This window comes from Agrobacterium sp. LAD9 (assembly GCF_003031125.1).
GTDB classification, from domain to species: Bacteria; Pseudomonadota; Alphaproteobacteria; order Rhizobiales; family Rhizobiaceae; genus Agrobacterium; species Agrobacterium radiobacter.
The window spans coordinates 399,070-454,750 of record NZ_PHGS01000007.1 but is presented as its reverse complement, the minus strand read 5'-3'; the positions used below and the strand labels follow the sequence as shown (position 1 = coordinate 454,750).

At 59.8% G+C, this 55,681-nt stretch carries 53 protein-coding genes and 1 tRNA gene; 35 read left to right on the top strand and 19 right to left on the bottom strand.

The window, feature by feature from the left end; genetic code table 11:
- Positions 1-83: 83 nt before the first annotated feature.
- Positions 84-626, bottom strand: coding sequence for a PAS domain-containing protein (locus tag DA915_RS08900; protein WP_192886449.1), 543 nt, complete (start codon positions 624-626; stop codon positions 84-86).
- A 354-nt stretch (positions 627-980) separates the two neighbouring features.
- Here DA915_RS08900 and DA915_RS08895 point away from each other — a divergent pair, with 354 nt between their 5' ends.
- Both DA915_RS08895 and DA915_RS08890 read left to right on the top strand, forming a co-directional pair.
- Positions 981-1,718 (top strand): rhomboid family intramembrane serine protease, encoded by a 738-nt coding sequence (locus tag DA915_RS08895; protein ID WP_020811297.1) that lies wholly within the window; start codon positions 981-983, stop codon positions 1,716-1,718.
- 154 nt (positions 1,719-1,872) lie between these two features.
- Complete coding sequence (locus tag DA915_RS08890) at positions 1,873-2,307, top strand: CBS domain-containing protein (RefSeq protein WP_003508059.1); 435 nt, start codon at positions 1,873-1,875, stop codon at positions 2,305-2,307.
- A 52-nt stretch (positions 2,308-2,359) separates the two neighbouring features.
- Here DA915_RS08890 and DA915_RS08885 read toward each other — a convergent pair whose 3' ends face one another.
- The 4 genes from DA915_RS08885 to folE form a co-directional block, all read right to left on the bottom strand.
- Entirely contained in the window at positions 2,360-2,689 is a 330-nt protein-coding gene (locus DA915_RS08885) for a hypothetical protein (protein WP_107675631.1), read from the bottom strand.
- Positions 2,690-2,757: 68 nt separating this feature from the next.
- On the bottom strand, positions 2,758-3,696 hold the full coding sequence (locus tag DA915_RS08880; protein WP_003508061.1) for a patatin-like phospholipase family protein: 939 nt from the start codon (positions 3,694-3,696) through the stop codon (positions 2,758-2,760).
- Between the two features lie 95 nt (positions 3,697-3,791).
- Entirely contained in the window at positions 3,792-4,244 is a 453-nt protein-coding gene (gene hisI / locus DA915_RS08875) for a phosphoribosyl-AMP cyclohydrolase (RefSeq protein WP_107675630.1), read from the bottom strand.
- A 124-nt stretch (positions 4,245-4,368) separates the two neighbouring features.
- Positions 4,369-4,995, bottom strand: coding sequence for a GTP cyclohydrolase I FolE (folE, locus tag DA915_RS08870; RefSeq protein WP_003495569.1), 627 nt, complete (start codon positions 4,993-4,995; stop codon positions 4,369-4,371).
- 283 nt (positions 4,996-5,278) lie between these two features.
- On the opposite strand from folE, the gene DA915_RS08865 reads away from it, so the two are divergent.
- The 4 genes from DA915_RS08865 (at position 5,279) to thrS (ending at position 8,739) form a co-directional block, all read left to right on the top strand.
- Positions 5,279-5,725, top strand: a complete 447-nt coding sequence (locus DA915_RS08865; protein ID WP_107675675.1) for an iron-sulfur cluster assembly scaffold protein — start codon at positions 5,279-5,281, stop codon at positions 5,723-5,725.
- Positions 5,726-5,728: 3 nt separating this feature from the next.
- On the top strand, positions 5,729-6,088 hold the full coding sequence (yidD, locus tag DA915_RS08860; protein ID WP_107675629.1) for a membrane protein insertion efficiency factor YidD: 360 nt from the start codon (positions 5,729-5,731) through the stop codon (positions 6,086-6,088).
- Positions 6,085-6,609 (top strand): DUF1697 domain-containing protein, encoded by a 525-nt coding sequence (locus DA915_RS08855; protein WP_060724314.1) that lies wholly within the window; start codon positions 6,085-6,087, stop codon positions 6,607-6,609. The genes yidD and DA915_RS08855 overlap by 4 nt, the downstream gene beginning before the upstream one ends.
- A gap of 126 nt (positions 6,610-6,735) precedes the next feature.
- Positions 6,736-8,739 (top strand): threonine--tRNA ligase, encoded by a 2,004-nt coding sequence (gene thrS / locus DA915_RS08850; protein WP_107675628.1) that lies wholly within the window; start codon positions 6,736-6,738, stop codon positions 8,737-8,739.
- Positions 8,740-8,897: 158 nt separating this feature from the next.
- On the opposite strand, the gene DA915_RS08845 is transcribed toward thrS, so the two are convergent.
- On the bottom strand, positions 8,898-9,878 hold the full coding sequence (locus DA915_RS08845) for a hypothetical protein (RefSeq protein ID WP_080864241.1): 981 nt from the start codon (positions 9,876-9,878) through the stop codon (positions 8,898-8,900).
- Positions 9,879-9,987: 109 nt separating this feature from the next.
- On the opposite strand from DA915_RS08845, the gene DA915_RS08840 reads away from it, so the two are divergent.
- The 3 genes from DA915_RS08840 (at position 9,988) to DA915_RS08830 (ending at position 12,446) form a co-directional block, all read left to right on the top strand.
- Entirely contained in the window at positions 9,988-10,569 is a 582-nt protein-coding gene (locus DA915_RS08840) for a nitroreductase (protein ID WP_060724317.1), read from the top strand.
- Positions 10,569-11,180, top strand: coding sequence for a flavin reductase family protein (locus DA915_RS08835; RefSeq protein ID WP_107675627.1), 612 nt, complete (start codon positions 10,569-10,571; stop codon positions 11,178-11,180). The genes DA915_RS08840 and DA915_RS08835 overlap by 1 nt, the downstream gene beginning before the upstream one ends.
- Positions 11,181-11,291: 111 nt before the next feature.
- Entirely contained in the window at positions 11,292-12,446 is a 1,155-nt protein-coding gene (locus DA915_RS08830) for a DUF2336 domain-containing protein (protein ID WP_107675626.1), read from the top strand.
- A 223-nt stretch (positions 12,447-12,669) separates the two neighbouring features.
- Here the strand turns inward: DA915_RS08830 and DA915_RS08825 are convergent, their stop codons facing one another.
- On the bottom strand, positions 12,670-13,104 hold the full coding sequence (locus DA915_RS08825; protein ID WP_107675625.1) for a hypothetical protein: 435 nt from the start codon (positions 13,102-13,104) through the stop codon (positions 12,670-12,672).
- Positions 13,105-13,210: 106 nt separating this feature from the next.
- Between DA915_RS08825 and DA915_RS08820 the strand changes: the two genes are divergently transcribed.
- Positions 13,211-13,666 (top strand): GNAT family N-acetyltransferase, encoded by a 456-nt coding sequence (locus DA915_RS08820; protein WP_003508080.1) that lies wholly within the window; start codon positions 13,211-13,213, stop codon positions 13,664-13,666.
- Positions 13,667-13,920: 254 nt separating this feature from the next.
- Here the strand turns inward: DA915_RS08820 and DA915_RS08810 are convergent, their stop codons facing one another.
- A complete protein-coding gene (locus DA915_RS08810; protein ID WP_065695079.1) occupies positions 13,921-15,159 on the bottom strand; it encodes an AI-2E family transporter in 1,239 nt (412 codons plus the stop codon).
- A gap of 231 nt (positions 15,160-15,390) precedes the next feature.
- Here DA915_RS08810 and DA915_RS08805 point away from each other — a divergent pair, with 231 nt between their 5' ends.
- A complete protein-coding gene (locus DA915_RS08805) occupies positions 15,391-17,124 on the top strand; it encodes an ABC transporter ATP-binding protein (RefSeq protein ID WP_060724321.1) in 1,734 nt (577 codons plus the stop codon).
- A gap of 23 nt (positions 17,125-17,147) precedes the next feature.
- On the opposite strand, the gene DA915_RS08800 is transcribed toward DA915_RS08805, so the two are convergent.
- A complete protein-coding gene (locus tag DA915_RS08800; RefSeq protein ID WP_107675623.1) occupies positions 17,148-17,375 on the bottom strand; it encodes a hypothetical protein in 228 nt (75 codons plus the stop codon).
- 464 nt (positions 17,376-17,839) lie between these two features.
- Here DA915_RS08800 and DA915_RS08795 point away from each other — a divergent pair, with 464 nt between their 5' ends.
- From DA915_RS08795 to arsK, 3 genes are all read left to right on the top strand, one after another.
- Positions 17,840-19,165: an Nramp family divalent metal transporter gene (locus DA915_RS08795; RefSeq protein WP_192886445.1), complete on the top strand. Its 1,326-nt coding sequence runs from the start codon at positions 17,840-17,842 to the stop codon at positions 19,163-19,165.
- Between the two features lie 128 nt (positions 19,166-19,293).
- Positions 19,294-19,662 (top strand): helix-turn-helix transcriptional regulator, encoded by a 369-nt coding sequence (locus DA915_RS08790; protein ID WP_020809330.1) that lies wholly within the window; start codon positions 19,294-19,296, stop codon positions 19,660-19,662.
- The gene (gene arsK / locus DA915_RS08785) at positions 19,628-20,863 is read left to right on the top strand and encodes an arsenite efflux MFS transporter ArsK (RefSeq protein WP_192886448.1); all 1,236 of its coding nucleotides are present in this window, start codon (positions 19,628-19,630) and stop codon (positions 20,861-20,863) included. Before DA915_RS08790 ends, arsK begins: the two co-directional genes overlap by 35 nt.
- Before the next feature lie 232 nt (positions 20,864-21,095).
- On the opposite strand, the gene DA915_RS08780 is transcribed toward arsK, so the two are convergent.
- The 5 genes from DA915_RS08780 to DA915_RS08765 all read right to left on the bottom strand — a co-directional run bounded on the left by DA915_RS08780 (position 21,096) and on the right by DA915_RS08765 (position 28,130).
- A complete protein-coding gene (locus tag DA915_RS08780) occupies positions 21,096-24,914 on the bottom strand; it encodes a vitamin B12-dependent ribonucleotide reductase (RefSeq protein WP_107675620.1) in 3,819 nt (1,272 codons plus the stop codon).
- A complete protein-coding gene (locus tag DA915_RS29395; protein ID WP_020812850.1) occupies positions 24,904-25,035 on the bottom strand; it encodes a hypothetical protein in 132 nt (43 codons plus the stop codon). Before DA915_RS29395 ends, DA915_RS08780 begins: the two co-directional genes overlap by 11 nt.
- A 559-nt stretch (positions 25,036-25,594) precedes the next feature.
- Positions 25,595-26,092: a xanthine phosphoribosyltransferase gene (gpt, locus tag DA915_RS08775; RefSeq protein ID WP_003508098.1), complete on the bottom strand. Its 498-nt coding sequence runs from the start codon at positions 26,090-26,092 to the stop codon at positions 25,595-25,597.
- A gap of 296 nt (positions 26,093-26,388) precedes the next feature.
- Complete coding sequence (locus tag DA915_RS08770) at positions 26,389-27,234, bottom strand: universal stress protein (RefSeq protein ID WP_003509757.1); 846 nt, start codon at positions 27,232-27,234, stop codon at positions 26,389-26,391.
- Positions 27,235-27,338: 104 nt separating this feature from the next.
- A complete protein-coding gene (locus DA915_RS08765; RefSeq protein WP_107675674.1) occupies positions 27,339-28,130 on the bottom strand; it encodes a competence/damage-inducible protein A in 792 nt (263 codons plus the stop codon).
- Between the two features lie 277 nt (positions 28,131-28,407).
- On the opposite strand from DA915_RS08765, the gene wrbA reads away from it, so the two are divergent.
- Positions 28,408-29,007: an NAD(P)H:quinone oxidoreductase type IV gene (gene wrbA, locus DA915_RS08760; protein ID WP_107675673.1), complete on the top strand. Its 600-nt coding sequence runs from the start codon at positions 28,408-28,410 to the stop codon at positions 29,005-29,007.
- A 319-nt stretch (positions 29,008-29,326) separates the two neighbouring features.
- Here wrbA and DA915_RS28855 read toward each other — a convergent pair whose 3' ends face one another.
- The 3 genes from DA915_RS28855 to DA915_RS08745 all read right to left on the bottom strand — a co-directional run bounded on the left by DA915_RS28855 (position 29,327) and on the right by DA915_RS08745 (position 30,162).
- The gene (locus tag DA915_RS28855; RefSeq protein WP_192886450.1) at positions 29,327-29,488 is read right to left on the bottom strand and encodes a hypothetical protein; all 162 of its coding nucleotides are present in this window, start codon (positions 29,486-29,488) and stop codon (positions 29,327-29,329) included.
- Positions 29,489-29,519: 31 nt separating this feature from the next.
- Positions 29,520-29,765 (bottom strand): DUF982 domain-containing protein, encoded by a 246-nt coding sequence (locus DA915_RS08750; protein WP_003509748.1) that lies wholly within the window; start codon positions 29,763-29,765, stop codon positions 29,520-29,522.
- A 94-nt stretch (positions 29,766-29,859) separates the two neighbouring features.
- Positions 29,860-30,162 carry a hypothetical protein gene (locus tag DA915_RS08745; protein WP_107675619.1) on the bottom strand — a complete coding sequence of 101 codons (303 nt, stop codon included), beginning with the start codon at positions 30,160-30,162 and terminating at the stop codon, positions 29,860-29,862.
- A 704-nt stretch (positions 30,163-30,866) separates the two neighbouring features.
- Here DA915_RS08745 and DA915_RS08735 point away from each other — a divergent pair.
- From DA915_RS08735 to exoR, 8 genes are all read left to right on the top strand, one after another.
- On the top strand, positions 30,867-31,019 hold the full coding sequence (locus DA915_RS08735) for a DUF3309 family protein (RefSeq protein WP_003495626.1): 153 nt from the start codon (positions 30,867-30,869) through the stop codon (positions 31,017-31,019).
- 240 nt (positions 31,020-31,259) lie between these two features.
- Positions 31,260-31,333 (top strand) — tRNA-Cys (locus tag DA915_RS08730).
- A 43-nt stretch (positions 31,334-31,376) separates the two neighbouring features.
- Positions 31,377-31,622, top strand: coding sequence for a hypothetical protein (locus DA915_RS08725; RefSeq protein ID WP_192886444.1), 246 nt, complete (start codon positions 31,377-31,379; stop codon positions 31,620-31,622).
- Between the two features lie 183 nt (positions 31,623-31,805).
- On the top strand, positions 31,806-32,477 hold the full coding sequence (locus DA915_RS08720) for a protein-L-isoaspartate O-methyltransferase (RefSeq protein ID WP_020810546.1): 672 nt from the start codon (positions 31,806-31,808) through the stop codon (positions 32,475-32,477).
- Between the two features lie 390 nt (positions 32,478-32,867).
- A complete protein-coding gene (popZ, locus tag DA915_RS08715; RefSeq protein ID WP_107675618.1) occupies positions 32,868-33,854 on the top strand; it encodes a cell division protein PopZ in 987 nt (328 codons plus the stop codon).
- A gap of 219 nt (positions 33,855-34,073) precedes the next feature.
- Positions 34,074-36,917 carry a valine--tRNA ligase gene (locus DA915_RS08710; protein WP_107675617.1) on the top strand — a complete coding sequence of 948 codons (2,844 nt, stop codon included), beginning with the start codon at positions 34,074-34,076 and terminating at the stop codon, positions 36,915-36,917.
- A 459-nt stretch (positions 36,918-37,376) separates the two neighbouring features.
- The gene (locus tag DA915_RS08705; RefSeq protein WP_060724330.1) at positions 37,377-38,660 is read left to right on the top strand and encodes an outer membrane protein transport protein; all 1,284 of its coding nucleotides are present in this window, start codon (positions 37,377-37,379) and stop codon (positions 38,658-38,660) included.
- 562 nt (positions 38,661-39,222) lie between these two features.
- Complete coding sequence (gene exoR, locus DA915_RS08695) at positions 39,223-40,017, top strand: exopolysaccharide production regulator ExoR (RefSeq protein WP_003509731.1); 795 nt, start codon at positions 39,223-39,225, stop codon at positions 40,015-40,017.
- A 45-nt stretch (positions 40,018-40,062) separates the two neighbouring features.
- Here exoR and xth read toward each other — a convergent pair whose 3' ends face one another.
- Both xth and erpA read right to left on the bottom strand, forming a co-directional pair.
- A complete protein-coding gene (gene xth / locus DA915_RS08690; protein WP_107675616.1) occupies positions 40,063-40,860 on the bottom strand; it encodes an exodeoxyribonuclease III in 798 nt (265 codons plus the stop codon).
- A gap of 310 nt (positions 40,861-41,170) precedes the next feature.
- Positions 41,171-41,503 carry an iron-sulfur cluster insertion protein ErpA gene (erpA, locus tag DA915_RS08685; protein ID WP_003509729.1) on the bottom strand — a complete coding sequence of 111 codons (333 nt, stop codon included), beginning with the start codon at positions 41,501-41,503 and terminating at the stop codon, positions 41,171-41,173.
- A 214-nt stretch (positions 41,504-41,717) separates the two neighbouring features.
- Here erpA and DA915_RS08680 point away from each other — a divergent pair, with 214 nt between their 5' ends.
- The 12 genes from DA915_RS08680 (at position 41,718) to DA915_RS08625 (ending at position 55,674) form a co-directional block, all read left to right on the top strand.
- Positions 41,718-42,935: a deoxyguanosinetriphosphate triphosphohydrolase gene (locus DA915_RS08680; protein WP_107675615.1), complete on the top strand. Its 1,218-nt coding sequence runs from the start codon at positions 41,718-41,720 to the stop codon at positions 42,933-42,935.
- Between the two features lie 76 nt (positions 42,936-43,011).
- The gene (gene argS, locus DA915_RS08675; RefSeq protein ID WP_080866592.1) at positions 43,012-44,769 is read left to right on the top strand and encodes an arginine--tRNA ligase; all 1,758 of its coding nucleotides are present in this window, start codon (positions 43,012-43,014) and stop codon (positions 44,767-44,769) included.
- 66 nt (positions 44,770-44,835) lie between these two features.
- A complete protein-coding gene (locus DA915_RS08670) occupies positions 44,836-47,850 on the top strand; it encodes an SPOR domain-containing protein (RefSeq protein ID WP_107675614.1) in 3,015 nt (1,004 codons plus the stop codon).
- Between the two features lie 239 nt (positions 47,851-48,089).
- Positions 48,090-49,106 carry a beta-N-acetylhexosaminidase gene (nagZ, locus tag DA915_RS08665; protein ID WP_003509725.1) on the top strand — a complete coding sequence of 339 codons (1,017 nt, stop codon included), beginning with the start codon at positions 48,090-48,092 and terminating at the stop codon, positions 49,104-49,106.
- A gap of 58 nt (positions 49,107-49,164) precedes the next feature.
- Positions 49,165-50,013, top strand: a complete 849-nt coding sequence (locus DA915_RS08660; RefSeq protein ID WP_031234222.1) for a ScpA family protein — start codon at positions 49,165-49,167, stop codon at positions 50,011-50,013.
- Positions 50,003-50,737 (top strand): SMC-Scp complex subunit ScpB, encoded by a 735-nt coding sequence (gene scpB / locus DA915_RS08655; RefSeq protein ID WP_107675613.1) that lies wholly within the window; start codon positions 50,003-50,005, stop codon positions 50,735-50,737. The genes DA915_RS08660 and scpB overlap by 11 nt, the downstream gene beginning before the upstream one ends.
- A gap of 128 nt (positions 50,738-50,865) precedes the next feature.
- Positions 50,866-51,072 (top strand): twin-arginine translocase TatA/TatE family subunit, encoded by a 207-nt coding sequence (locus tag DA915_RS08650; protein WP_003509722.1) that lies wholly within the window; start codon positions 50,866-50,868, stop codon positions 51,070-51,072.
- A 56-nt stretch (positions 51,073-51,128) separates the two neighbouring features.
- The gene (gene tatB, locus DA915_RS08645) at positions 51,129-51,866 is read left to right on the top strand and encodes a Sec-independent protein translocase protein TatB (protein ID WP_107675612.1); all 738 of its coding nucleotides are present in this window, start codon (positions 51,129-51,131) and stop codon (positions 51,864-51,866) included.
- The gene (gene tatC, locus DA915_RS08640) at positions 51,863-52,666 is read left to right on the top strand and encodes a twin-arginine translocase subunit TatC (RefSeq protein ID WP_003509720.1); all 804 of its coding nucleotides are present in this window, start codon (positions 51,863-51,865) and stop codon (positions 52,664-52,666) included. The genes tatB and tatC overlap by 4 nt, the downstream gene beginning before the upstream one ends.
- A 102-nt stretch (positions 52,667-52,768) precedes the next feature.
- Positions 52,769-54,052, top strand: coding sequence for a serine--tRNA ligase (gene serS, locus DA915_RS08635; RefSeq protein ID WP_080866185.1), 1,284 nt, complete (start codon positions 52,769-52,771; stop codon positions 54,050-54,052).
- 201 nt (positions 54,053-54,253) lie between these two features.
- On the top strand, positions 54,254-55,024 hold the full coding sequence (gene surE / locus DA915_RS08630) for a 5'/3'-nucleotidase SurE (protein WP_003509717.1): 771 nt from the start codon (positions 54,254-54,256) through the stop codon (positions 55,022-55,024).
- Entirely contained in the window at positions 55,021-55,674 is a 654-nt protein-coding gene (locus tag DA915_RS08625) for a protein-L-isoaspartate(D-aspartate) O-methyltransferase (protein ID WP_026364136.1), read from the top strand. The genes surE and DA915_RS08625 overlap by 4 nt, the downstream gene beginning before the upstream one ends.
- Positions 55,675-55,681: the final 7 nt, after the last annotated feature.

Here is a 55,681-nt window from a genome sequence, read left to right as displayed (position 1 = left end):
GTTACAGTTCTGACCTATTTTGTTGAGGTTTCGACGCCGTCGCACCTTTTCCAGACGGGTTTGGGAGCGGTGAAACAGGTCGGTCAGCAGCTTTCGGCGCGCAGCGTATCCATCGGATATTCTACGGGCGCGATGTCCAGGCGCAGCAGGCGGCTGCTTTTCATTGACAGATGCTGGATGGGCGCGGCGAATTCGTGTCGCGGCCGCTCCGCAAGCAAGGCCCCGAGCAACCTTGGAGCGGCGTCCGGATCCGTGCGCAGCGGCAGGAGCAACATTTCATATGCCAGCGGTGCGGCGCCATGGCTGTCTTCTGCCTCGAGATCGAAGACCACGGGCAACTGATGATGAAGGATGCCGCGGGCAACGCGGCAGGGGAAGGTGGCATTTGCAGGCTGCCACAGTTCCGAAAACGGGCGATCCCGCAACTCGCGGCCGAAGAGGTCGCAGAGACGTGTGCCGGCAAGGCGGAAGAACGGGGTGTTCTCTCCCTTGTCGGTGAGGATGAAAAGATCGCCCAGGTGATGCTTCAGCTTTGCGGGATCGATGTCCTCGCGTCGAGGGGCCGATCGCTTGCCGCGCAATTCATCCCAATAGGCATATATGTCCAGTCCGGCCATGCTCTTCATAGCATCTCTCCATGTTCGTTTTTGGGACATCATGTCCATCCGAACGTCTGTATTCTGAGGTGTAGCGATTTTCGTGCCAACTCGATTTGTTAAGGTTAACAAAGGGTTGATGTTGAATGGCGGCAATGGCCGTGGCATCGGTGCGGCCATGTCGGGGAAAGCTCCGTCAGCACAATTCGATGGCGCCGCCCGTTATTTTACGGCGGGCCCGCAAGCCGGACCGTCCCTGGCCCGGCGTCTTGACCGATTGCGGTTTGGGCGTCGCGCGCTTCAAAGGCGGGACGGCTTTTTTTTCGTTCGGGCTTCCTATATTGCTCGGGGAACGCAAAATTCGACCAAGACAGGGATGGGATCATGTCCTACGGGGACGGCGAACAGCCGCCGGTTTCGGAAACACCGGAGCCGAAAGACGATACGAGTAATCCCGTCTTCAACCTGCCATCGCTGCTGGTCGGCATACTGGCCGCGCTGATCATCGCTTATGTGGTTCCCGCCTATCTTCTGTCGGAGGAAGGCAATGGCTGGTTCATCTTCACCTTTGGCTTCATTCCGCTGCGTTATGCGGTGCCTTTTTCGCAGCAGGGGCTGGAATGGCTCTGGACGCCGGTGACCTATTCTTTCCTGCATGGCGGCATCGAGCACATTCTCTTTAATGGCTTGTGGCTGATGGCCTTCGGCGCGCCGGTTCTGCGCCGGATCGGAACAGTGCGCTTCGTGCTGTTATGGTGCATTTCCGCCGCTGTTTCGGCCTTTGGTCATGCCGCGTTGAACTGGGGTGATGTGACGGTACTGATCGGCGCATCCGGCGTCGTTTCGGCGCTGATGGGGGCGGCCTGCCGCTTCGCTTTCCCTGCGCGTGGCGGATATAGCGCCTCCTTCGGCCATCTGATGCCGCGGCAGAGCATTCTTGCGGCGCTTTCCAACCGCACGGTGCTGATCTTCACGCTGATGTGGCTGTTCGGCAATGTGCTGATTGCGGTGGGCGTGCCGCTGTTCGGCGATGTCGGCGGTGAAATTGCCTGGGACGCCCATGTTTTCGGTTTTCTGCTCGGCTTTCTGTTCTTCGGCCTTTTCGATCGTCCGTTACGCTAGGCCGATCACGCTCCTTGTCGGCCATGGCGCAAATTTGCTTTCGCACGTCCCATGCGGGATTGCATTCATGCGGGCCTCAGCGCACCATATCTCATGATTTGCAACCGCCGGGGGAGACTGCGGCACTGCGGATCGCTGAAAAGAGGAGGAAGGCATGCCAACATTCGTAAAGGATCTTCTCGACCGCAAGGGCCGGGACGTCGTGACTGTCGGTCCGGAGGTCAGCATCGGTGAAGCGGCGGCAACGCTCAATGCGCATAAGATCGGTTCCGTCGTCGTGACCGACGCCGATGGTGTCGTTCTCGGCATCTTCACGGAACGCGATCTGGTGAAGATCGTGGCGGGCCAGGGTGCCGCTTCCCTCCAGCAATCCGTTTCGGTGGCCATGACCAAGAATGTCATTCGCTGTCATCACAATTCCACCACCGATGAGCTGATGGAAATCATGACAGGCGGACGTTTCAGGCATGTTCCTGTTGAAGAGAACGGCCGCCTTGCCGGTATCATCTCCATCGGTGACGTGGTGAAGGCGCGGATCGGCGAGATCGAAGCAGAAGCGGAGCACATCAAGGCTTATATTGCCGGATGATTTTGCGTCCCGGCGTCAGATGGCTGGAAAAGGTTCAATCTCGGGCCGGGACTCACGCATCGCCCTTGGTAACAAGTCGCCATTGAAGAAAGTCGGCTATTTTCGCCGATATTTCCACGTAGAAGTTTTGCGTCTCATAATCAGAGCAGACAATTTCAACCCGATTGAACTGTGAAATGAATTTGCCGCGGCTGGACCAGTTGCCATCGGCCGCTTCTTTCACGATGACGATGTCGATCCAGGGCTGACCGTCCGCCGACGTAAAGGTGACGTCGTTTGTCCGTTTGAGCTCAGGCTGTCCCTCCAGAAACCCGATCAATCGATTCGTGTCGCACAATATGTTTTTGTCGGTCGGGGGCAGGACTGAGATATACCAATACATGGTCTCACAATCTCCGGGCGTTTCATCTATTCATTCTGGGCTTTGGAGACGTTTTTGAAAGTGGCGTATTAGCGCCGGAACGCCTGCTGCATGCGCTCAAGCTCCGGAATACGGGAGCGCGTCTCCTCATATCCACGATCGATAGCTTCGCTGGCGCGATGGAATTCCGAGAGGCCGATATGGTTGATGCGGGGATGAAGCATCAGATCGGGCGGGTCGCCCGCCAGACGCGAGCGGGAAATCCGGTCCTGAATGATGTTGAAGGCCTGCACCATGACACCCGGCAGGCCGGGACGCGGCGCCGTTTCCACCGGCGGTGTGCCACCGCCATGCGGTGAGGCTGCGTGCTTGACCACGGCGGAACGGCCGAAGAGATCGTAGTTGAGGTTGACGGCGACGACCAGCGCCTGCTCATAGGCGCGGCAGACGGAAACCGGCACGGGATTGACGAGCGCGCCGTCAATCAGCGTGCGGCCGTTGCATTGCACGGGTTCGAAAATGCCGGGCAGGGCATAGGATGAACGCAGCGCGGTAACGAGATCGCCCTGATGGATCCACACTTCGTGGCCGGTGCGCAGCTCCGTGGCGACGGCGATGAAGGGATGATCGAGGTTTTCAACGCGCAGGCCTTCGAGATGCTCCTGCATGCGCTTGGTCAGCCGCATGCCGCCAAAAAGGCCGCCGCCGCCGATCGTCAAATCGAGCAGGCCGGCAATGCGGCGCATCGTCAGCGAACGGGCGAATTCCTCCAGCTCATCGAGCTTGCCGGCGAGATAACAACCGCCCACCAGTGCGCCGATCGATGTGCCGGCGATCATGCCGATCTTCACGCCGGCCTCGTCCAGCGCCCGCAGGACGCCGATATGGGCCCAGCCGCGGGCCGCGCCGCCGCCAAGGGCGAGCGCTATGCGGTGTTTGTCGACGATCTGGGTGACGGGCGGCTCATTGCCGGTGGCTTCGGGATTTCCAGCCGCAAGATGATTGTGACGATTTCCCCATCCCAACATGACCGCACTCCCTGCCAATTCTGTGAAGCTCCGCCCTTATCCCCGGAGCCCGCTATATTGGTAGCAAATTGGTGCGGCCGATGGAAGGTGGCCGTTTATTTGTCCGAATAGGTGGTGGCCGGATCGAAATGGTGGGTGTCGTCGGTGATCTTCGTCACAGCATCGCCATTGGAGAGCTCGACGGTGCGATAAAAGCACGAGCGGCGACCGGTATGGCAGGTCGCATCATGGCCGGCGACGGAGACCTTCAGCCACACCGCGTCCTGATCGCAATCAGTGCGGAATTCCTTCACCGTCTGCAGGTTGCCCGATGTTTCGCCCTTCTTCCAGATCTTGTCGCGTGAACGGCTGTAATAGTGGGCGATACCGGTCTCGAGCGTCAGCGACAGGGCTTGCGCATTCATATGTGCGACCATCAGCAATTCGCCGTCGCGTGCATCGGTAACCACGGCGGTGACAAGGCCGTGGGCATCGAATTTCGGCGAAAAGAGACCTGCGTTTTCGAGCACTTCCTTGTCCGCAGGCGCGGACGGAAACGAAATGGACATGGCTACCCCGGGAGAAAAGCGGAAGGTTTCAGAGCGGCGGGGAAAATGAGATCACTCCGCCACTCCAAAATTTGTCTGAGCATCGGGTTTTCAAAAACCCGCGCTATACTTTTCGGTCCGATGCCTAGCGGTTGCGCACCATGGTCATGAAGCGCACCTGCTCGGCCGGATCGTTCTTGAACGTGCCGGTGAAGCTGGTGGTCAGCGTCGTGGACCCCTGCTTGTTCACGCCGCGCATGGACATGCACATATGTTCGGCGTCGATCATGACGGCCACGCCGCGCGGTTTCAGGGTTTCTTCGATCGATCTTGCGATCTGCGCTGTCATGTTTTCCTGCGTCTGCAAGCGGCGGCCGAAGATTTCAACGACGCGGGCGATCTTCGACAGGCCGAGCACGCGCCCGGCCGGAAGATAGGCGACATGCGCCTTGCCGACGATCGGCACCATGTGGTGCTCGCAATGGGAGAAGAAGGGAATGTCGCGCACCAGCACCACATCGTCATAACCGCCGACTTCCTCGAAGGTCGTGCCGAGCACGTCCTGAACGTTCAGCTCATAACCGGCAAAAAGCTCGCGATAGGCCTTGGCGACGCGCTTCGGCGTATCCAGAAGTCCTTCGCGGGCGGGATTTTCTCCTGCCCAGCGCAGAAGAACGCGCACTGCTTCTTCCGCTTCGGCCTGGCTTGGGCGAGCTTCTGCCACGTCGGGTTTTGCGCCAGCGCCGGGGAAATTCTTCACGATCGCATCCATTCCGTCTCTCCCGATGCGGGTAAAGGCCGCACCTGAATTCGTTTTTCATCGCGAACTCTTGTTCGCAGTTGCTGCTATCTGGTTGTTTTACAGCATTTTGGCAAGACCGATGCTGTTATTTCGGTATCGGAGCCGTTAATTTCATCACGGCTTGATGTCCAGAAAGCTCGTTAGCATATAATGAGAATGAAGGGCAGGAAAGCTTCACTGCGACAAACGCTGTGTTTGAAAAATTTGACCTGTCCTGTTTTTGGGCAATCTTGAGCGCGCCGGGCACCTGACGATGGACGACATCTACAATAATCGCATTCTGGACTTTGCCGGGAATATTCCGCTGACGGGTGTTCTTGAAGATGCCGACGCCAGCGCCGAAAAACACTCGCGCCTGTGCGGCTCTAAGCTCAAGGTTTATCTGAAGGTCGAAGGCGGCATCGTGACGGCGTTTTCCCACGAGGTGCGTGCCTGCGCGCTCGGCCAGGCCTCCGCCTCCATCATGGCGCATCACATCATCGGCGCTTCCAGCGGCGAAATCCGGCAGGCGCGGGATGACATGCTCGCCATGCTGAAACAGGGCGGCGAGGGGCCGACGGGCCGTTTCGAAGATATGCGGGTGCTTCAGCCCGTGCGTGATTTCAAGGCGCGCCATGCCTCCACCATGCTGACCTTTGAAGCGGTGGTCGATGCTCTCGACCAGATCGAAGGCCGGCCGGCTCTCAACGCGGCGGGTTAGGTGATGTGCGGCGAACCGGGCTGCCGGCATCAGCAGACGGCGGAAAAAGCGGGCCGATCCCGCAACTGGGTGGGCAGCTTTGCCAAAACGCCGGGGCGGTTGTTTGGTGTCGGCCTTATCCGGCTTTATCAATTGACGCTTTCCGGCTTCATCGGAAATTCCTGCCGTCACATCCCCACCTGTTCCGAATATGGCTATGAGGCCATCGCCCGCCACGGGCTGTGGGCGGGCGGATGGATGACCCTGTTTCGCGTTGCGCGCTGCGGCCCTGGCGGCACGAGCGGACTGGACCCGGTGCCGGAAGCGCTCGGCAGCACGAGGCGCTGGTGGGCGCCGTGGCGTTACTGGAGCCTGCATCGATGAAGGATCATGTGGCGCTGCTGCACAGCATCGTCCTTGGCGCGGGCAAGCGGCTCATCATGGCCGATCTGCGCGCAATGGCTGAAGAACTGGGATTTGCCGAGTGCCGGACGCTTGTAGCCACCGGAAACCTGGTCTTTCGTGCGGAGGATGCTCCCGTTCGCGAGATCGAGGACAGGCTTGAACGCGCCTTCGAAAAGCGTTTCGACAAACATGTCGATATCATGGTTCGCCCGGCTCGCGACTGGCTGAAACTGGCGGCTGAGAATCCGTTTCCGGATGGCAATCCATCCGATGTCTGCGTTCGGGTGATGCGCGAACCGCTCGGCGAGGACGTTCTCGGATTTCTCGAAAAATATCGCCGGCAGGAGAAGATCGCCGTGATTGGTGGCGATTTATGGATCGATTTTCTGGGAAAGCCGAGCGAGAGCCGGCTTCTCCCGGTCCTGACCACCAGGAGGCTCGGCATAGGCACGACCCGCAACGCCAATACCGTCAATGGTCTCGCGGAAATGCTTCGCTGAACGACCCTTCACCTTTGACTGGAATGGCAAAAGCCTTTATCAGGCTGCCTGTCCGTTTTCAGCGGGCAGATCATTATTCCAACACCACCCGCATTCGTTGGCGGGACTGGACAGGAGCACTAGACGATGTCTGAAGCCATTTCCCTTACATTTCCCGATGGATCTGTCCGCAGCTACGCCCCCGGCACGACCGGCCGCGAGGTTGCCGAATCCATCTCCAAATCGCTTGCCAAGAAGGCCGTCGCCATTGCGCTTGACGGCACCGTGCGCGATTTGTCCGATACCATCACCGATGGCAAGATCGAGATCGTCACGCGTGAAGACAAGCGTGCGCTGGAACTCATCCGCCACGATGCCGCCCACGTCATGGCCGAGGCCGTGCAGGAGCTTTGGCCCGGCACGCAGGTGACGATCGGCCCTGTCATCGAGAACGGCTTCTATTACGACTTCGCCAAGAACGAGCCCTTCACGCCCGAAGATCTGCCGAAGATCGAAAAGCGCATGAAGGAAATCATTCAGCGCAACAAGGCGTTTACCCGCGAAATCTGGTCGCGCGAAAAGGCCAAGGAAGTCTTCGCCGCCAAGGGCGAGAATTACAAGGTCGAGCTGGTTGATGCGATCCCCGAAGGTCAGGACCTGAAGATCTATTACCAGGGCGACTGGTTCGATCTTTGCCGTGGCCCGCATATGGCCTCCACGGGGCAGGTCGGCACCGCCTTCAAGCTGATGAAGGTGGCGGGTGCTTACTGGCGCGGTGACAGCAACAATGCGATGCTGTCACGCATCTATGGCACCGCCTGGGCGACGCAGGAAGAGCTGGACAATTATCTGCATGTTCTGGCCGAAGCCGAAAAGCGCGACCATCGCCGTCTCGGCCGCGAAATGGACCTGTTCCATTTTCAGGAAGAGGGCCCGGGCGTCGTATTCTGGCACGGCAAGGGCTGGCGCATGTTCCAGACGCTGACGGCCTATATGCGCCGTCGGCTCGCCAACACCTATCAGGAAGTCAACGCGCCGCAGGTGCTGGATAAGTCGCTGTGGGAAACCTCCGGTCACTGGGGCTGGTATCAGGAAAACATGTTTGCGGTGAAATCCGCCCATGCCTTTACCCATCCCGATGACGAGGAAGCCGATCAGCGCGTCTTCGCACTGAAGCCGATGAACTGCCCGGGCCACGTCCAGATCTTCAAGCATGGCTTGAAGTCTTACCGTGAAATGCCCGTCCGCCTTGCGGAATTCGGCAATGTCCATCGCTACGAAGCATCCGGTGCTCTGCATGGCCTGATGCGTGTTCGCGGCTTCACGCAGGACGATGCGCACGTCTTCTGCACGGAAGAGCAGATGGCGGCGGAATGCCTGCGCATCAACGACCTGATCCTCTCCGTCTATGAGGATTTCGGTTTCAGCGAGATCGTCGTCAAGCTGTCCACCCGTCCGGACAAGCGCGTCGGTTCCGACGATCTCTGGGACCGCGCCGAAAGCGTGATGCTGGATGTTCTGAAGACCATCGAGGAACAGTCCGGCGGCCGCATCAAGACCGGCATTATGCCGGGCGAGGGTGCTTTCTACGGGCCGAAGTTCGAATATACGCTGAAGGACGCCATCGGCCGTGAATGGCAATGCGGAACGACGCAGGTGGACTTCAACCTGCCGGAACGTTTCGGCGCCTTCTATATCGACCAGAACTCCGAAAAGACGCAGCCGGTGATGATCCATCGCGCCATCTGCGGTTCGATGGAGCGCTTCCTCGGTATTCTCATCGAGAACTTCGCCGGCCACATGCCGCTGTGGTTTGCGCCGCTTCAGGTCGTCGTCGCCACGATCACGTCGGATGCGGACGATTACGGCCGCGAGGTTGCCGAAGCGCTGCGCGAGGCGGGCATGGCGGTTGAGACCGACTTCCGCAACGAGAAGATCAACTACAAGGTCCGCGAGCATTCGGTGACCAAGGTTCCGGTCATCATCGTCTGCGGCCGCAAGGAAGCGGAAGAACGCACCGTCAATATCCGTCGTCTCGGTTCGCAAAACCAGACGTCGATGTCGCTCGAGGAGGCCATTACAAGCCTCGTGGACGAGGCGACGCCGCCGGACGTGAAGCGCAAGCTTGCGGCGAAGAAGCAGGTTGCCTGATAATAGAACGGCCCCTTCGGGGGCCGTTTTTGTTTGTGGGGCAAGGGACGCTTAAAGCTCTCTGAAGTCATCCTCGGGTCAAGCCTGAGGATGACGTGGAGTATGATGGGCCTTCTCAACCGCCCGCGTCGGAAGAGGCAGTGAATGTGCAGCGTCGACTACTCGAAATCCCCGGTCATATCTTCCGGCGCCTGATCTTTCATCAGCACTTCCACATCCGAATCCCGGCCCGACGTGACCTTGAAGTTACGCTGGTAGACCTTTTCCTTGTTACGGGCGATGGCGGTATATTCGCCTTCCGCCAGAACCATGGTCGAAAACGCGCTGACGCTTTCGTTCACCACGTCGCCGCCGCCGTTCAGCACGGACCAGGCCGTATCGGCAATGGCTTCGCCACCCTCTTCGGACACCAGCTTGAGGGTGATCTGCGCGGCCTGGTGCTGCAGCGTCGCTTCGGTCAGCTTGCCGGCTTCCACCTGAATGTCGGCGCGCACCACCGCATTAACGTTGCCGTATTCGGAAACCACGTGATAGGTGCCGGCATTCAGCCGCACGATGGTGTTGGGCTTGATATCGGCCATGACGAGGCCGCGTTCGCCATCCGGCCGGGCGTCCGACGAATAGACGGAAAATTTGAGCTGGGTGCTGGAAATCTGCTTGTCGGACCCTGCGACCGCGTTCAGCACGAAGCCGCCGGCATCGAGAATCAGCACCTGTTTCTGAACGTTGCCAGACGTTGGGATATTGAGTTTCTTGGTGACGCCGGCGCGGCCGAAGGCGACGTTGACGAAATATTCGCCGGGTACCAGATTGAAATGGGCCGAGCCGCCCTCGGAGCTTGCCAGCATCGGCAATTTGCCGTCTGCGCCGGGAATGGGGCTGAAGACGCGCCAGGACAGGCCTTCCTTCACGGCCTCGCCTTCGCTCGTCAGCTTGGCTTCCATGGCGATATCGCGGGCGGTGCTTGCGGGGGCATTGGGTGCGGAAGGGGCGGTGAAAGCGTTGAGTTTCGGCATTTTCGGCGTGCCGCCGAGTTGCTTGAAGTCTTTAAAGGCATCCTGCGAAAAAGCGGCCTGTGATAAAAGGCCAAGCGCAGCACATGCAATGGCCAGACGTGCCGCGATTTTGATTGCCGACATTTTCGATACCGATTGACTTCTTGATTTTCCCGCATCACTTCAAAACCAATGCCATGGCTATTTCAAGGCCCATGTTTCGCGATGACAGCAGAATGGAAGATTTTTGATCATGACAAGTGATATCAAGCTCCTCGATTATCTCAAGGCTCGCCGCTCTACGCCGGCCCTGCAACTTGCCGAGCCGGGACCTTCGAAGGGGCAAATCGAGGAAATCCTGCGCCTTGCCGTGCGCGTGCCTGACCATGGCAAGCTCGCGCCGTGGCGTTTCGTGGTTTATCGCGGCGAGGAGCGTGTGCGTCTCGGTGAAACGGCGCTCAGGATCGCGCTTGAAAAGAACCCGGAACTGGACCTGCAGCAGCAGGAAGCGGAGCGCACGCGCTTCACCCGCGCGCCCGTCGTTATCGCCGTCATCAGCACCGCCAAGCCGCATTTCAAGATCCCGGAATGGGAACAGGTCATGTCCGCCGGCGCGGTGTGCCTCAACGTCATCTTCGCGGCCAATGCCAGCGGTTTTGCCGCGAACTGGCTGACGGAATGGCTTGCTTTCGACCCGGCATTCCTTGCTGAGACCGGCGTCGGCGGGGAAGAGAAGGTCGCGGGCTATATCCACATCGGCTCAACGACATTCCCGCCGGTGGAGCGGCCGCGGCCGGAGCTTGCCGATGTCGTCACCTGGGTCGGGGACGTCTGATGTTCTACACCACGGACACCAACCAGCATGGCCTGCCACATGATCCGTTCAAGGCCATCGTCGCGCCGCGGCCGATCGGCTGGATTGGCTCGAAGGGCAGGGACGGTTCCATGAACCTCTCGCCCTATTCCTTCTTCAACGCGATCTCGGACCGGCCGAAGCTGGTCATGTTCTCGTCCAGCGGCAGGAAGGACAGCCTGCGCAATGTCGAGGAAACCGGTGTCTTCACCGCCAATCTTGTCAGCCGCCACCTGGTGGACCGGATGAATGCGTCTTCTGCGCCTGTCGCCTATGACGTTGATGAATTCTCCCTTGCCGGCCTTACCGCCGTCGGCGGGCGGGTGGTGGACGCGCCTTTCGTCGGCGAAGCGCTGGCTGTTCTGGAATGCCGGGTGACGCAGATACAGCAACTCGGGGATGTCGACGGCAAGCCGACGGATTCGTGGATGGTGATCGGGCAGGTCATGGCGATCCATATCGATGAAACGATCATCCGCGATGGCCGCATCGACATGGGCCTGTCGCGCCCCGTGGCGCGCATGGGCTATATGGATTACTGCGATGGCGGCAGCGATGTATTCCAGCTGCAGCGCCCCTCTACTGCGCCGTAAATATAGTCCTTCTTCGGATGCGGTTAATTTTTATGGTGAACCAAACGTAAACCATTTGCGCCTAGAGTTTTATACATGGTGGCGGCGATGATGCCGCCATCCATTGTATGAATGTGTTTCGAGGCTCAGGTGATCGTACAGGCATTTCTTCGCTGGTCTGAAAAGGCTGGATCGACCGAGCGGGCGAAAGCTGCCAATGCGCTCGGCCGCGCCTATCTGCAGTCCGATATGGCGCGGGAAAACCGCGATGCCGCCTATATGGCGATGACCTATCTTCTCGATGACCCTTCACCGCGTGTGCGGCTGGCGCTCGCCGAAGCGCTGGCGGATGCCCAAGACGCGCCGCGCGCCATTCTCGTTTCGCTTGCCGAAGACCAGCCAGAAATCGCCTGCACGGTGATTGCCCGCTCGCCGGTTCTCGGCGAAGCCGACCTGGTTGATCTGGCCGGACGCGGCGAAAGCCTGACGCGCGCGCTCATTGCCGCAAGACCCGGCCTGCCGCGCGGGGTCTGCGCCGCCCTTGCCGAAGTCGGCGATCTGCCCGAAACCATTATCCTTCTTGAAAACGACGATGCCTTCATCACGCCGTTCTCGCTGCGTCGCATTGCCGAGCGCCATGGCCGCGACGCCGATATTCGCGACCTCCTGCTGCGCCGCGAGGCGTTGCCGGCCGATGCGCGGCACCTGCTGATGGGCCGCATCAGCGAGGCGCTCGCCGGCTCGGCGCTGGTTCACGCGATGATCGCGCGCAACCGTGCCGACAGTATTTTTCGCGAGGCGGAAGATTCTGCCACCATCCTCATCGCATCAAGCGTTTCCTCACCGGAACTGCCGGCGCTGGTGGAGCATCTGCGCCAGCGGCTGGAACTGACGCCGGCGCTGCTCATCCACGCCGTCTGTTCGGGCCGGCTGGAGTTCTTCACGGCGGCGATGGTCAATCTGTCCGGTCTCGATGACCGCAAGGTGCGCGCCATTCTGGCGACGGGGCGGCCGCATGCGCTGAAGGCCCTGTTCCAGTCCGTCGGGCTATTTGGCGATGTCGTCGACGTCTTCATCGAGGCGACGCTGATGTGGCGCCGTGCCGCCCGCTCGCAGCTTTCTGAGGCGGCAGCATCCGTCTCAGCCGAGTTGCTGGCGCATTTCCGCGACGTCAACGGTTCCGAAACGCTGTTCGAACTGCTGCATGCCGTGCGCAAGCTCGCCATCGCCGAAGAACGGCAGAAGGCGCGGTATTATGCGGAAGCGCTGACGGTCGAGGCGGCGTAAGGTCCGGGGTTCCGCAGGTGCATCTTCTCACCCTCATTCCTGTGCTGGTCACAGGAATCCAGCCAGCCCAAGTCCTTGGGCTGAAAAAACTCCTTGCGCCGCGCAGACGCGCGTCGACTGGATTCCTGTGACAAGCACAGGAATGAGGGCCGTGGGCGCTTTCCTGTCAGAGGAAACCTCTGCATTGCAGCGGCAAAGAAAGCTGGCGTGGCATTTCCCGCAATCACTTATCGAACCGCTTGGCGATCCATGAATAGCTGTTTTCGACCATCCTGACCGGCGTTCCCAGGAGGTGCTTTATGCCTTCTGTGGACGGCAGGATACGGCTGACGCGGCCGATCGCCTGTTTGGTGAGGCTCTCTTCTTCCTTCGGCGTTACCTCTGCGGTCGCCTGCTGCGTTCCGGCAGGTGCTGCCGCGGCGGGAGGCTGCGCGCCGGGCGTATTGCCCGCCGTCTGCGGGGCCTGCTCGCCCGGTGTCTGGCACACGGCCACCACGACCGGGTAGGGCGCATTGGCGTAACGCTCCAGCTCCTTTTCCGACACGGCGTCACATAGCTCGATGCTCGTCCAGCGCTGCTGCGAGGTGGCGATGTAATGGCAATCGGTGGCGCTGTCGTCACAGCCAAGGAAGGTCATGAGAACGAGGGCTGTTTTCATGGGGTGTGTTGCCTCTGTCGGGAGTAATGCTCTAGAAACTCATCTATCCCGATTGCAGTGACATTACGACGAAATACGCATTTTTATAGAGAAGGCAGGCATCGCATTGGCCACCGAAATCAAGCTTGAAACACCACGGCAGGACGCGGTTCTGCGCCTCATCGATCTCTCCAATACCTATATGGCGTCGCTTTATCCCGCCGAGAGCAATCATCTGGTCGATATCGGCCAGCTGGAAAAGGACAATGTCTCCTTTTTCGTGGTGCGACACGATGGCCGCGTGGTCGGCTGCGGCGCGCTGGTGGAGGCGGGTGATGGCACGGCGGAGGTCAAGCGCATGTTCGTTGATCCCGAGGCGAGGGGATTGCGGATCGGCAAGCTGATCATGGATACGCTTGTCGCGCGCGGTACCGAACTCGGCCTTTCCGCCATCCGGCTGGAAACCGGGATCAGCCAGCCGGAGGCGATCGGCCTTTACCGCAAGGCGGGGTTTGTGGAGATCGAGGCCTTTGCGCCCTATAAGCCTGACCCGCTCAGCCTGTTCATGGAAAAGGTGCTTTAAGGCGAAGGCACCGATCGGTCGGATGGGCTGGCGATGTGACTGTTTGAGGTATAGCCGCAGCATCCGCCCACGTCACCCCGGACTAGATGCGGGTCCAGCGCGATCAAGTCTTTGATCGCGGAAGACTCTTTCACTGCGCAGATGAGCCATGGCTGATGCCGGTATCCAAGCCCGGCATGACGAAAGAGAGGGAAGCGGCCTTGGCCTGTCGGCTGGCGCTCCACGTCATCGCCGCTCACCGCAGGCTTCACCAATCAAAAAGCAGCTTTCCGAAATGCCGTCGTTTCCTCGCTATCCTCTTCGAGCGCAGCAACCTCATCAACGGGATCGTCCTCTGTTGGCGGCGGGGGCGGAGCCTCGGTGGTGGCGGCGGCGGACAGTTCCACCTCGCGCACCCATTCGCGCCAGATTGCCACCAGCAGCGCCATCAGCACCGGGCCGATGAAGAGGCCGAGGAAACCCATGGTCTTGACGCCGCCGACAAGGCCGAAAAAGGTGGGCAGGAACGGCAGCTTGATCGGTCCGCCGACGAGTTTCGGCCGGATGGTCTTGTCGACGATGAAGAGTTCGACCGAGCCCCAGACGAAGAGCGCCAGCCCGTGGGCGGGCGAGCCACTGGCGACCAGATAGATCGACACCAGCGTAAACGAGAGCGGCGCGCCACCCGGAATGAGCGCCATGACGCCGGTCAGCACGCCGAGCGTGACGGGCGAGGGCACGCCGGCGATCCAGTAGGCGATGCCGAGGATGATGCCTTCGCCGATGGCGATCAGCGTCATGCCGGTTACGGTGGAGCTGATGGTGGCGGGCACGACACGGGAAATGCGTTCCCACCGTGTCGGCAGGATGCGTTCGCCCACCAGATCGACCTGACGGGTGAAGCCTGCGCCGTTGCGGTAAACGAAGAACAGCGCGATCAGCATGAACAGCAGGGTCAGCACCAGGTGGAACGCGCCGTTGCCGGCGGCGAGGATCGCCCGGTAGATATTACCGATATTGGCGCCGCTGACGAGCTGGATGAGCTCGCCGATGGCGCCCGGCGTGCCGATATATTTCACCCATTGTTCGCCGAGCCAGGGGCCGACGGCGGGAAGGGCGGCGATCCAGTCCGGCACGGGCGCACCCGTCTTGTTGACGTGCACCGCCCAGCCGAACCATTCGCGGATTTCGGTTGCCGTATAGGAGGCGGCGATGAAGATCGGCACCACGAGGAAGGCAATGATGAGGATGATGGCGATGGTGGCACCGAGCGTCGTGTTGCCGCCCACCTGCCGCAGAAGCCGCGTATAGACCGGCCAGCTGGCGAAACCGATGACGAGGGCGGCGAGAACCGGAACCAGAAAGCCGTTGAAGAAATAGATGCCCGCAAGGACGACCAGAAGGAGCAGCCAGCGCGCAGCCGAAATAGGCGGGATCAGGGCGATCCGCGTCGGGCTGGCGGGACCAAGCCATCTCGGTTCGCCACTGGGCTTACGGCTGTCAATGTTACTCACGGCAGGCTCTTTCTCGCATTCTCCCCGCAAGGGGTGCATTCACTCTGTCACACCGATACATATAAGTGCAATATAACCCGATCACATTACCGTTGTGTGTTTATTGCTGAACCTATTGAACGATTTTGGTAAAAATAGAACATCGGTCTTGGCGCGCGCATTGAAATATGACAATTAAACTCCGTTTTTATTGCGGCGTAAGGTTGCCGCGCCCGATCTCCAGGTCATGCCATGCTGCGCCGTTTCTTCGCCTATTATCGCCCCTATCGCGGTCTGTTCATTCTCGATTTTTCCTGCGCGGTTTTGTCGGGCGTGCTCGAACTCGGCTTTCCGATGGCCGTGAAGACCTTTGTGGACGTGCTGCTGCCGGGCGGTGAATGGGCCATCATTCTCGCCGCTTCGGTCGGGCTGCTCGTCATCTATGTGCTGAATACCGGGCTGATGGCGACCGTCACCTATTGGGGACACATGCTCGGCATCAATATCGAGACCGACATGCGGCGTCTGGCTTTCGATCACCTGCAGAAGCTCTCCTTCCGTTATTTCGACAACCAGAAAACAGGCCATCTGGTCGGGCGGCTGACGAAGGATCTCGAAGAGATCGGCGAGGTGGCCCATCACGGCCCCGAAGACCTGTTCATCGCCATCATGACCTTCATCGGCGCCTTCCTGCTGATGCTGTCGGTGAATGTGCCGCTGGCGCTCATCACCGCCGCCGTCGTGCCCGTCACCGCCTGGGTGACCAGCCGTTACGGCGGCCGCATGACGCAGAACTTCCGCGCGCTTTATGGCCGCGTGGGGGATTTCAACGCGCGTATCGAGGAAAATGTCGGCGGCATGCGGGTGGTGCAGGCTTTCGCCAACGAGGACCACGAGCGCGCGCTGTTCGAGAAGGACAACCAGAAATACCGCCGCACGAAGCTCGATGCCTACAAGATCATGGCGGCCAGCACCTCGCTGAGCTACATGAGCATGCGGCTGACGCAGATGATCGTGATGATCTGCGGCGCATGGTTCGTGCTGACGGGCGGTCTCACGGAAGGCGGCTTCGTTGGCTTCCTGCTGCTGGTCGGCGTGTTTTTCCGCCCGGTGGAAAAGATCAATTCGGTCATCGAGACTTATCCGAAGGGCATTGCCGGTTTCCGCCGCTTCACCGAACTTCTCGACACAGCGCCTGACATTGTCGATGCGCCTGATGCGGTGGACGCGCCGCTGCTGCGCGGCGATATTGAATATCGTCATGTCGGTTTCGGTTATGCCGAGGGCAAGCAGGTTCTCACCAATATCGACCTGAAGATCAGCGCCGGCGAGACGGTGGCCTTCGTTGGTCCTTCGGGCGCGGGCAAGACCACGCTCTGCTCGCTTCTGCCGCGATTTTATGATGTGACCAGCGGTGCGATCACCATTGACGGCATCGATATCCGACAAATGAAACTCGCTTCGCTGCGCAATCAGATCGGCATCGTGCAGCAGGATGTCTTCCTGTTCGGCGGCACGATCCGCGAGAACATCGAATATGGACGGCTTGGCGCATCGGATGCGGACATCATGGAGGCGGCGCGGCGCGCCCGTCTCGATGGCGTCATCGAGGCCATGCCGCTCGGGCTCGACACCGTCATCGGTGAACGCGGCGTTAAATTGTCCGGCGGCCAGAAACAGCGTCTCGCTATTGCCCGCATGTTCCTCAAGAACCCGCCGATCCTCATTCTCGACGAGGCGACCTCCGCGCTCGACACGGAAACCGAGCGCGCCATTCAGCAATCGCTGACCGAGCTTGCCAAGGGGCGCACCACGCTCGTCATCGCCCACCGGCTGGCGACGATCCGCGATGCCTCGCGCATCGTGGTGGTGGACCAGACCGGCATTGCCGAAACCGGCGCCCACGCCGAGCTGCTGGCCGCCAAGGGTCATTATAGCCGGCTGCATGAGGCGCAGTTTAGCGGCCATCTTGCGGGCTTGAGCTGAGAGCGGCGCGTTTGCGCCGCAGCTTACCCGCCGGCCTCCGCTGCCTGTTCCTCCACGATGCCGGGGTTTGGCTCCGGCTTGCCGGGATGGCTGGTGACGAGATAACCCATGGCAACCGCGGCGGCGACGATGAACAGCAGCACGATGCCGCTGATCGTCATCAGCCAGTCGCGCGGCCTTCGATACGCCATGATATATTTCGGCCATCGGCTCGGATGGTTCACCAGGCTGAATTTATGGCCATGTCGCATGAACTTCCCCGGTATTAGAGTGTTCCTGAAATATAAACGCAGACAAGTGCGGCGCTGTTCCGCAAGGGCGGAGCAGGGGCGATGACAAGGCCGTGAGCCAGGCTGGCTGTAGCTCCGTCGTCTACACCTGTCGGCATGGCGGTCTCCGTATTTGCTACCACCCTTTCTCATCCGACCTCCGTCATTCCGGCCCTGAGCCGAAATTCAGCAGAGGCGCGTCTCCGCGGCGAGACGAGTCTTTTCAGCGGCAGGATCTGGGCTGGGCATTGGCAAGGGTCGGAAGGACGGGAAGGAGGGGTGTCAGCCCCCAACGGAACGTGGAGGTGCGCCGGATTGCGTTCAAACCGGACAAGTTCCCCCGGCACCGTCTGCATGGCTGCAAAAACTCCCCTTGTCAGCCGCTATTGCTTATGCGAATGATTTGCAACTGCACCAATTCAACCTTCCCTTTGAAAGCGCATAAAATGGACAAGCCAGTCTTTGGATGGCGACGAAACGGCGACGACCTCTCGTTATCCGACGTTCACAGTTCGATCAGGATCAATCCGAATGCCGGCACGTTTCGCCGGGCGATGGCGTTTTTCGGCCCCGGATATCTCGTTGCCGTCGGTTATATGGATCCCGGGAACTGGGCGACGTCGCTCGCCGGCGGCTCCAAATTCGGTTACACGCTGCTGACGGTTGCGCTGGTCTCGAACATCATGGCGATTGTTCTCCAGTCGCTCTGCGCGCGTCTTGCGATCGCATCCGGCCGTGATCTTGCACAGGCCTGCCGTGACGCCTATCCGAAACCGGTGGCAATGGTGCTCTGGCTGCTCGCGGAAATCGCCATTATCGCCACCGATATTGCCGAGGTCATCGGCACGGCCATCGGCCTCAACCTCATCTTCGGCATTCCGCTCGAACTCGGCGTCCTCATCACCGCGCTCGATGTGTTTCTGATCCTCTATCTGCAGAAGCTCGGCTTCCGCTGGGTGGAGGCGCTGGTCATCACGCTGCTTGGCGTCATCGCCGTATGTTTCGCCATTCAGGTGGCGCTGGCTGATCCCGACTGGGGGCAGGTGATTCTCGGTTTTGCGCCGACGACTGAGATCGTCACCAATCCTGATATGCTCTATCTGGCGCTTGGCATTCTCGGCGCCACCGTCATGCCGCATAATCTCTATCTGCATTCGGGCATCGTGCAGACCCGCGAAATCGGCGAGACGGTTGCCGAAAAACGCGAGGCGCTGAAATTCGCCACCCTCGATTCCACCATCGCGCTGATGTTCGCCCTGCTCATCAACGCCTCGATCCTCATCCTCGCGGCGGCGACCTTCAACAAGACCGGGCAGACGAATGTCGCCGAACTCGGTGAGGCGCATAATTTGCTCGCGCCGCTGCTCGGCCTTGCCATTGCGCCGACGCTGTTCGGCGTGGCGCTCTTATGCTGCGGCATCAATTCCACCGTCACGGCAACACTCGCCGGCCAGATCGTGATGGAGGGTTTCCTCAAGATGCGGCTCGCCCCCTGGCTGCGCCGCCTCATCACCCGCGCCATCGCCATCATCCCTGCCGCCGGCGTCACCATCTTCTATGGCGACAGCGGCACGGCCGAACTCTTGATCATGACGCAGGTGGTGCTCAGCCTGCAACTCTCCTTCGCCGTCTTCCCGCTCGTCATGTTCACCGCCGACCGGACGAAGATGGGCGAGCTGCGTTCGCCGCTCTGGCTTTCGGCCTTCGCCTGGCTGATCGCGGTGGTGATTGCGGCGCTGAATGTGAAGCTGCTGGTGGATTTTATGGGATGATAGAGGGGGGCGGGCCGCGCCTTTTCGAGGCGCGGCTGCCACGTCCCGTACGACGTCGACATAATCGTCTTGTCGGCCTCGATAATCTGCGTTATCCATCGATACAATAATTCAAGGATTGTTGAAATATGGATGAGCGTCAGGCCCTGCTGTCATTTTCGGCTCTCTCGCAGGAGACCCGTCTGTCCATCGTACGAGCACTTGTTATCGCGGGACCTGAAGGATTGGCCGCGGGCGTGATCGCCGAGCGCATGGGCGTCTCGGCAACGAATGTGTCGTTCCATCTCAAAGAGCTGGAACGGTCTGGTTTGATCTCACAGCGACGCCTGTCGCGATCGATCCTCTATAGCGCGAGCTACGATACTCTGGCGTCCCTCGTGAAATTCCTGATGGAAGACTGCTGCGCCGGGCATCCGGCCGTCCGGGAGGATGTCGAGCGTGGCAACAGCTGCCACCCTGCCGATGGCCGTGCTGAAGAGGGCAACATCGTTGCGTGATTTCAGGGCGTCTGCGGCCACCGTTTCTGCGCTCGGCCTTACACAGATCGTGGGTTATGGCACCCTCTATTATAGTTTCAGCATCCTTGCGCCCGGCATGGCGAAAGATCTGGGCCTGACGCTCTCTCAGGTGTTTGCCGTTTTTTCGGTATCCCTTTTTATCGGCGGTCTTTCGGCAACCTATATCGGTAGGCAGATGGACCGGATCGGCGCCGCAACCATGATGACAATCGGTTCGTTTCTTGCGGCATTGACACTGGCGCTCTGCGCTTTATCGCCCTCGGTTGCGATCTTTGCCGCTGCGGTCATCCTGCTCGAAATATCCTCCGGTATGGTGCAATATCAGGCGGCGTTTGCGGCTCTGGTGGAAAACAATCCTCGTTCGGCGTCCCGAAACATCACCTATCTCACTCTCATCGGTGGTTTCGCATCGACCATTTTCTGGCCGATCTCGGCTGCGTTAGCCGTCCACCTCGATTGGCGGGAGATCTATCTCGTCTTCGCGGGACTTAATCTTTTTCTTTGTATGCCGCTTCACTTCTGGATTATGCGCGCAGGAAAGACGGGATCGAGTGCCGACACGACGAGCCGCGCGCGCGAGACCGTCGTGGGTGCGCTCCCTTCGCATACGAGACGCCGTGGGATGATCTTGGTCTCCTTCGCTTTCGCGATACTGGGTTTTACTCTCTCCGCTATCCTCGCCCATATGGTGCCGATGCTTGGAACCATGGGGCTGGGAGCGGCAGCTGTCGTGATCGGCTCTCTTTTCGGTCCGGCTCAGGTTCTCAGTCGCTTGATCAACATGATCTTCGGCAAGAGCCTCCCGCCGCCAGCACTTGCGGTGCTTTCCGCTGTTTTAATCGTGCTGGGCATATTGATCCTGCTGGTGACAGCCAGCTGGCTACCGGGGGCGGTTGCCTTCGCCATCTGCCTTGGTCTGGGCTCAGGCATCAACAGCATCGCACAGGGAAACCTGCCGCTCTATCTATTCGGATCCGAAGGCTATGGGGCAATTACAGGAAAGATGGCAGCCGCTCGGCTTGCGGTGGGTGCCGGCGCGCCGTTCGTCTTTGCGGCGCTTACGGAGAATCTTGGCTTGAGCTTCGCACTGACGCTTAACGCGTGTCTCGGGATGGTCAGTATTGCCGCATTCGTTGCGGTTGCGGTTTATGCGAAGGCATCTGGAACGCCAACAACTTGATCCAATCGATGTCAGACTAATGGCGCTTCAAGGCCCCGTTGCTTCTTGGCTGCGCCGGTGTAGCGGGTCGCAGGTCATGGCCATCGGTATCACGGTCATGCCAGCGTTGACGATCCCCGTGCTTGTTTCATGGTCATTCTAAAAGAAAAATCCGGGCACTTTTCAGTGTCCGGATTTCCATCATTTGCGCAATTGGCCAATTTCAGGTTCTGAGAAACCTTGTTGCCCTTACTTAGCTGCAGCCGCTCGTCGCACCGCAGGTATCGCACTTCTCGCAAGTGCCATTCCGCACCATCGTGAAGTTCTGGCATTCCGAGCACATGTTGCCGGTATAGCCCTGTGCAATCGAGCGCATGCGGCGTTCGTTTTCCACCTTCTTGGCTTCCGTCTTGGCCGATGCAGCGTCGGCGGCGGCCTTGTCGGAGAAGAGGGCCGTGGCGGTCTGCTTGGTTTCCTGAACCACGTCGTCGATTACCTCTTCGGCAATCTCTTCCGCCAGTTCCTTGGCGCGCTCTTCATAATCGCGCTTGAAGGAGACGATTTCCGAGGTGGAAATCGCGACTGTCGGTTCCAGCTTGCGGGCGGCGGAGCCTGCAAACGAGGTCACGTTGGCCGACGCGCGGGCAGGGGCTGCCGTTGCCGAGCCCTTGGGTTCGGAACCGGCGCGTTCGCCTTCGTTGCTGGAAACCAGCGTCGGCTTGTAACCGCGTGTCCAGCCGGTGGAGAGCAGATTGGTCTTGCCTTCCTGGATACCCTTGCCGAGTGCGGTATTGGAGAAGTCAGACGTATCGACATGGGCGAGATCGTGGCGGCCGAGATAGGAGACGGCGAGTTCGCGGAACACGTAGTCGAGGATCGACGTGGCGTTCTTGATCGCGTCGTTGCCCTGCACCATGCCGGCCGGTTCGAACTTGGTGAAGGTGAAGGCCTCCACATATTCCTCCAGCGGCACGCCATATTGCAGGCCGAGCGAGATGGCGATGGCGAAGTTGTTCATCATCGCACGGAAAGCGGCGCCTTCCTTGTGCATGTCGATGAAGATTTCGCCGATGCGGCCGTCACCGAATTCACCGGTGCGCAGATACACCTTGTGACCGCCGACGGTTGCCTTCTGGGTGTAACCCTGACGGCGGTTCGGCAGCTTTTCACGCTCGCGCGAGACACGCTCGATGACACGCTCGACGATCTTCTCGGTGATCGTCACGGCCTGCTGGGCAAGCGGCTGCTGGATCAGCTCCTCGACGAAATCTTCGTCGTCCTCATCTTCCACCAGCGAGGCGTTGAGCGGCTGGGAAAGCTTGGAACCATCGCGGTAAAGGGCGTTGGCTTTCAGCGCCAGCTTCCACGACAGCATGTAGGCGCTGCCGCAATCCTCGACAGTCGCATCATTCGGCATGTTGATCGTTTTGGAGATTGCACCCGAGATGAAGGGCTGTGCCGCCGCCATCATGCGGATGTGCGATTCGACCGAGAGGTAACGCTTGCCGATCTTGCCGCAGGGATTGGCGCAATCGAATACCGGCAGGTGCTCGTTTTTAAGGAACGGTGCGCCTTCCAGCGTCATCGCGCCGCAGACGTGAACGTTCGCCGCTTCGATGTCCTTCTTGGCAAAGCCGAGATGCTCCAGCAGGTTGAAGCTCATGTCGGAGAGCTGCTCGTCGGAAACCTTGAGCGTCTCCTTGAGGAAGTCAGCGCCGAGCGTCCACTGGTTGAAGACGAACTTGATGTCGAAGGCGCTCTTCAGCGCAGCGTTGACGGCTTCGATCTTCTCATCGGTGAAGCCCTTGGCCTTCAGCGTGGAGGGGTTGATGGCCGGCGCCTGATTGAGATTGCCATGGCCGACGGCATAGGCCTCGATCTCGGCGATCTGGCTTTCGGAATAACCGAGCGAACGCAGGGCATCCGGAACCGCGCGGTTGATGATCTTGAAGTAACCGCCGCCGGCGAGCTTCTTGAACTTCACCAGCGCGAAGTCGGGCTCGATGCCGGTCGTGTCGCAATCCATCACGAGGCCGATCGTGCCGGTCGGCGCAATAACGGTGGTCTGGGCGTTGCGGTAACCATGCTGTTCGCCAAGCGCCAGCGCCTTGTCCCAGGCGGCAGTGGCGTGGGCGATGAGGTCCTGATCCGTGCAATCGGCGTGGATGAGTGCGACGGGGTTGACCGACAGGCCCTCATAACCATCCGACAGGCCATGGGCGGCGCGGCGGTGGTTGCGAATGACGCGCAGCATGTTGTCGCGGTTCGGCGCAAAGCTCGGGAAGGGGCCAAGCTCGCCGGCCATTTCAGCCGAGGTTGCGTAGGAGACACCGGTCATGATCGCGGTCAGTGCACCGGCAATGGCGCGGCCCTCATCGCTGTCATAGGGGATGCCCGAGGACATCAGCAGGCCGCCGATATTGGCGTAACCGAGACCGAGCGTGCGGTATTCATAGGAGCGTTCGGCAATCTGGCGCGACGGGAACTGCGCCATCATCACGGAAACTTCGAGCACGACGGTCCACAGGCGGACGGCATGTTCATAGTCGGCGATGTCGATGCGCTTCGTCGCCTGATCCTTGAACTGCAAGAGGTTCAGCGAGGCAAGGTTGCAGGCCGTGTCGTCGAGGAACATGTATTCCGAGCACGGGTTCGAAGCGCGGATCGGGCCTTCGGCCGGCGAGGTGTGCCAGTCGTTCATGGTGGTGTTGAAGTGCAGGCCCGGGTCGGCCGATGCCCAGGCGGCATGGGAAATCTTTTCCCAGAGATCGCGGGCCTTCAGCGTCTTCATCACCTTGCCGTCCTTGCGGGCGGTGAGGTTCCAGTCGCCGTCATTTTCGACAGCGCGCAGGAAGTCATCCTTCAGCGAGACGGAGTTATTGGAGTTCTGGCCTGAAACCGTGAGGTAGGCTTCCGAATCCCAATCCGTGTCATAGGTCTTGAACTGGATGTCCTTGTAACCCTGTTCGGCGAACTGGATGACGCGCTTGACGTAGTTTTCCGGCACCATGTCCTTTTTGGCGGCGCGGATTTCGCGCTTCAGGGCAGGGTTCTTGGCCGGGTCGAAGCAATCGCCGTTATCGGCCTCGCAATTGACGCAGGCCTTCATGATCGCCTTCAGGTGCTTGGCGACGATCTTGGAGCCGGTCACGAGAGCAGCAACCTTCTGCTCCTCGTTCACCTTCCAGTCGATATAGGCTTCGATATCGGGATGGTCGGCGTCGACAACGACCATCTTGGCGGCGCGGCGGGTGGTGCCGCCGGACTTGATGGCGCCGGCTGCGCGGTCGCCGATCTTGAGGAAGCTCATCAGGCCGGAGGAGCGGCCGCCGCCGGAAAGCTTTTCGCCTTCGCCACGCAGATAGGAGAAGTTGGAGCCGGTGCCGGAACCATATTTGAACAGGCGCGCTTCACGCACCCACAGATCCATGATGCCGCCTTCGTTGACGAGGTCGTCTTCGACGGACTGGATGAAGCAGGCATGCGGCTGCGGATGTTCGTAAGCGGACTTGGACTTGGTCAGCTTGCCGGTGAAGGGATCGACATAGAAATGGCCCTGGCCGGGGCCATCAATGCCATATGCCCAGTGCAGGCCGGTGTTGAACCATTGCGGGGAATTCGGCGCAACGCGCTGGGTGGCGAGCATGTAGGCTAGCTCGTCGCGGAAGGCGAGGGCATCTTCTTCGGACGAGAAATATTTGCCCTTCCAGCCCCAATAGGCCCAGGTGCCGGCCAGACGGTCGAAAACCTGACGCGCATCGGTCTCGGAGCCGAAACGTTCGGCTTCCGGAACGTCCTTCAACGCCTTTTCATCGGGAACAGAGCGCCACAGGAAGGAAGGAACGTCGTTTTCCTCGACCTTCTTCAGGAACTTCGGCACGCCGGCCTTGCGGAAATATTTCTGCGCCAGAACGTCGGTGGCAACCTGGGAAAACTGCGCGGGAACGTCGATGTCAGCCAGACGGAACACGATCGATCCATCCGGGTTCTTGATTTCACTGACGGCCTTGCGGAAGTCGATCTCCGCATAAGGCGATTGGCCGGGCTTCGTGAAGCGGCGTTCAATGCGCATGGTTTCTGTCCTCGTCCATTGGGCGCCCGGTGGAGGGCGCAAAAATCCGGTCCAGCCGTGCGATGCCTTCGCGCAGCCGGTTGTTGCCGATCTGTAAGGGATGTTCATCCTTGGATGTCATCCCTGTATCTCGTGGCTTATTCGGCTGCAAGCATGTCATGGAATACTAAATATAGTATCAACAGCTTCCTGCCGCCAGTCCCCGCGTCATGTTTTTGGCGGTTTCCGAAAGGCGCGCAAAAGCCTGCGGCGAACCGCCCCCTCATGGCCGGGACGCCGCTTTGGACATGCGCGCTGAAGATGGAGAGGAACCGGCCTCGTTACTTTCCGGTCCGTTGCCGCCGCAACATAAATGTCACTTTCCTCTCGCGGCACAGATTCGTCAAGCCATAGATTGAAACCCATTTTTAACCACAAGATATTGTGTGAAGTGCCTGTGGAAAACGGGGATAGCAAAAGCGATTAGAAAAATCAGTGACTTGGCGGGAAAATTTGAAGCTTGCGCGAGGCTGGTTTCCGCAACGGAAAGGCAAAACCCCGCATTTCCGGGGTGAGGCATAATGGCGACACTGCGGTTTTTCCGTGTTTTTCCGCTGTCGTCAAAGAAGGCTTTTCTCCAAAAAAAAACCGCCCTCGGCGGGGCGGTTTTTCATGTCCGATTTTCTAATGGCGGCCGGCAATCAGCCGCGTGATCCCTTGGCGATCGGCTCCTGATAGGTGAAGCCCATGTCCCAGGGAAAATAAATCCAGGTATCCTGGCTGACTTCGGTGACGAAGGTGTCGATGGTCGGCACGCCCTTCGGCTTGGCGTAAACACAGGCGAAATGCGCCTTCGGCAGCATTTCGCGCACTTCAAGCGCGGTCTTGCCGGTATCGGTCAGGTCGTCGACGACGAGCACGCCTTCGCCGCTGTCGGACATCAGCTCCGGGGCCACGCCCTTCAGCAGAACCGTGTCGCCCTGGTTGACGTAATCGTGGCGGGTGGCGATGCAGACCGTGTCGATCATGCGGATGTTGAGTTCACGCGAGATGATCGCCGCCGGAACGAGGCCGCCGCGGGTGATACAGACGATTGCCCGGAACTCTTTGTCGAGACCGGCAAGACGCCAGGCAAGCGCACGGGCGTCGCGGTGGAACTGGTCCCAGGAAACGGGAAAGGCTTTATCGGGAAGGGACATGTCGTCTACCATCTGGTCAAAATTGTCGATGGCTTTGGCTAATAGCCGCAAGACCGGCAAAAAGGCAAGCTTTCCGCATAACAGGCGTTGTTTTGATTGCGAGATCGCGCCTTGTTTCTTCTCCCCGCCGGGGAAAAGGTGGCCCGATGGGGGGACGTTGCCGAATATCTCTACCCTTACCACCTCATCCCGCTGCCCCGGACTTCTCCCCGGCGGGGAGAAGAAACAAGCGGTAGTCGCTCGCTCCATGCGGGACGCCGAGGGAGCTTGCGGCGCTGTTTGCGCCGCATCCATTTTTAACGCGACAGCAGCGTCATTGCGGTCATGGAATCGAGCAGGGTGCGCGTCACGCCGCCGAACAGCAGCTCCCACCAGCGGGAATGGCCATAAGCGCCCATGACCAGAAGGTCGATGCTGTTGTCCGACAGGCGGTTCTCGATGGCGGCCTGCGGCGAGATCCCTGCGATCTTTTCCTGCGAGGTGACGGTGACATTGACGCCGTGGCGGGCGAGGGTTGCGGCCAGTTCCGCGCCGGCAAGGCCGGAAGACTGGGTTTCGCTTTCGGCCTGATCGACGGAGAAAATCTCGACACTGTCTGCGGCCTTCAGGAAGGGCAGGGCGTCGAAGGTGGCGCGGGTTGCCTCGCGCGAGCCGTTCCATGCGATCAGGACGCGCTTGATGGGTTTCGCAACGGTCAGCACATGCGGCACGAGGAGAACGGGGCGGCCGCTTTCATAAAGGAAACCGTCAATATCTGAGCGGCTGTCTGAAAGTGCAGAGGAGTTGCTCTGGCGGGCGACGATGAGATCGGCGCAGCGCGCGCTGTCGATCGCCGATGCGGAGGCGTAACCCACCGAGGTGACGAAGCTGCGCCATTCATGCGAGATGCCATTGGCGGACAGGGTGTGCTCGAAGGCGGTTCCCACGTCGGTGGTTTCCTTGTGTGCCACATCCTGCAGCGCCTGCACGGTGGCGGGATCGGGAATTTCCATCGGCGCGACGAGCGGAACGGCGGCCAGCGTTTCCATGTGCAGGCCAATCACATGCGAGGAAAACTGGTCGGCAAGGCTCACCACGAATTCGCCGAGCTTTTGCGTGTTCGCAACATTGTCGACCACTGCCAATATCGTTTTGTAACCCATTTCTCTCTCCTCGGTGACATCTAGTTTCTAGGGGGAGAGTGGCCGTCTTCGCCGATGGCCACCTTGATTTTGGTCAAACCTTTTCGTCTCAGGCCTTTTCCGTTTCAGGCGGTTGCGTCGCCCTGGCTTGCCGCCAGTCTTTTTTCCTGGCTGATGGTTTCGATCATGGCCGCAACCGCTTCGGTTGCCGCCTTCAGCACGCCGGCGTCGCGGGCGCGCACGACGATCTCGGTCGAAAAACGCTGCCCGTCATATTTCGGATAGGAGCCGATGCTGGTTTCGGGGTGCTCCTTCTGGATGGCCGTCAGCGGCGTGCCGATATCACCTTCGCCATAGGGCGAACGCACCGCCTGCGACATGACTTTCGCGCCGGTGCGCAGCGTCGGCATGACATTGTCGAGCATGGCCTGGAACACCTGCGGCACGCCGGCCATGACGTAGACATTGCCGATGACGAAGCCGGGGGCGACGGAAACGGGGTTGGCGATATGGGTCGCACCTCTCGGCATGCGCGCCATGCGCTTGCGCGCCTCGGTGAATTCCATCTCGCGGACGCGATACATGTCACCGAGCAGGCGCAGCGCCTCGGCATCGTGTTCGCAGGGCAGGCCGAATGCCGCAGATACCGCATCCGCGGTGATGTCGTCATGGGTCGGACCGATGCCGCCTGATGTGAAGACATAATCAAAGCGGCTGCGCAGCGCGTTCAGCGCTTCCACGATCGCTTCCTCCTCGTCGGCGACGATGCGCACTTCCTTCAGGTCAATTCCGGACATGGTGAGCACATCCGCGAGGTGCCCGATATTCTTGTCCTTGGTGCGGCCCGAGAGCAGTTCGTCGCCGATGGCAAGCATGGCGGCGGTAACAACGGATTGGGCGGAGGAGGGATTGGACATGGTTGCACTCGTCATCTGTTTTGTCAGACGTTAGCCCCGCGACCAGGGAATGCAAAGTGCTTTTGAAGAAATGTCTTTTTGTAAATGGTTGACGTTCCGGTTTTCCGTTCACTCATCGTGAACAGTGCGTATGCCAATCCCCGGCTGGCGGGATAAGGGCCTGTCGGCTAGGTTTCCTTCACATACATTTGACGGGTCAACGCCGATGATCATTGAATTTTTGAAGAAGCTTATCGCCGGTACGCCGGAAACAGTTACAACAAAGGAAACGAAGAGAATGACGAAGGTTCTTGTACTCTATTATTCTTCTTACGGTCATATTGAAACGATGGCCTATGCTGTCGCCGAAGGCGCAAAATCGGCGGGCGCCGATGTCGTCGTGAAGCGCGTTCCGGAACTGGTGCCGGAAGAAGTCGCCAAGGCCTCGCATTTCAAGCTCGATCAGGCAGCGCCGATCGCAACGGTCGACGAGCTCGCCGAATACGACGCCATCATCGTCGGCGCCGGTACGCGTTTCGGCACGGTTGCCTCGCAGATGCGCAATTTCTGGGACCAGACGGGTAGCCTGTGGTTCAGTGGCAAGCTGGTAGGCAAGATCGGCTCGGCCTTCACGTCGTCCGCAACGCAGCATGGCGGCCAGGAATCCACCATTCTCGGCTTCATCCCGACCTTCCTGCACCACGGCATGGCCGTTGTCGGTCTGCCCTATGCTTTCCAGGGCCAGATGGGCGTTGATGAAATCAAGGGCGGTTCGCCCTATGGCGCCTCCACCATCACCGATGGCGATGGTTCGCGTCAGCCTTCCGAAATCGAGCTGGAAGCCGCTCGTTATCAGGGCGCCCATGTCGCCAAGCTGGCGGCCAAGCTTTCTGCCTGATGTGATGATTTGTTGAAACAGAAATGCGGCCGAAAAGGCCGCATTTTTTATGCCGGAACGTCAAGTTGCCGGTTCTGTCAGAGATAAATTTTTGAGGCGGGTCAAATCGGCAGGTTGACCATGAAAAGGCAGCTTGCGACCACGAAGCCGATCATCGAGATTTCGAGAAAACCGTTCAATCCGTCACGCATTCCAACCCTCCTCCTGTTGATTGAAAAGAGAACGGTCAAAGTTTATCGCGGTTCCATAACGAAAGAATGAAATTCAGGAAATTCTAAAATCCAGCCTCTCGCCTTCCGACGGAGGGCATTTTCGCGCTTCAGCCTGTGACGACAAAGGCGACCACGAGGTGACCAAGAAGGCCGATCGCCAGGCAGGAGAGGAGAAAAATGAACAGGGCTTTTTTCATGTTTCCGGAAGCTTCCATCTGTTGCGATCCATCGAACCTGTTTTGTTGAAAACGCAGCGTTGCAGGCGACATTTATAGTCTGCGGCCCCCAGGTATTCCGCCGTCAGGCCTTGATATCGAGACCCGCTTCGATTGCGGCTGCGATGAAGGCCTTGCGTGCGTCCTCGGGTTTTTTCCGCCCGGCATCGACGGCGGCGCAGATCAGCAGCGCCTTGTCCAGCGCATCGCCGTCTTCTATCGGCCAGTCCTCGATCAGCGCCCAGGAGGCAGCCTGCGTGGTTTCGATGCTCGTGTAATCGCCCGGCGTTTCGAACGCGATCAGGACGGGTTTTTGCCAGCGCGTATTCATCGCTTATCCATAGTGATTGTTGCGCCCGGCTCTAAACGAAGCGGTCAGGATGCGCAATCCCGTTGCGGGGGCGTTTCTGCCGGTTGCGGTGCGGTCAGTCGTCGCGCCCGAACAGCCAGTCGCGAATGATGCGCCGGTCGATGAGTTCCAGCGAGCGGTCGGGCGCAATGCGATAGGTTTCCACCGCCCTTGTGCTGCCGTCGATGCGGAATTCATGGCTGAAGGTACTGCCGATCGGCGATTTCGTCAGCTTGGTGCGCGGCTGGCCCCTGTAGATGATGCTGCCGGGGATGGGTTCGACATAGGGCGCGGGGCCTACATAAGCGGTCGGGCCGGCGGTGCATCCGGCAAGTGCCAGTGCAAGCGCGATAGTGGCCGATGATGCGAGCGTTTTCATCCTGTCCTCCGAAGTGCGTCTGTGAAAACGAGATGGAGGCGCGGCGGTTCCCGGCGGGCAAGGGGCCGGAGAGGATTTCCCCGACTATTTGCTTTTCGGATTCTGAATGTCGCGCGCGACCCAGCGAAAGAAAAAATAGACGAGCAGGCCAAAGATGAAAAGCGGGATGAGGTTCGCAAAACCGGACATATGATTCTCGTTTCTCCCTCCCGGCACGGGGTCTAGCCGGAGTGAAACCGGCAAGGCAAGGCAAAGGCGTGACACGGCCGGTAAAATATCCGTGTGCCTGCAAAGGAGAATTTGAGGGCCATGGGGAGGGGCGGAGAGATCTGGCGCACTGCCAGTGATGCCAGATCTCTCCGTCTCCCGCCAGTTTCAGGGTACGGGGGACTGGCGCTAATATGACGGACAACTGCCGATAGACATAGGCCGAGAAATTACCACGAATAAATCGCTGGTTTGGTCGATGCGCCTGAAGGCAGGCCTGTCATTCGCATCGGGAGCTTCCCGTCGCGATATAATTAGCCAGAGAATTACTTCAGGAGACGGGAGCAAGGGCCGCATTCTTGAACTGCCGGTGTAACCCGTTGAAACGGAACAGGATGCCTGCCTGCAATTATGCTGCCGGACCTGCAGGAAAGGGAACTTTTTGCGCGTTTCATCATTCAATCAGGCAGACACATGCCAACAGTGGAGGGTTACACATGCTCGGCACCATCCTCGTCATCCTGCTCATTCTTTTCCTGATCGGCGCGCTGCCCAGCTGGGGTTACCACAATTACGGCTACGGCCCTTCGGGTGGTCTCGGACTGGTTTTGGTCATCGTCTTGATCCTGGTCCTGCTTGGACGGATCTGACCGATCGGCATATAAGATGCAGCATTGCCCGCGACGGCGCAAACGCGCCGGATGCGGGCTTTGTTTTCTTCTGAGATATGAAGCAGATACAAAAAGCTTCGGAATCTTAAGCGCTTAGGTGACCCACCTTTGCTGCGTGCCGGTCCTATCCGAAAAAACACTACATTCGGAACGAACCCTCTTGCGCCCATAATGGATTCGTTCTAAATGCCCGCCATCGCTTGATTGATGAGCGTGTGAGGCCTCGTGGCGGAGTGGTGACGCAGAGGACTGCAAATCCTTGTACCCCGGTTCAATTCCGGGCGAGGCCTCCAAATTTCTCCACCATCGGCATTACATCAGATCTGCGACCCGTAGATGACGCGCATGCGCGCTGTTTTTTTGGCCAGAATGCAGGAGGAGAGCGTGGATCAGGATCGGCAGGACAAGGTGGGCAACGGCAGGAAGCGAAGGCTCTGGCCATGGCTGCTCCTCGGTGTCGTGACTGTCTTGGCGATCTATGCCTATGTGACGACAATCCAGATGATCGAGGACCTGACGCAGCTTTGGAGCGATCTCGTTCAGCTTTTCTGGTGGATTATGCCGGATATTCCTGCTTCCTGACGATGCGATTCACGCCAATCGCGGGAAATTTGCATCACCCTCCGGTGCTTTTTAGGACCCCAGCCAATGAGCGCGCTTGAAAGCGCAGCCTCTGGCAATTATGAGATTGTTTTAACGGTCGGCTGCATCTTCCGACTTGGGCTGGTTTTTGGCCCCTATCCGTGAAATTGAGGCGATAAGGACATGATGGATTTCGAAACCGCACGCGCCAATATGGTCGACAGCCAGTTGCGCACGACCGACGTGACGTCGCATTCCGTGCTGAAGGCGTTTTTGAGCGTGCCGCGCGAGGCTTTCGTGCCGGCGGGCGTGCGGCAGATTGCCTATGTGGACGAGGACCTGCAGATCTGTCCCGCCCGCGACGGCCGCCCGGCCCGTTATGTCATGAAGACTTCGCCGCTGGCGAAGCTGCTGCAGCTTTCGGCCGTATCGAAGGAAGACGTCGTCCTGGAAGTCGGCGGTGGTGCAGGTTATGCGGCTGCCATTCTTTCCCAGCTTGCCGGTTCGGTGGTTTCGCTCGAAAGCGATGAGGCGCTGGCCGCACAGGCGACCGAGACGCTGGCTTCGCTCGGATATGACAATGTTGCCGTCGTGACCGGCGATCTCGAAAAGGGCTATGCGGGCGAAGCGCCCTATGACCTCATTTTCATCAATGGCTCGGTGGAAGAAGTGCCGGCGGCGTTGATCGATCAGCTCCGCGACGGCGGACGTCTGGTTGTCGTTGTCGGATATGGCGGAGCCGCGAAGGCCACAGTCTATCGCCGCGACGGTAACGGCACATCGGCCGCTACCTTCTTCAATGCGTCGGTCAAGCCGGTGCCGGGTTTTGCCAAGGCGGCCGAATTCGTTTTCTGATCGGCAAACGATCATCGTCTTTTTGACGCCGGGGTGGACTTTCCGCCCCGGCGTTTTTGCGTTTGGTTTGCCGGAAGAGCGCTTCCTCCCGGCCGCTCTCACAAAGCTGTGCATCATCACGAAACTTGTCGAATCAGTGATTTAGTTCCTCGCTATGCTGACCTAAACTAAGGGTGATTCGGGGTGTGCGTATTTCTGCCCCGCATGATCCTGCGACAGGGACGGCAAAATTGCTCAAGCGCTTTGGCCGACCATGTTTCAGAGCATCGGTGTGACGATCGATTTTGGTTGTCGGAAACGCGATGTGCGAATTGAACAGGTCAAGGAGCCCTTCATCCGATGTCCGTGGGATGCGGTAAGGCGCTCGAAGAGTGGAAACCGGGGATTGATATGGCTCAGCCAAGCGTAGCGCGTGAACCGTCCATGGAAGAGATTCTGGCGTCTATCCGCCGGATCATCGAAAGCAACGAGACCGGACCCACCGGCGCGTTTTCCGGGCAGTTGCCGCCGGTCTATGACGATGAAGACGAGGCTGCAAGCGAAACAGCTTTCGTGGCGGAGCCCATCAGCCCGCCGGCACGCGTTCCCCCCGCTGCAAACCAGGCTTTTGGCGCACGGCCTGCGCAGGATTTTTCGCCGATTTCTGAAGGGCCCATGGCTGAACGGCAGGAAAGCTCTGCCGAGAAGACCATGTCGCTTGCCGATGTCGCCGCCCGTGTGCGTGCTGCCGCCGACCGTAACGCCGCCATGGGACCGCAGGCTTTCGCCGCGCAGGCGCAGCGTGGCGCGGCCGAGACCGGGTTGCCGGCCGCAGCCGCCCCGAATGTATCGCAGCCTTCGTCCGTATCGTCTTCCGACCGCGCCGCGCCGCAGCGTCCGACGGATGTTCGGCCGCTGATGGCAGCCGTGGCGGCCGCAGGTGTGAACGAGCAGCCGGCATCTTTTGCCGCTGAGGATCGCGCCGCCGCTGCCGCCGTCGAAAGCGCGCCTTCGGCCGAAAGCCGTTTCGATCAGCTTACCCTGCGCGGTGCTATTGAAACGCCGCTGACAGCGGAGCGTTTCGACATCACGGTGCTGAACCCTGTCGTTGAGACGCCGACATTCGATCTGGCCGAGGTGGAGGCAAAAGACGAGGCGGATGTTGAGGGCGGCCTGTCGCTCAATCTGCTTTCCGCCGCTGCCGGTGCGCAGATCGCCCGTTCCTTCAGCGAGCTGGCGGAGGTTTTCGACGGTGTCGAGCGGCGCTCGATCGAGGATATGGCCGCCGAGATGCTGCGCCCGATGCTGCAGGACTGGCTGGAAGACAATCTGCCGACGCTGGTGGAGCGTCTCGTGCGCGAGGAAATCGAGCGCGTGGCGCGCGGTTCGCGCCGCTAAGTCCCGCTCTTGTCGCATCTGCAATTGCTGATGATGCGATGAAACAACGGCCGCTCCGGCAACGGGGCGGCTTTTTTGTTGAAGATGAAGGTGTTATGGGGTCATAGTCACCCGTGGGTCCGCTCAATGGTTGGCTCGCGGGCGGGTTTCTGTTGACTCTCTCCCGTCCATCCTTATTTAAAAAAATCCACACAAGAACTCTAAAATTCAGGTCAGGAAATGCTCGAAAAGACCTACGATTCCGCATCCGTCGAACCGAAGATCGCCAAAGCCTGGGACGAGGCTAATGCTTTTCGTGCCGGCGCCAACGCCAAGCCGGGCGCGGAAACCTTCACCATCGTCATCCCGCCGCCGAATGTGACCGGCTCCCTGCATATGGGCCACGCGCTCAATAACACGCTGCAGGATATTCTGGTCCGCTTCGAGCGTATGCGCGGCAAGGACGTGCTGTGGCAGCCGGGCATGGACCATGCCGGCATCGCCACGCAGATGGTCGTCGAGCGCAAGCTGATGGAAAGCCAGCTTCCGGGCCGCCGCGAGATGGGCCGCGAGGCTTTCGTGGAGAAGGTCTGGGAATGGAAGGCCGAATCCGGCGGTCTGATCTTCAACCAGCTGAAACGCCTTGGCGCATCCTGCGACTGGTCGCGTGAGCGCTTCACCATGGATGAAGGTCTCTCCGAGGCTGTACTCGAAGTTTTCGTCACGCTCTACAAGCAGGGCCTGATCTATAAGGACAAGCGTCTGGTCAACTGGGACCCGAAGCTGCTGACCGCGATTTCCGACATGGAGGTCGAGCAGATCGAGGTCAAGGGCAATCTCTGGCACCTGCGCTACCCGCTCGAAAAGGGCGTTACCTATCAGTATCCGATCGCTTTCGATGAGGAGGGCAAGCCCACCGAGTTCGAGACCCGCGATTATATCGTCGTCGCCACGACGCGTCCGGAAACGATGCTTGGCGATACCGGTATTGCGGTGAACCCTGAGGATGAGCGTTACAAGGGCATTGTCGGCAAGCACGTCATCCTGCCGATCGTCGGCCGCAAGGTCCCGATCGTTGCCGATGACTATGCCGATCCGACCGCCGGCACGGGCGCCGTGAAGATTACGCCTGCGCATGACTTCAACGATTTCGAAGTCGGCAAGCGCTGCAGCCTGCGCGCCATCAATGTCATGAATATCGACGGCACGATCACCATCAAGGAGAACGAGGATTTCCTCGAAGGCCTCAGCCATCCCGCTGCGCTCCACGGCGCATGGGATCGTCTGGAAGGACAGGATCGCTTTACCGCGCGCAAGATCATCGTTGAAATCTTCGAAGAGGCCGGGCTGCTCGACAAGATCGAGCCGCACAAGCATGTGGTGCCGCATGGCGACCGCGGCGGCGTGCCGATCGAGCCGCGCCTGACCGACCAGTGGTGGGTGGACAACAAGACGCTGGCGCAGCCGGCGATTGCCTCGGTTCGCGAAGGCCGCACCAATTTTGTGCCGAAGAACTGGGAAAACACTTACTTCCAGTGGATGGAGAATATCCAGCCGTGGTGCATCTCGCGGCAATTGTGGTGGGGACACCAGATTCCCGCATGGTATGGCCCGGACGGGCAGGTCTTTGTTGAGAAGACCGAAGAAGAGGCCCTGCAGGCCGCCATCCAGCACTATATCGCCCATGAAGGTCCGTGGAAGGCCTGGGTCGAAGAGAAGCTCGAGAACTTCGCGCCGGGCGAAATCCTGACGCGCGACGAAGACGTGCTCGACACCTGGTTCTCGTCGGCGCTCTGGCCGTTCTCGACGCTCGGCTGGCCCGAACAGACGCCGGAACTGGCGCGTTATTACCCGACCAACGTGCTGGTCACGGGCTTCGACATCATCCCCTTCTGGGTGGTGCGAATGATGCAGATGGGCCTGCATTTCATGAAGGACGACGCCGGCAATCCGGTCGAGCCTTTCAGCACGGTCTATATTCACGCACTGGTTCGCGACAAGAACGGCCAGAAGATGTCGAAGTCCAAGGGCAACGTCATCGACCCGCTGGAACTGATCGACGAATACGGCGCGGATGCGCTGCGTTTCACGCTGGCCATCATGGCGGCGCAGGGTCGCGACGTGAAGCTCGATCCGGCACGTATCGCCGGTTACCGCAATTTCGGCACCAAGCTCTGGAACGCCACGCGCTTTGCCGAGATGAATGGCGTCAAGCGCGATTCGCACTTTTTGGCTGAAACCGCGTCGCTGACCATCAACCGCTGGATCCTGACCGAGCTTGCCAATACGGCGCGCGACGTGACGGCGGCGCTTGAGAATTTCCGCTTCAACGATGCGTCAGGCATTCTCTATCGCTTCGTCTGGAACCAGTTCTGCGACTGGTATCTGGAACTGCTGAAGCCTGTCTTCAGCGGCGAAGACGAAAAGGCGAAGCGGGAATCCCAGGCCTGTGCGGCCTATGTTCTGGAAGAAATCTACAAGCTCCTGCATCCCTTCATGCCCTTCATGACCGAAGAGCTGTGGGCGCACACGGCGGGCGAGGGCGAGGAGCGGGATGATCTGCTGTGCCTCACCGACTGGCCGACGCCGGAGTTTCGCGATGATGCCGCAGCTGCGGAAATCAACTGGCTGATCGATCTCGTTTCCGGCATCCGCTCCGCGCGCGCCGAAATGAACGTGCCGCCGGGCGCCACCGCGTCGCTTGTGGTCGTCGGCGCCAATACCTCCACCGAAGCACGGCTCGACCGCCACGCCGCCGCCATCCGGCGTCTGGCGCGGGCGGATGAAATCCGTGCCGCCGAGGTTGCGCCGAAGGGTTCCGCGCAGATCATCGTCGGCGAGGCGACGGTATGCCTGCCGCTCGGCAACCTCGTTGATCTCGCGGCTGAGCAGACCCGTCTCGAAAAGGCGATCGGCAAGGTGGATGCGGAAATGGAACGCATCGACAAAAAGCTGTCGAACGAAAAATTCGTGGCCAATGCCGATCCGGAAGTGGTTGCCGCCGAGCGCGAGCGCAAGGCCGAGCTGGAAGTGCAGCTTGCAAGCCTGAGAACGGCGCTCACACGGGTCAGCGAAGCGGGGTAATACCGCTTACGGCTTTGGAGAAACAAAAACGCCCCGTTTGAAACGGGGCGTTTTTTTGCTTTGGTATAACAAGTCGTCTCGATTGATTGCTGCACTGCAATGGCGAATCATGCGCGCTCGAAAGCGCGATTATTTCACGCCATTTTCAGCCAGAAATTGTCCGAACAGTTAAAAAAGCCAACAAAAACGGCCTGATAAGCGCGTTTCCTCGGGAAACCCGTGAGTGTGGTTATTTGGAGACAATTCCCATCTCAAGTGGGAATTTGTTTCATTTTATGTCGGATTGCTTCAATTGGATTAGAAAAATAACCTAAAATGACTATGCAAGGGGATCGACATCAAATTCTTACGTAAAAAATGGAGAAGTGTCGCAGAACTGTGCCAGTGTGCGGCAGATTGTCATTTGCTGCGAAGCGCTTCACTCTTTTGATGATCACATTGCCTTGATTGGGGAGAGAGATGGCAAAAACTGCAATTTTTCGCGGCGCGGTATGTTTCGCAGTCAGCATCGCGGCGGTAACGCCCTCACTGGCAGGTGGCCTTGAGCGCGGTGGTTACAATATCGACCTGCTGTTCGATCCGTCCGATTACGTTCTCGACAGTTCCGCGACCTTTGTCGCGCCGCAGCGCAAGGTGGAGAATGCGCGGGACAATCCGCTGAAGAGCGGTGGTCCGCTGCCTGGCTCTTGGTCCACCACGGCCGACGATTCTGAAAACTACTGGTCGACGCGCGTTGGCGCCAAGGCGGCAATCGGCGATTTCGGCGACTGCATGTTCGATTATTCGCAGCCCTGGGGCGCGGATCTGAACCCCGGCATTTGGCAGGGATCGAGCTACAATATCGAAACCAAGGTCAAGTCGCACAATTACGCCACCACCTGCCGGGTGAAGTTCGATCTTGGCAAGGGTGACTTCTCGATCATCGGCGGCGGCTTCTATCAGGAGATCAGCGGTTACAAATACCGTCAGGTCGTATCCCCGACGGCGCTTGGCCCGGCTTATCCTTCCCTGTTTTCCGGTGTCGGAAAGCTTGATATGGAAGGCGACGGCTGGGGATGGCGCGCAGGTATCGCCTATGAGATTCCGGAAATCGCTTTCCGCACGAGCCTCGTTTATAACAGTGCCGTCGATCACGATCTGAACGGTACGGTCGACCTCAGAAGCCTTCCGGCTGCTGGCAGTCCGGCCCTAATCGCTTACGGCGGCAAGGTCACTCCCGTCTATGGCTCGGTTTCCATGCCTGATAGCCTGGAACTGAAGGTGCAATCCGGTATCGCGCCGAACTGGCTTGCCTTCGGCTCGGTAAAGTGGACGGACTGGAGCCAAATTCAGGTCGTGCCTTTCTGCCAGGTTGGCGTGCCGACCTGTATTGCGGGTGTCACCTCGCTCACGACGCTTGACCTTTATTATCGCGACGGCTGGACGGTTACCGGTGGTATTGGCCACAAGTTCAACGACCAGTGGAGCGGCGCTGTCAGCCTGACCTGGGATCGCGGCACATCGACGGTTATCGGTACGCAGACCGATACCTGGATGGTTGGCACCCAGCTCGTTTATTCGCCCACTCCGAACGTCGAGTTCAAGATTGCCGGCGCTCTCGGCCTGCTGACATCGGGTGAATCCTCGATCCGCGGCGGCCGCTGCAGCAACATCGGCACGGCGACCTGCGGCGACGAGGCTGGTTACAGCTTCGGCAGCGACCTCGTCGCAGCAATCTCGACCGGCGTGAAGGTCAAGTTCTGACACCATCCTTCCGCAGATGCTAAAATAAAGGTCCGGTTTACCAACCGGGCCTTTTTTCATGCGCGACTATGATTCCTGCTCGATAAAATTTTCTAGCCCGAAAGTTTTGTGACGATTTGGCAACACTTTTCTGCAAGCGTGTGGTCGCGTTGGAATGTGAGCATATCTGTCCATTTCCCGCCACAAACAGGGTGCTTGGCTTATGTTTAGGGACGCGGGAATGAAAGAACATGCAGGCGTTTGATGTGGTGGTGCGCAAGGCCGGAAAGTGAAAACGGGTTTGGATTCAGGGTTTAAGCAAGTAATACGGGAATTTGGTCCGGCTTTCTTGTTTGGCGCTGACCGGTGGACGGTGAAATGCCGTTATATTGCCGGAAATTATGCCTATATCTGTCTCACTGGAAAATGAGGGCAATTGCCGCAGATGACCACCGGTGGTGCGCTGGAAAGTGCTGCCGGAAAGACGCAGTGTGTTCGAAAAATCGCGACCCGGCGGGTTCGGCTTTGCAGTATTCCGCAAGTATTGGCTATATGCCGGGAAGAGTGAGAGAAGTTCGCTGAAATGCTGAAATGTGAAGCCAACGTTTTAAAGCCGCTCCTCATGGGCATGTTGCTTGCGTCGCTCGCAATGCCTGCTGCGGCTTTTGACATCAATGCGGGCGTGACCAAGGAATCCGGCCCCTTCGACCTGTTCAAGTTCGGCTTCAAAGCCTACAAGAACGGTAACAAGGGTGAAGCCGTCGAGGCCTATCGCTACGCGGCTGAAAAGGGTCATACCGGATCGCGCTGGGCGCTGGCCAATATGTACGCCTATGGCGACGGCGTCGCCAAGAACGACTTCGAGGCTTTCAAGATTTACAGCGAAATCGCCAATCAGGGCGTCGAGCCGGGTTCGGAAGATACCGGCTTCTTCGTTAATGCGCTGCTTTCTCTCGCCGATTATTACCGTCACGGCATTCCCGGCAGCCCTGTCAAAATGGACCTTTCGCAGGCCCGCCAGCTTTATTTCCAGGTGGCCTCCACCTTTGGTGTTGCTGAAGCGCAGTTCCGTCTGGCGGAGATGATTCTCGCCGGCGAGGGCGGCCGCGCTGATGTGCAGCAGGCCAAGAAGTGGCTCAACCAGGCCCGCAAGCACGGCCATGCCGGCGCCATGTCGATCTTCGGCAACCTGATCTTCCAGGAAGGCCAGACGACGCAGGGGCTGGCCTTCATGACGGCCGCGCTCGACAAATGCACGGCGGCGGACTGCACCTGGATACAGAACCTGCAGGAGCAGGCTTTTTCGCTCGCCGGCGAGAATGATCGCCGCGCGGCAATCGCCATGGCGCAGAACATGCAGTTCAACGATCCGGATTGAGAATCGCGATCAGGGCGGCTTTTTCCGCCTGAAGAGGGCCGGTCGTCAGCCGGCAGGACTGAACGCGAAATAACCGCAGACCGGCACATGGTCGGACGGTTTTTCCCAGGCCCGCACATGTTTTTCGATGCTGACGGATTGCAGCCTGTCGGCAGCTTCCGCCGATAACATCAGATGATCGATGCGGATGCCGTTGTTTTTCGGCCATGCGCCGGCCTGATAATCCCAGAAGGAATAAAGTCCTGCTTCATCCGTCGTCGCCCGCGCGGCATCGGTGAAGCCCAGATTCTCCAGCTTGCGGAAGGCTGCGCGGGTCTTTGGCAGGAACAATGCGTCGCCTTCCCACACGCATGGGTCGTGGCAATCGAAGGGCTCGGGAATGACGTTGTAGTCGCCCGCCAGAATGAGCGGTTCCTCGAGCGCGAGGCGATCTTCGGCAAAACGCCGCAGCCGCTCCATCCAGGCAAGCTTGTAGGGATATTTGACCGGATCGTCAGGCGGATTGCCGTTCGGCAGATAGAGCGAGCAGACGCGGATCGCGCCGCCTTCCACGGAAAACACGCCTTCGATGAAACGCGCCTGTTCGTCGGCGTCGTCGCCCGGCAGGCCGCGATTGACTTCGTCGGGCTTTACCTTCGAGAGCAGCGCCACACCATTGAAGCCCTTCTGGCCGTGAGTCTCGACGTGATAACCGAGGGCTTCCAGCTCAAGCCGGGGAAAACCCTCATCGACCGATTTGATTTCCTGAAGGCAGACGATATCAGGCGATGAATCCTTCAGCCACTGGCAGAGGTTTTCGATACGCGCCTTGACGCCATTGATGTTCCAGGTGGCAATCTTCATCGGAGTTTCCCTTTTGTGAGGGTACTTTTACCCGATGCAAAATCGATTGCCACCGTTTTTGGAAAATGGCCGTGCGGATGTGGTGGAAAGACGCCGGGCGGGCGGGATCACTGCCTTTTCTCCTCCCTCATTCCTGTGCTTGGCACATGAATCCAGCCAGCCAAGTCCTTGGGCTGAAAGGAGTCCTTCCCGCCGCGCAGACGCGCGTCGATCGGCCTCCTGTGACAGGCACAGGAATGAGGGGAGGAGAGAGGCGAGTTACTTCAAAGCTTGGTGGCTGGAATGCGGATTGCGCGCCGGTATTTCCAACTCAAATCGAGAAGCTCGTGCCACAGCCGCAGCTTGCCACCGCGTTGGGGTTCTTGATCTGGAAGGATTGCCCGAGCAGATTGTCGACGAAGTCGATTTCGGAGCCGGCCATATAGACAACCGACAGGCTGTCGATCAGCACCTTGGCGTCGCCGCGGGCGATCACGATGTCGTCATCGGCTTTGTCTTCGGCCAGATCGAACTTGTAGGAGAAGCCCGAGCAGCCGCCGCCTTCCACCGAGACGCGCAGCGCCTGTTTGCCGGCGTCGGCCGCGACGATCTGGGCGATTCGCTTCGCCGCTGCTTCCGAAAGGGTAATGTCGCTGTTTTCCATGTCGTTTCTCCTGCCGGGGTCAAGAACCGGAGAGCAATAATCTCGTTGTCACCATTATAAACCGGTCAAATTACCGGTCTATAGCCTGTGTGAAGGCGGTCAGCGCGGCGATGATGCTTTGCGCTGACCTCTGCGATAGGTATGAAGGGTGAATGAAAAGGTCAATGGCCGAGACCAAAGGAAGTGCCGGCCAGAGAAGACAACAGGTGGATGCATGATCATAGACCAGCGCGCATTGGGTTTCGGAAGCGGCGAGAGGGCGGTTTTCGCCTCTGATCCATGGACCACGCGCGGACGTCTTTTTCCGGAAGAGGGAAGCCTGACGCGTTCCGAATTCCAGCGCGACCGTGACCGCATCGTCCACACGACAGCTTTTCGCCGCCTGAAGCACAAGACGCAGGTCTTCATCAGCCCTGACGGCGACCATTATCGCACGCGTCTCACCCACACCATCGAAGTCGCGCAGATTGCGCGAGCGCTTGCCCGCGCGCTGAAGCTGGACGAGGATCTGGCTGAGGGCGTGGCGCTGGTGCATGATTTCGGCCACACGCCTTTCGGTCATACCGGCGAAGACGCGCTGGATGCCGTGCTGTTGCCCTATGGCGGTTTCGACCACAATGCGCAATCGCTGCGCATCGTCACCAAGCTGGAGCGCCGCTACGCCGAATATAACGGTATCAACCTCACATGGGAAACGCTCGAGGGTCTCGTCAAGCACAACGGCCCGCTGGTCAATGCCAAGGGCGAGGGGATCAAGGGACCGGTTCCGCTGCCCATCCTCGAATATTGCGAGCTGCAGGATCTGGAAATCGGCAGCTATGCGAGCCTCGAGGCGCAGGTGGCGGCGATTGCCGATGACATCGCCTATAATACCCACGACATCGATGACGGCCTGCGCGCCGGTTATCTCACCTTCGAGATGCTGGAGGAGGTGCCTTTCCTCAGTGGACTGATGGCGCAGGTGCGGGCGAAATATCCCGTGCTCGACAAGGAGCGTTTCGCCAATGAGATCATGCGCCGGCAGATCACCCACATGGTCGAGGATGTGATCGGTGTGGCGCAGCAGAATCTTGCCCGCCTGAAACCGCGAAGCGCCGCCGATATCCGCGCCGCCGATTTCACCGTTGCGACCTTTTCGCCTGAGATGGCCGAGACCGACCGGCAGATCAAGAAGCTGCTGTTTGGCCATATCTACCGGCATCCGGAAATCATGCGCATCCGCGCCGGCGCGACACAGATCGTTACCGATCTTTTCCACCGTTATATGGAAACGCCGGCGGAAATGCAGAGCCACTACTGGGTGGACAGCATTTCCGGCATGAGCGTGGCCGCAAAAGCCCGGCATGTGGGCGACTATCTGGCCGGCATGACCGACAGTTATGCACTGCGCGCCCACCAGCGTCTGTTTGACCACACCCCCGATTTGAGATAGGGCAGCGGGCAATCGCGGAGCCGACCCGGTTATGATGGCCGGACATAAACAGAAGCCCTTCGCGCAGGTTGGAACGATGAACATTTTTGCTGATTTCGATACCAGGATCAAAAACGCGCTCGAGACCCTCGATCTCGTGAAAGAGAACCGCGAAAAGGTCGATTTCAGTCGAGTTACGGTCGAATCCCCGCGTGATCTGAGCCACGGCGATGTAGCAACCAATGCCGCCATGGTGCTGGCGAAGCCGCTCGGCACCAATCCGCGCGCGCTTGCCGAACTCATCGTGCCCGCACTTCAGGCGGATGGCGATGTCGACAGCGTCAATGTCGCCGGTCCGGGCTTCATCAATCTCAAGGTTTCGGTCGGTTACTGGCAGCGTCTTCTGGCCGATATGATCAGTCAGGGCATCGATTTCGGCCGCTCCACCGTCGGTGCTGGCCAGAAGATCAACGTCGAATATGTCTCCGCCAACCCGACCGGCCCGATGCATGTCGGCCATTGCCGTGGCGCCGTTGTCGGCGACACGCTGGCGAACCTGCTCGCTTTTGCGGGTTACGGCGTTACCAAGGAATATTACATCAACGATGCCGGCTCGCAGATCGATGTGCTGGCCCGTTCGGTGTTCCTGCGTTACCGCGAGGCGCTTGGTGAAGATATCGGCACCATTCCGTCCGGTCTCTACCCCGGTGACTATCTCGTTCCCGTTGGCCAGGCGCTGGCGGATGAATATGGCATCAAGCTGCGCGCCATGCCCGAGGAAAAATGGCTGCCGATCGTAAAGGACAAGGCGATCGACGCGATGATGGTGATGATCCGTGAGGATCTTGCGCTGCTCAACGTCAGGCACGACGTGTTCTTCTCGGAGCGCACGCTGCATGAGGGCAATGGCGGTCCGATCCTCTCGGCCATCAACGACCTCACCTTCAAGGGCCATGTCTACAAGGGCACGCTGCCGCCGCCGAAGGGAGAATTGCCTGAGGACTGGGAAGACCGCGAACAGACGCTGTTCCGCTCCACGGAAGTGGGCGACGATATGGACCGCGCGCTGATGAAGTCGGACGGCTCCTACACCTATTTTGCCGCCGACGTTGCCTATTTTAAGAACAAGTTCGATCGCGGTTTCTCCGAGATGATCTATGTGCTCGGTGCTGACCATGGCGGTTACGTCAAGCGTCTGGAGGCTGTCGCGCGCGCCGTCTCCGAGGGCAAGTCGAAGCTGACGGTTCTTCTGTGCCAGCTCGTCAAGCTGTTCCGTGACGGCGAGCCGGTGAAGATGTCGAAACGCTCCGGCGACTTCGTCACGCTGCGCGATGTTGTCGATGAAGTGGGTCGCGATCCCGTGCGATTCATGATGCTTTATCGGAAGAATTCCGAGCCGCTGGACTTCGATTTCGCGAAAGTGACCGAACAATCGAAGGATAATCCGGTTTTTTACGTGCAATATGCGCACGCCCGCTCAATGTCGATCTTCCGGCAGGCGCAGGAAGCGTTTCCGGGGCTTGCTCCCTCTGCGGAAGAGATGGCGGCATCTGTCGCTTTGATCAGTGATATCAATGAGTTGCAGCTGGTTGCAAAGCTCGCCGAATACCCGCGCCTGATCGAATCCGCAGCCCTTTCGCATGAGCCGCACCGGCTTGCTTTTTACCTCTATGATCTCGCCAGTTCCTTCCATGGACACTGGAACAAGGGTAAAGACCAGCCGGAATTACGTTTTATTAACGATAAAAACCGAGAATTGAGCATTGCCAGACTTGGGCTGGTGAATGCTGTCGCAAATGTTTTGAGGTCCGGCCTTACGCTTTTAGGAGCGGACGCACCTGCTGAAATGCGATAACATATCACCATTATTTGCTCACAATACGCTGGCAAGAGCTGCAATGCGTAGATGGTGGAACACGTAATGGTCGAAAAAAATGTCGCGTATAACCGGGACACCCGGTCCGAAGGCTTCGCTGACAACGATCCTCTGGCAGAGCTGGCACGTATCGTCGGCTTCGAAGATCGTCCTTCGCATGCGGGTTCCGAAGCTGCGCCACGCGCTGCCTCGCCGGCAACCCGCCGCGAACCCGAATTCAACCTCGAAGACGAGCTGCTTCGGGAGTTCGAGGTTTACGATGCGCCGCACGCCGATCCGGTCGTTCTTGATCCGGCAAACGATGTCCGTGCGGGCATCCATCCCAACGATTTCATGCAGCGTGTCGAATCCGTTTTCGCCCGCCGCGAGCCGGAGCTTGCGCCGGTGGCCGAACCCGTGGCCGCATCTGCGCCAGAGGTGAGGGAAGAGCCGCTTCCGGAAATCGATCAGGCCTATATTCACAACTACGTCGAAACGACCACCCAGGATATTCGCGCGGATTTCCGTGACGATGCCGGCGCGGTGGCCGAAGTTTTCGATGTGCATTCGCGCCAGTCGCGTCCCGCCGAGCCGATGGTTTATCAGCCGGCCGCCCAGCAGGTGGCATGGGAAGAGCCGCAGGCCACTGAGCCCGTGCAACCCGAATGGCACGCCATGCCGGAACTCCCGGCCGATGTTTCGAGCAATGTTCAGACCTATGCGCCGGAGCCGCAGGCTTTCGATCTCGCCGATGAGGTGGAAATAGCTGTCGCCGAGGAAGCGCCCGCACCGATTTCCGTGCGTCCGCCGTCGCATGGCGGCCGATCTTCGCTGGAATTCTCCAGCCTGCGGCTGCCGCTTGCCAATTTCGGCGCGCGCCGGGATGTTTCGGCTGTCGATCCGAAGCGGGTTGAGCCGCGTTCCGAGCAGCAGCCTGCCGCGGCCCGTATCGAGCCGCAGGTCGAAGCCGCTCCCGCACCTGCCTTCGTTCAGGCGGAAGAGACCGCTCCGTCCTTTGCACCGCCGGTTGCCGAGACCTTCACGCCTGCCGCAGAGCCTCTGGCGTTTGAGGTTGCCGAGAAGCCGGCATCGAAACATCTCTCGCCGATGGACGAGCTGATTTACGACGTCGCGAAATATTCCATTCCCGGTCGCGGTGAAACACCGCTCGTGCAGGACGTTCCCGCTGCGCAGGCTGCGGAGGTGGAGCCGCCCGTGGTCGCCGCCGCGCCGGTGAAGGCAGCGCCGATTGTCGCTGCTGCGCCCGCAGCACCCGTCGAAGAGTTGGATTTCACGGATTTCGCCGGCTTCAACGATGATGATTTCGAGCTCGCGCTCGACGATCTCGATCTTGATCTGGATTTGTCTGAAATCGCCGAGGCGGAGGTTGCACCTGCGCCCGCGCCGCAACCCGTTCGCCAGCAGCCGGTCGCTCCGGTTGCCGTTGCTGCCGTTGCGCCGCAGCCCGTGAGAGAACAGCCCGCGCCGCAGCCGCGCCCGGCTCCCGTTGCCGCACCGGTCGCTGCTGATGCTGTTCAGCCGCGTCCCGCTGCTGCAGCACCGCAGCCGGCACCGCAGACGCTGGAAAGCCTGCCTTTCGATCCTTCGCAGATCGGCGAGACGGAAGAACATCCGGAAACCATCGTCGAAATGGATGTGCCGGAACTGCCGGTCGGGGTTTTTGAACCCAAGCCGGCCGCGCGCCGTCACGAAGAAGATCTAGATATCGATACCGAGCTTGCGACGCTGTTTGCGCCTGCTGTCGCCGGTGGTCTCGACCGTCACAAACATGCGGAAAATCGCGGCGCCGCCCAGGCGCGTCCTGTTCAGGCTCCGGAAGAGGCCGATGAATTCGAACGGGCGCTGGAAGAGGATTTCCGTCGTTCCATGCAGGAGGCTGCGGCGTCCCGTGGCAACGCGTCCCGCGACGCCGAGAATACCTATGTGGAGCATCCGGCGGCTTATCGTGACGAGGATGAACGCGGCGGTCGCCGCTGGATCATGCCGGTTGCAGCCGCAATCGGTCTGGTGCTGATCGGTGGCGGCGTTTACGCGCTGGTTTCCGGCGGCTCGTCCAGCACGGGCTCCAATGGCGCACCTGTCATCATCTCCGCCGACAATGACCCGATGAAGGTCGTGCCGGAAAATCCGGGCGGTCGCGTCGTGCCAAATCAGGACAAGGCGGTTTATGACCGCGTGGCTGGCGGCAGCGCTGCCGATCCGAAGCAGCCGGCGCTGATTTCCAGCAACGAGCAGCCGGTGGATGTGGTTCAGCGCACGCTGATCCCCGAACAATTGCCGCTTGAAGGCGAAAACGACGCGGATATGGAAGCCGCCGGCACGCCGGTTGGCGAGACCGAGGATCCGCGTCTGCTTTCGCCGGAAGAAAAGGCCGCACAGAACGAAGGTTCGGCTGCAACCGGCGTTTCGCCGCGCAAGGTCCGCACCATGATCGTCAAGCCTGATGGCACGCTGGTTGCCCAGGAGGTCGAGGTACCTGCAGCCCAGCCGCCGAAGGCCGACAAGGTCGAGGAGCTTGCAGCGCCGCAGACCGCGAAGCCCGGTGAGGGCGCTCCCGCCGTCATCGCCGCATCGCGGGTTCCGGTCGCGCCGGAGCAGGCTCAGCCGCAGGCCAACACACCTGCCGCCGCCGCCAAGCCGGCAGCGCAGTCGGCAGCACCGCTTCCAGCGGCACGTCCGTCCTCGCAGCCTGCCAATGTGGTGGCAACGGTGACCAACCAGGGCAATGTGCGCCCCGCGACCGCTCCGGCACAGCCGCAGGCCGCGCAGCAGCAGACGGCAGCCGCGACCCCGGCAGCGACCAGCACGCCTTCTGCCGGTGGCTACTACATCCAGATCGCCTCGCTGCCGAGCCAGGCGGAAGCCCAGAAGTCCTACCAGAACATGTCGGCCAAGTTCGGCTCGGTCATCGGTGGACGTGGCGTCGACATCAAGGCCGCCGAAATCGCCGGCAAGGGCACGTTCTACCGCGTCCGCATCCCGGCGGGTGACAAGAACGAAGCCGTGGCGCTGTGCGAAAAGTTCCGCTCAGCCGGCGGCAGCTGCCTGGTAGCGCGCTGATAGAGGCTGATCCGGCGTAGAAAGATTGGGGCTGCCGCATGAGGCAGCCCTTAGAGTATTTGGACCTTCCATCACACTCTGCATCATCCTCGGGCTTGTCCCGAGGATCCACAACCCGGAGCGATGGATCCTCGGATCAAGCCCGAGGATGACGGCGGAGAGGTTATCGGACGATTTTCGCAGTCCCGATGGCGCAGTCTCCTTACCCTTACCCCTATCTTCCCTGAGAGCGTGACATCATGACCGATTGCAAAGCTATGATCCTCGGATGCAGCGGGCTTTCGCTGACCGCCGACGAGATTGCCCTTTACCGCGATGAACAGCCTTGGGGCTTCATCCTGTTCGGGCGCAATATCGGCGAGCCGCAGCAGATCACCGATCTCGTCGCCGCCATGCGCGACGCCGTCGGGCGGCCAGACGCGCCGGTTCTGATCGATCAGGAGGGTGGGCGTGTTCAGCGCATCAAGCCGCCGATCCTGCAGGCCTATCCGAATGCCCGCATTCTCGGTGAAATCTATGAGCGCGACCGGGGGGCGGGTCTGCGTGCCGCCTGGCTGATGTCGCGCCTGCACGCCTTCGACCTCATGAAATTCGGTATCAATGTCGATTGCCTGCCGGTGCTTGACGTGCCGGTGGAAGGCGCCAGCAACGTCATCGGCAACCGCGCCTATGGCTACACGCCGACCATGGTGGCCGAGATGGGGCAGGCGGCCGCCGATGGCCTGAAGGCGGGCGGCATGCTGCCTGTCATGAAACATATGCCGGGTCACGGTCGCGGCATGGTGGATTCGCATCATGAACTGCCTGTTGTCGACGTACCGCTCGATGAGCTGGACGCCCATGATTTTGTGCCGTTCCGGGCGCTGAACCACGAATTGATGGCGATGAGCGCGCATCTGGTATTCAATGCCGTCGACCGCGAACGGCCGGCGACGACCTCGCCGAAGGTCATCGAGGAGATCATTCGCGGCCGCATCGGCTTTGATGGCCTGCTGATGTCCGACGACAGTTCCATGAACGCGTTGAAGGGTACGCTGGGCGAGCGGGCTGCGAATATTGTTGCGGGTGGCTGCGATATAGTCTTGCATTGCAATGGCGTGATGGGTGAAATGCTTGAAGTCGTGAAGGAGGTTCCCGTTCTTTCCGGCCGCTCGCTGGAGCGGGTGCGGGCAGTTGAAGCGGGTTTCCCGACTGCGGACCCGTCCGACGAAGCGGAACTGAGAGCCGAATTCAACGCCATGTGGGCCGTTTCCTGACGATCTTGGGGGCGGCCGCTCACTCGGGATCAAGGCCGGACGCCCGGCGGATGGAACAATGGCCGCAGACAAGTCTCGCAATTCAACGCCGATGGACAAGCTCTGGCAGGATGTGACGCCGGAGCGGTTGACGGGTGAGGCCGGGCTGGTCATCGATGTCGCGGGTTTTGAAGGCCCGCTCGATCTTCTCCTGCATCTTGCGCGCACGCAGAAGGTCGATCTGTCGCGCATTTCGGTGCTGGCGCTCGCCGAGCAATATCTGCAATTCGTGGAAAGCGCGCGCCGCGTGCGCATCGAACTGGCGGCCGATTATCTCGTGATGGCGGCATGGCTCGCCTTCCTCAAATCCAAGCTCCTCATTCCGCAGCAATCCAAAGATGACGGCCCCTCGGGCGAGGAAATGGCCGCGACGCTGGCCTTCCGGCTGAAACGCCTGGAGGCGATGCGCGAGGCGGCGGAACGCCTCGTCAACCGCGCCCAGCTCGGCCGCGATGTTTTTGCCCGTGGCGCGCCGGAGCATATTCCGCATATCAACCGCTCGGCCTATGAGGCCAATCTTTACGATCTGCTCAGCGCCTATGCCAATCTGCGGCAGCGTCAGGCGATTACCCAGGTCACGATTGAAAAACGGCAGGTCTGGTCGCTTGTCGAGGCGCGCGAGCTTCTGACCCACCTCCTTGGCGATGTCGGGGAATGGACCGTGCTCGATCAATATCTGCTGCAATATGTGCCCGATCCGGCCATGCGCGTGACGGCGATTGCCAGCGCCTTTGCCGCTTCGCTGGAGCTGGTGCGCGAGGGCTCGCTGCAAATCCGGCAGGACGGTGCTTTCCAGCCCATCTATATGCGCCGCGGCGCAAGGGACGACCGTGCCGTGAATGCCGAAAGGACTGATAATGATGAATGATGATGAGACCGCCGAGGTCACCATTGCGGCAGATGGGGCCGAGCCCGAACAGACGGTATTTTCCGAACGGCAGGTGAAGGAGGCCGAGCGGATCGCCGAGGCTTTGGTCTTCGCCTCGTCCGAGCCGGTTTCCGTCGGTTTCATCGCCGAGCGCCTGCCGCGCGGCATGGATGTCGTCGCCATTCTGCAGCGTCTCAAGGTTCTCTATGCGGAGCGGGGCGTCAATCTCGTGCAGGTGGGCGGGCAATGGGCCTTTCGCACCGCCGGGGATCTTTCCTTCGTCATCCGTGCCGAGGAGAAGGAGCCGAAGAAGCTGTCGCGCGCGGCGCTGGAAGTTCTTGCGATTATCGCATATCATCAACCGGTGACACGCGCCGAAATCGAGGAAATCCGCGGTGTTCAGACCTCGCGCGGCACGCTTGATGTGCTGATGGAGGCGGGCTGGGTCAGGTTCCGTGGCCGCAGGCGTACACCCGGCCGGCCCGTGACGATCGGCACCACGGTGGAGTTTCTCGACCATTTCGGCCTTGAGGAACTGCGCGATCTGCCGGGCCTTGAGGAATTGAAGGGCGCAGGGCTGCTTTCCGGCCGCATTCCCTCCAATTTCGGCGTGCCTCTGCCGATGATGAGCGACGAATTGCGTGAGGACGAAGACCCGATCACGCAGCTTGATCTTGAGGAACTGGGCCTGCTTGCGCCTGGCGGCGGCGATGGCGACGATTGATATCGCCATCCTGTTGGCGCGGCCACGAAAACTTTATGCGCACTCGCTGTTGAAGCGACGATTTGTCGTTTGAAAAAGCCTTTCAAACGTCTTACATCGTCTGAAAGCGAAATTCAGGAGTTTCAGTTATGGGTTCTTTTAGTGTGTGGCATTGGCTCATCGTGCTGGTGATCGTTCTCGTCCTCTTCGGACGCGGCAAGATTCCGGAATTGATGGGTGATGTCGCAAAGGGCATCAAGAGCTTCAAGAAGGGCATGGCTGACGAAGACCAGACGCCGCCGCCGGCCGATGCCAACACGAAGACCGTCGACCACAAGGCTGACGAGATCAAGTAAGCGGCCTTGCCGCTTGGTGTGAGACTGACGGGCGTTAGGGTCTCGGGAGCATATTGATGTTTGATATCGGCTGGAGCGAGCTTCTGGTGATTGCGGTCGTTTTGATCGTGGTCGTCGGACCGAAAGACTTGCCGCCCATGATCCGCGCCTTCGGCAAGACGATGGCCGGCCTTCGCAAGATGGCGGGGGACTTCCGCACGCAGTTCGATGAGGCGCTCAAAGAGGCCGACATGGACGATGTGCGCCAGACGATCTCCGATGTCCGCAATCTCAACCCCACCAACTCGCTGCGCGATGCGATGAACCCGCTTCGCCAGCTCGGCAACGAGATCAAGTCCGATCTTCAGAAGGCGACGGCTGCGCCGGATGGTCTTTCGTCCACGCCGGCGCCGGCGACAAGCGAGCCGGTCGCGCCGCTGGTCAGCGTGCCTGAGCCTGAAATGAAGCTGCCGGATGCGCCGCCTGTTGTAGCCGCACCCGCTGCGCCGGTTGCCGCGGCCGTCGCTGCGGAGGAGAAGCCGAAGCGCGCGCGGGCGAAATCTATTGCTACTGTTGAGGCCGAAGCGGTTGCCGCCAAGCCGAAACGTGCAGCCCGGAGCAAGGTTGCCGCAGCGCCCGAAACCGCCGTCACCGCGAAAACCAGTGAGCCCGCCGCCTCGAAGCCCGCCGTGAAGACCGTCGCCAAAAAGGCGGCCGTCCGGAAGTCTTCCGCAGACAAGGCGGCGGTGGCCGATGCCAAGCCGGCGAAGACGGCAAAAACCAAGGCTGCAAAGCCCACAAAGGATGAAGCATGAGCGGGGATATCGAGGATAAGCCGCAGCCGCTTATTGAGCATCTCATGGAGTTGCGCACGCGGCTGATCTGGGCGCTCGGCGCGTTCTTCATTGCCTTCATCGGCTGCTTCGCCGTTGCCAAACATCTCTTCAACCTGCTTGTCATTCCCTATAAATGGGCCGTGCTCTGGGCGGGTCTGGATGTGACGAAATCGTCGCTGATCTATACTGCGCCGCAGGAATTCTTCTTCACGCAGATCAAGGTTGCGATGTTCGGCGCCATGGTGATCTCCTTCCCGGTGATCGCCTCGCAGCTTTACAAATTCGTGGCGCCCGGTCTCTACAAGAACGAGCGCGCCGCCTTCCTGCCATTCCTCATCGCTTCCCCGATCCTGTTCCTTATCGGTGCGGCGCTCGTCTATTTCTTCTTCACGCCCATGGTCATGTGGTTCTTCCTCGCCATGCAGCAATTGCCGGAAGATGGCGAAGTCGCGATTTCGCTGATGCCGAAGGTGTCGGAATATCTGAGCCTCATCATGACGCTGGTGCTGTCCTTCGGTCTGGTGTTCCAGCTGCCCGTCGTCACCACGCTTCTGGCGCGTGTCGGGCTTTTGACCAGCGACTGGCTCAGGGAAAAGCGCAAGTTCGCCATCGTCATGGCCTTTGTGGTTGCCGCCGTGCTGACGCCGCCGGATCCCATGTCCCAGATCGGTCTTGCACTGCCTGCGATCATTCTCTACGAGATTTCCATCTACATGGCTCGACTCGTGGAGAGGAAGCGCGCTGCGGAATCCGCAAGCACGGAGCTGGAGGAGACCTGATTTTCCTGAAGGTCTCGCCGCTCTGAAAATCTCCTCGCGCCGGGTTCATGCCCGGCGTTTTGCTGTAAAACACGGGCAATGCAACAACGGTCTGGAACGACGATGCACGACATTAAATGGATACGCGAAAACCCCGAAGCCTTTGATGCGGCGCTTGCGCGCCGTGGCGCGGAGCCTGCTGCCAGCGGCCTGATCGCGCTCGATGAAAAGCGCCGTTCCGTCATCCAGTCCCTGCAGGACATGCAGTCGCGCCGCAATGCCGCCTCCAAGGAGATCGGCGCCGCCATGGCGCAGAAGAACATGGAGCTTGCTGAAAAGCTTAAGGCCGAAGTCGCCGACCTCAAGGACAACATGCCGCGCGCCGAGGAGGAGGACCGTCAGGTCACCGCCGAGTTGAACGACGCGCTGTCGCGCCTGCCCAACATACCTTTCGACGATGTGCCCGACGGCAAGGACGAGCATGACAATGTGGTCGCCCGTGTGGTCGGCCAGAAGCCCGGCTGGAACCATGAGGCAAAGGAGCACTTCGAGATTGGCGAAGCGCTCGGCTATATGGATTTCGAGCGTGCCGCCAAGCTTTCCGGCGCACGTTTCACCGTGCTGACCAGCCAGCTGGCGCGTCTGGAGCGAGCACTCGGCCAGTTCATGATCGACCTGCACACCAGCGAACATGGCTATACCGAAGTCTCCTCGCCGCTGATGGTGCGCGACGAGGCGATGTTCGGCACCGGGCAATTGCCTAAATTCTCCGAGGACCTGTTCAAGACCACGGATGGCCGTTGGCTGATCCCGACGGCGGAGGTGACGCTGACCAACCTCGTGTCCGGCGAAATTCTCGATCAGGAGAAGCTGCCGCTGCGCTTCACCGCGCTGACGCCGTCCTTCCGTTCGGAAGCGGGCTCGGCCGGTCGCGACACGCGCGGCATGCTGCGCCAGCATCAGTTCTGGAAATGTGAGCTCGTCTCCATCACCGATGCGGAAAGCGCCGTTGCCGAGCATGAGCGAATGACGGCCTGCGCCGAAGAAGTTCTGAAGCGCCTTGGCCTGCATTTCCGCACCATGACGCTCTGCACGGGCGACATGGGCTTCAGCGCCCGCAAGACCTACGATCTGGAAGTGTGGCTGCCTGGCCAGAATACCTATCGCGAAATTTCCTCCTGCTCGGTCTGCGGCGATTTCCAGGCGCGGCGCATGAATACGCGTTATCGCGGCAAGGACGACAAGGCGACAAAGTTCGTTCATACGCTGAACGGTTCCGGTACCGCCGTCGGCCGCTGCCTGATCGCCGTTCTCGAGAATTATCTGAACGACGATGGTTCCGTCACAATTCCGGACGTGCTGCTGCCCTATATGGGCGGGCTGACGCGGATCGAGAAGGCGGCCTGATTGTCCGTCTGTTAAGCGGCTGTCATGCCGGCCTTGCGCCGGTATCCAGCCAGCCCAAGTCATTGGGCTGAAGAGACTCTTCCCGCCGCGCGGATGCGCGTCGACAGGATTCCGGCTCAAGGCCGGAATGACGGTTGTAGGGATGCTTCTCTGAGAGAAATCATTGTGTCCTCGTAGCGGGATACAGCAGCGGAGGAAAACATGCGGATTTTGCTGACGAATGACGACGGTATTCACGCCGAAGGTCTGGCCGTGCTGGAGCGTATCGCCCGCACGCTGTCCGACGATGTCTGGATCGTCGCGCCGGAGACCGACCAGAGCGGGCTTGCCCATTCGCTGACGCTTTCCGAACCGCTGCGTCTGCGTAAGGTTTCCGACAAACATTTCGCGCTGCGCGGCACGCCCACCGATTGCGTCATCATGGGCATTCGCGAGGTTCTGCCGGAAAAACCCGATCTCGTTCTGTCAGGCGTCAATGCCGGCGCCAACATGGCCGATGATGTCACCTATTCCGGCACCATTGCCGGCGCCATCGAAGGCACGCTGCAGGGCGTGCGCTCCTTTGCGCTGAGCCAGGCGTTCAGCCACGCCGAAGGCCGCGTTGTGCCGTGGGAAGTCGCTGAAACCTATGCGCCCGATCTCATTCGCAAGCTCATTGATGTCGATCTGCCTGACGGCACCTTCCTCAACCTCAATTTCCCCAATTGTGCGCCAAAGGATGTGCAGGGCGTGTCCGTCACCGGGCAGGGTAAGCTCGATTTCGGCCTGACGGTGGAGGAGCGGCAGGATGGTCGCGGTCTTCCTTATTATTGGCTGCGCTTCGGCGAGCGCCTCGGCACCTTCCGCGAGGGCACGGATATTCACGCCTTGAAGCACGGCAAGATTTCGGTCACACCGCTTAAGCTTGACCTGACGGACTACACGGTGAAGGATCGGGTTGCGCAAGCACTTGGATTCGGAGTCGCCGATTGAAATCCGCAATGGTCGAAAAGGAAGGTTTTGCCGCTCTCGTTCTCCGCTTAAGGGGCGAGGGGATTTCCGACCTTGACCTTCTGACGGCGGTCGAGCAGACGCCGCGTTCCAAATTCGTGCCGCCGCAATTTGCGGCCGACGCCTATTCCAGCCGCACCATTCCGATCGACTGCGGCGCCTTCATGGAAGGCGCTGACATGGCGGTGAAGATTCTTGCCCGCCTGCAGCTGAAACCCGGCCAGCGCGTGCTGGAAATCGGCACGGGCAGCGGTTTCATGACGGCGATCATTGCGCGCCGGGTGGAGCGCGTCTTTTCGCTGGAGCGCTACAAGACGCTGGTGCAGCAGGCGCAGAACTGTCTCGATGATCTCTCCATCCGCAATGTCGTCATCCGTCAGGCGGATGGCAGCAATGGTCTGGTGGGCGAGGGAACCTTCGATCGCATCGTCTCCACCGCCGCCTTTACGACCATGCCCCGCTTCTTTGCCGAGCAGATCGTTTCGGGCGGCATGATGATCGCGCCGATCATTCTTGAAGGCGACCGTTGCGTGATGACGCGTTTCTCCAAGACCGGCAGCCGCTTCGAGAAGGAAGAGCTGTTCGAGGCGCCTTATCTGCCGCTCAGCACCCATATTGCGCGTCATTTGTGACAAAATG

What these genes read in the sequence shown, in the direction of transcription:
- DA915_RS08900 (WP_192886449.1), bottom strand. Translation starts at nt 626, where the DNA reads ATGAAGAGCATGGCCGGACTGGACATATATGCCTATTGGGATGAATTG.
- erpA (WP_003509729.1), bottom strand. Translation starts at nt 41,503, where the DNA reads ATGGAAAACAGCGACATTACCCTTTCGGAAGCAGCGGCGAAGCGAATC.
- argS (WP_080866592.1), top strand. Translation starts at nt 43,012, where the DNA reads ATGAACATTTTTGCTGATTTCGATACCAGGATCAAAAACGCGCTCGAG.
- DA915_RS08865 (WP_107675675.1), top strand. Translation starts at nt 5,279, where the DNA reads ATGGACGACATCTACAATAATCGCATTCTGGACTTTGCCGGGAATATT.
- DA915_RS08765 (WP_107675674.1), bottom strand. Translation starts at nt 28,130, where the DNA reads ATGTCCAATCCCTCCTCCGCCCAATCCGTTGTTACCGCCGCCATGCTT.
- DA915_RS08670 (WP_107675614.1), top strand. Translation starts at nt 44,836, where the DNA reads ATGGTCGAAAAAAATGTCGCGTATAACCGGGACACCCGGTCCGAAGGC.
- DA915_RS08660 (WP_031234222.1), top strand. Translation starts at nt 49,165, where the DNA reads ATGGCCGCAGACAAGTCTCGCAATTCAACGCCGATGGACAAGCTCTGG.
- DA915_RS08770 (WP_003509757.1), bottom strand. Translation starts at nt 27,234, where the DNA reads ATGGGTTACAAAACGATATTGGCAGTGGTCGACAATGTTGCGAACACG.
- DA915_RS08650 (WP_003509722.1), top strand. Translation starts at nt 50,866, where the DNA reads ATGGGTTCTTTTAGTGTGTGGCATTGGCTCATCGTGCTGGTGATCGTT.
- DA915_RS08840 (WP_060724317.1), top strand. Translation starts at nt 9,988, where the DNA reads ATGACAAGTGATATCAAGCTCCTCGATTATCTCAAGGCTCGCCGCTCT.
- DA915_RS08795 (WP_192886445.1), top strand. Translation starts at nt 17,840, where the DNA reads ATGGACAAGCCAGTCTTTGGATGGCGACGAAACGGCGACGACCTCTCG.
- DA915_RS08745 (WP_107675619.1), bottom strand. Translation starts at nt 30,162, where the DNA reads ATGAAAACGCTCGCATCATCGGCCACTATCGCGCTTGCACTGGCACTT.
- DA915_RS08720 (WP_020810546.1), top strand. Translation starts at nt 31,806, where the DNA reads ATGATGGATTTCGAAACCGCACGCGCCAATATGGTCGACAGCCAGTTG.
- DA915_RS29395 (WP_020812850.1), bottom strand. Translation starts at nt 25,035, where the DNA reads ATGACATCCAAGGATGAACATCCCTTACAGATCGGCAACAACCGGCTG.
- popZ (WP_107675618.1), top strand. Translation starts at nt 32,868, where the DNA reads ATGGCTCAGCCAAGCGTAGCGCGTGAACCGTCCATGGAAGAGATTCTG.
- DA915_RS08725 (WP_192886444.1), top strand. Translation starts at nt 31,377, where the DNA reads ATGACGCGCATGCGCGCTGTTTTTTTGGCCAGAATGCAGGAGGAGAGC.
- DA915_RS08710 (WP_107675617.1), top strand. Translation starts at nt 34,074, where the DNA reads ATGCTCGAAAAGACCTACGATTCCGCATCCGTCGAACCGAAGATCGCC.
- exoR (WP_003509731.1), top strand. Translation starts at nt 39,223, where the DNA reads ATGCTGAAATGTGAAGCCAACGTTTTAAAGCCGCTCCTCATGGGCATG.
- xth (WP_107675616.1), bottom strand. Translation starts at nt 40,860, where the DNA reads ATGAAGATTGCCACCTGGAACATCAATGGCGTCAAGGCGCGTATCGAA.
- thrS (WP_107675628.1), top strand. Translation starts at nt 6,736, where the DNA reads ATGTCTGAAGCCATTTCCCTTACATTTCCCGATGGATCTGTCCGCAGC.
- tatB (WP_107675612.1), top strand. Translation starts at nt 51,129, where the DNA reads ATGTTTGATATCGGCTGGAGCGAGCTTCTGGTGATTGCGGTCGTTTTG.
- DA915_RS08800 (WP_107675623.1), bottom strand. Translation starts at nt 17,375, where the DNA reads ATGCGACATGGCCATAAATTCAGCCTGGTGAACCATCCGAGCCGATGG.
- DA915_RS08885 (WP_107675631.1), bottom strand. Translation starts at nt 2,689, where the DNA reads ATGTATTGGTATATCTCAGTCCTGCCCCCGACCGACAAAAACATATTG.
- wrbA (WP_107675673.1), top strand. Translation starts at nt 28,408, where the DNA reads ATGACGAAGGTTCTTGTACTCTATTATTCTTCTTACGGTCATATTGAA.
- DA915_RS08680 (WP_107675615.1), top strand. Translation starts at nt 41,718, where the DNA reads ATGATCATAGACCAGCGCGCATTGGGTTTCGGAAGCGGCGAGAGGGCG.
- gpt (WP_003508098.1), bottom strand. Translation starts at nt 26,092, where the DNA reads ATGTCCCTTCCCGATAAAGCCTTTCCCGTTTCCTGGGACCAGTTCCAC.
- DA915_RS08825 (WP_107675625.1), bottom strand. Translation starts at nt 13,104, where the DNA reads ATGAAAACAGCCCTCGTTCTCATGACCTTCCTTGGCTGTGACGACAGC.
- DA915_RS28855 (WP_192886450.1), bottom strand. Translation starts at nt 29,488, where the DNA reads ATGTCGCCTGCAACGCTGCGTTTTCAACAAAACAGGTTCGATGGATCG.
- DA915_RS08780 (WP_107675620.1), bottom strand. Translation starts at nt 24,914, where the DNA reads ATGCGCATTGAACGCCGCTTCACGAAGCCCGGCCAATCGCCTTATGCG.
- serS (WP_080866185.1), top strand. Translation starts at nt 52,769, where the DNA reads ATGCACGACATTAAATGGATACGCGAAAACCCCGAAGCCTTTGATGCG.
- DA915_RS08735 (WP_003495626.1), top strand. Translation starts at nt 30,867, where the DNA reads ATGCTCGGCACCATCCTCGTCATCCTGCTCATTCTTTTCCTGATCGGC.
- DA915_RS08845 (WP_080864241.1), bottom strand. Translation starts at nt 9,878, where the DNA reads ATGTCGGCAATCAAAATCGCGGCACGTCTGGCCATTGCATGTGCTGCG.
- folE (WP_003495569.1), bottom strand. Translation starts at nt 4,995, where the DNA reads ATGGATGCGATCGTGAAGAATTTCCCCGGCGCTGGCGCAAAACCCGAC.
- arsK (WP_192886448.1), top strand. Translation starts at nt 19,628, where the DNA reads ATGGCCGTGCTGAAGAGGGCAACATCGTTGCGTGATTTCAGGGCGTCT.
- surE (WP_003509717.1), top strand. Translation starts at nt 54,254, where the DNA reads ATGCGGATTTTGCTGACGAATGACGACGGTATTCACGCCGAAGGTCTG.
- DA915_RS08835 (WP_107675627.1), top strand. Translation starts at nt 10,569, where the DNA reads ATGTTCTACACCACGGACACCAACCAGCATGGCCTGCCACATGATCCG.
- DA915_RS08705 (WP_060724330.1), top strand. Translation starts at nt 37,377, where the DNA reads ATGGCAAAAACTGCAATTTTTCGCGGCGCGGTATGTTTCGCAGTCAGC.
- scpB (WP_107675613.1), top strand. Translation starts at nt 50,003, where the DNA reads ATGATGAATGATGATGAGACCGCCGAGGTCACCATTGCGGCAGATGGG.
- DA915_RS08830 (WP_107675626.1), top strand. Translation starts at nt 11,292, where the DNA reads ATGTGTTTCGAGGCTCAGGTGATCGTACAGGCATTTCTTCGCTGGTCT.
- DA915_RS08895 (WP_020811297.1), top strand. Translation starts at nt 981, where the DNA reads ATGTCCTACGGGGACGGCGAACAGCCGCCGGTTTCGGAAACACCGGAG.
- DA915_RS08750 (WP_003509748.1), bottom strand. Translation starts at nt 29,765, where the DNA reads ATGAATACGCGCTGGCAAAAACCCGTCCTGATCGCGTTCGAAACGCCG.
- DA915_RS08855 (WP_060724314.1), top strand. Translation starts at nt 6,085, where the DNA reads ATGAAGGATCATGTGGCGCTGCTGCACAGCATCGTCCTTGGCGCGGGC.
- DA915_RS08880 (WP_003508061.1), bottom strand. Translation starts at nt 3,696, where the DNA reads ATGTTGGGATGGGGAAATCGTCACAATCATCTTGCGGCTGGAAATCCC.
- hisI (WP_107675630.1), bottom strand. Translation starts at nt 4,244, where the DNA reads ATGTCCATTTCGTTTCCGTCCGCGCCTGCGGACAAGGAAGTGCTCGAA.
- DA915_RS08805 (WP_060724321.1), top strand. Translation starts at nt 15,391, where the DNA reads ATGCTGCGCCGTTTCTTCGCCTATTATCGCCCCTATCGCGGTCTGTTC.
- nagZ (WP_003509725.1), top strand. Translation starts at nt 48,090, where the DNA reads ATGACCGATTGCAAAGCTATGATCCTCGGATGCAGCGGGCTTTCGCTG.
- DA915_RS08890 (WP_003508059.1), top strand. Translation starts at nt 1,873, where the DNA reads ATGCCAACATTCGTAAAGGATCTTCTCGACCGCAAGGGCCGGGACGTC.
- tatC (WP_003509720.1), top strand. Translation starts at nt 51,863, where the DNA reads ATGAGCGGGGATATCGAGGATAAGCCGCAGCCGCTTATTGAGCATCTC.
- DA915_RS08790 (WP_020809330.1), top strand. Translation starts at nt 19,294, where the DNA reads ATGGATGAGCGTCAGGCCCTGCTGTCATTTTCGGCTCTCTCGCAGGAG.
- yidD (WP_107675629.1), top strand. Translation starts at nt 5,729, where the DNA reads ATGTGCGGCGAACCGGGCTGCCGGCATCAGCAGACGGCGGAAAAAGCG.